The sequence below is a fragment of the Croceicoccus sp. YJ47 genome (assembly GCF_016745095.1).
Classification (GTDB): Bacteria; Pseudomonadota; Alphaproteobacteria; order Sphingomonadales; family Sphingomonadaceae; genus Croceicoccus.
The window spans coordinates 843,834-901,504 of the sequence record NZ_CP067087.1 but is presented as its reverse complement, the minus strand read 5'-3'; the positions used below and the strand labels follow the sequence as shown (position 1 = coordinate 901,504).

Sequence of the window (57,671 nt, the reverse complement as noted above, 5' to 3'; positions counted from 1 at the left end):
GGCAACGGGGGTTTCGCATGGTGAGGCCCGTGAAGCTGGACGCCACCGATCTTCGGATCATGACCGTGCTGGAAACCCAGGGCAGGATCACCAATTCCGCGCTTGCGGAGGCGGTGGGCCTGTCCCCCAGCCCGTGCCTGACCCGTGTGGACCGGCTGGAAAAGGCCGGGATCATCACGGGCTATGCCGCGCGCATCGACAAGGACGCGATTGGCGAGCTCGTGACCGTCTTCGTCGAGGTCACGCTCCACGATCGGCGCATGGGCACCGTGTCCCGGTTCGAGCAGAAGCTGAAGTCGATGGAGGAAATTGCCGAATGCGCGATGGTTTCGGGCCATTGCGACTATATCCTCAAGATCGTGGCGCGATCGGTGACGCATTATCGCGAAACGGTGATGAAGCTGGTCGAGGAAAGCGGGCTCGTCGATCGGTACTTCAGCTATTTCGTGGTGCGCGAATTCGAACTCGAACAGCGCAGCTTTCTGAACAGTGCGCAGATCGGCGAATAACCGCGGTGCCGGCCGCCCCGTGTCTTTGCCCCATATCCCGGCGGTAAGTGAAAGCGATCTGCCACAACGGCAAGTTCGGCATATTGTTCGGTCGCCGCGCGTCCAGACGATGGGTGTAAACCTGCCGCCACGCTTCAGCCGGTAACGATCCGGGGACCGGAAGAGGCATCGGCGCCAGCGTCCCGATAATCGACAAACAGCGGGCAACGACATGCTACTGGACCCAACCCTCACGACGCAGCCGCCGACGACCGCGGCCCCGGATGCCGAGGCCCTTGCGCTCGAGCATTACGGGAAGGTGTTGACGGCGCACGAGCTTACGGGCGAGCGCGACCGCAATTTTCACATGGTTGGCGACAACGGCGAGCAGTTCCTGTTCAAGGTCGTCAACCCCGCCGAACCGGCCGATATCGTCCACCTGCAGAACGGCGCGCTGAACCATATCCGCGATTTTGCCCCCGCTCTGCCCGTGCCGCACCCGGTTGCGGCGGGCGACGGCGCCTATCACGCCTCGATCACGCTGGCCGACGGGCGGGCCACGCTGGCCCGGATGCTGACCTACCTGCCCGGCCTGCCGCTCAGCAAGGCGCCGCGCAGCCCGGCGCAGCGTCGCGCGCTGGGGCAGTGCCTCGCCGAACTCGACATCGCGCTGCAGGGATTCGAGCATCCGGCCGCCAGCCATGAACTGCTGTGGAACGTATCGACCGCGCATCGCCTCAAAGGCATGATCGACAGTATCGCCGACCCCGGCCGTCAGGCGATGGTCCGCCGCTTCATGGCGCATTACGAGGCGGAGACCCTGCCGCGTCTGGGCGGGCTTCGCGCGCAGGTCATCCACAATGACTTCAACCTCGGCAACGTCCTGGTCGAACCCGACGATACCGACAGCGTCGCCGCGATCATCGATTTTGGCGATGTCGTCCACGGCCCGCTGGTCGGCGATATCGCCACCGCCGCGGCCTATCAGCTGACCGATGCGTACGATCCGCTCCTCAACGCCGCCGAGATGATCGGCGGTTACGATGCGACGCTGCCCTTGCTCGGCGAAGAGCGGGACGTACTGGCCGACCTGGTGATCGCACGCCTTTTCGTGACGGTGCTGATCACCGGCTGGCGGGCCGAACGCTATCCCGAAAATCGCACCTATATCCTGCGCAACAACGGGCCGGCATGGGCCGGGCTGGACCTTTTCGACGGCATGTCGCGCGACGATGCGCGGGGCCGGCTGCTGCAATTCTGTTCGACTGGAGAGTTCTGATGAACGTGATCGACGTATCTTCCCACAACGCTTTCGTTCCGGGCGAGGTCGAGCTTGAAGACGACAAGCTGCGTCTGATCGAGGAGCGCAACCGCCTGCTCGGCCCGGCCTATCGCCTGATGTATCAAAAACCGCTGCATTTCGTGCGGGGCGAGGGTGTGTGGCTCTACGATCCCGACGGGCGCGCCTATCTCGACACCTACAACAATGTCGTCTCGCTCGGCCATTGCCAGCCCGACGTGGTGGAGGCGATCCAGCAGCAGGTGGCGACGCTGTGCACCAACACCCGCTACATCCACGAGACGATCCTGGAACTGGCCGAAAGCATGCTGGCGACGGTTCCGGGCAGCGACCTTTCGCACATGATGCTGACCGGTTCGGGCAGCGAGGCGAACGATCTTGCCTATCGCATCGCGCAGGTCCGCACCGGCGGCACCGGCGTCATCATCACCGAAATGGCCTATCACGGCATCACCGACGCGGTGTCGAAGTTCTCGGCCACGCTGGGCCAGGGCGTGCCGCTGGGTGCGCATGTCCGCTGCGTGCGGGCCCCGGCTGGCTATCGCTATGGCCCCAACACCGCCGAACGGTTCCAGGCCGATGTCGAGGCGGCGATCGCCGATCTGCAGCGCCACGGGATCAAGCCCTGCATGCTGATCGTCGACACGCTGTTCACGAGCGACGGGATCCTGCCCGAAGAGGCCGGTTTCCTGAAGGGTGCGGCAGAGGCGATCCGCAAGGCCGGCGGCCTATTCGTGGCCGACGAGGTGCAGCCCGGTTTCGGCCGCACCGGCGACACGATGTGGGGTTTTCAGCGCCACGGCGTCGATCCCGACATCGTCACCGTGGGCAAGCCCATGGGCAACGGCCAGCCCATCGCCGGGCTGCTGACGCGTCACGACGTTGTCGAACAATTCGGCAAAAGCTCACGCTATTTCAACACCTTCGCCGGTAACGCGGTGTCGTGTGCGGCGGCGGCGGCGGTGCTGAAAGTCATTAAGCGCGATGCCATCATGGACAATGCGCGCGACACCGGGGCCTACCTGCTGAGCAAGGTGGAAGCCCTGCGCGACAAGCACGAGAACCTGGGCAACGTGCGCGGCGCGGGCCTGTTCGTCGGTGCCGACATCGTCACCGACCGGGAGACGGGCGGCTACGATCCGAAGCGCGCGACGCAGGTGGTGAACGCGATGCGCGAAAACGGCGTGCTGATCAGCATCGCGGGCATGTACCACAATATCCTGAAGATCCGCCCGCCGCTCGTCTTCACGCGGGAGAACGTGGACCTGTTCGTCGACGTGCTGGATCAGGCGCTGGAAAGTTCGAACGGCTAGCGTCGGCCCGCCGCTCTAGAGCAAACCGCCGCTGTGCATGAAGGACGGGGCCGGATCGCGATGATCCGGCCCCGTTTTCTTGGCCGACGCTCAGGAAACGATGCCGGGATCGCTCAGCCCGATGATCGCAACGAGGATGAAGATCGCAAAGGCGCACGCCGTCTCGAAACTCAGCGACACCGCCAGCCTGCGCTCCGCACCCGCTTCGCCCGATCGGTAGGCGGGCGTCAGCTTCCAGCGGTTGAGACTGGCGAGACCGAGCATTGCACCAAAAAGCACCAGCTTCGCGATCAGCAAAAGCGACCACCGGCTGTCGAGGGCGAAACCGTGCCGCGCGATCAGCCAGCCATTGATCGCGCCGGTGATGGCCAGGGCCGCAACGACGATCGTGCCGGTCGTCGCAAATGCCTCGAGCCGCGCGACGGCCTTCGTGCGCGGCGCCGATCCGATGCCGGGCCGCGCCACCGAGCCTAGAAACACGAGAAGCGCCCCGACCCAGACCGACGCGGCGACCAGATGGACGGCGTCAAACGCGCGCTGAATGTCGCCGGCCGTGCCTTCGGCGGCGCCGGCATGCCCGGTCCACGCCCCCGCGATCGAGATGACGCTGGCCATCAGCCCCAGCCACAATGTCCGCGGATAGAGCGCGGCGAGCAGCAACACGCCCAAACAGGCCGCGAGCCGCGCCTTGAGCACCGGGCCGATGGGCGTCGCATCGGCGACGACGGAAAAGGTCGCATAATCGAGATCGCCAAGCGGCGTTGCGGCCATGGCCGCGATGCTGGACGCGGCCCACCACGCCGCGGCGGCGGCGGCGGCAACGGCGCCAAGGCCAAGGCCCAGACGCGCCGTACCGCCGACCCGTGTCCGGCCCGAAATGCGCAGGTAAAGGGGCACGCCGGCAAGGCAAAGCCCGATGATATAGAGCGCGGAGCGCGCCAGGATCACGTTCGTATCGTCCATGTGGCGCGCTCCCCTGCGGCTTACTTGACGGTGAAGCTATGCTTGCCTTCGATGCGGTGCTGATCCGCCGCCACGACGTGCCAGCTCAACAGATAGGTGCCCGCGGGCAAAGCGCGCGGAAGCGAAACCATCATGGTCTTGCCCGAGATCTTCGTTTCGAAGCCCTTCACCGGCATCGGCTTGTGATTGGCCATGCGCGGCATTCCGGTCATGGTCAGTTCGACCCCCGACAGCGGCGCGACGAGATCTTCGGAGAATGTCAGGCTCAGCGTCGTGGGCTTGGACACCGTCGCCTCGGCAGCCGGGGTGGCCGAAACCAGACGGGGATGGGCCATGGCGGTCATCGGCGCGGCAAGAGCGGCGACAAGCGCGAGGGGGGCGATGAGGAATTTCATGGGACGTCCTTCTTGAAAAACACGGGTTGCAGGCCGTGCCGACAGCGGCTTTCGTGGCCGGGCACATGATATGATACGCGGGCGGGCGGCCGATCCCTCGAAAAAAATGCGGCGAAAAACATGCGGCGCAATAATTTTTCGGCATCGGGGGTGAGGGAATCTTGCGCGCTTCGCGTATGGACAGTGAGCGAAAATTGAAGGGCACGAGATATGGACCGGATCGACATCATGCTGGAATCGCTGCGGGATGACGATGTCCCCGCCGGGCTGGCCGGCATCGACGCCGCGGTCATGGACGGGCTGTCCGCACGGCGGGAACGCGACTTCACGCGCCGCGGGATGATGCTGGCCGCGTGCATCGCGGCGTCGGCGGGGCTGGCGCTGGGGCTCGACAGGGGGGCGCCGGTTTCCGACGAGCCGCTTCTCGGCGTGCCGATGACGGCGCCGTCGCACCTTCTGTACGGCTGATGCGCGCGGCGATGCGCTATGCGCTGGTGGCCGTGGTCGCGGTGGTCGCCGCACTGGCCGCGCTGTGGATCGCGCAGGGTTTGCCGACGCGCGACGGCGGCGGGGGCGGGCGGCTCCACGCGATCATGCACGAGGAACTGCGCCTCGATCCCGAACAGGACCGCGCGATCGACCGTCTGGAGACGAAATTCGCGGCGGAGCGCGAAGCGCTGGAGGCCGAGCTTTCCGCCGCCAATCGCGAGCTTGCACAGGCGATGGTGCGCGAACATCAGTATGGTCCCGCGGTAGAGCGGGCGGTGGATCGTTCGCACATGGCGATGGGCGACCTGCAAAAGGCGACGCTGAGCCATGTCTTCGCCATGCGGGCAGTCCTCCGGCCCGAGCAGGCGACGGTCTTCGACAAGGCGGTCGCCGAGGTGCTGATCGAACCGGCACAAGACTAGCCGGTCGTGCCCGCGACGCCCCCATTCGCAGACGACACAGAGGCCGTGGCGGCGGCGCTGCGCGGACGGCAGGCAGGCTTCGGCTGGTTGATGCAGGAGCACCGCGACGCGGTATTCCGCTATGTCCGGGGTCATGTGCGTGACGAGGGCGAGGCGCTCGACATCACGCAGGAATGCTTCGTGTCGGCCTTTGCCGCGCTGCACCGCTTCGACCCGGCGCGCAATTTCCGCACATGGCTGCTCGCCATCGCGGTCAACAAGTGCCGTGACTGGGCGCGCAAGCGGGCGGTGCGCCGCTTCTTCACCTTTGCCGCGCCGCTGGACGATGCATTGCCGCTCGCCGACGATGCGCCCGATCCGGAGGCCGCCACCTCCTCGGCACAGCAGGTCGAGAGGATCCGCACGGCCTTGGCGGCCCTCCCTGCAAAGCTGCGCGAGCCGCTGCTTCTCTGCACGCTGGAGGGGATGAGCCAGGCCGATGCGGCCGACGTGCTGGGCATCAATCGCAAGGCGGTCGAAACCTGGATCTATCGTGCCCGCGCGAAGCTTTCCGAACAGCTGCACGAGGGATGACGGCGCAGCGGGTGCGGGGTGTTATCGCCCCGATGTGCCGTGCTGCTTGCTTCCCGTTTTGATCGGCGGGTGCGGCAAGTTCCCTTCCGCACTAGCGCGGTCGCCCCGTCCGGTCGGGGTGCAAAGGCGCGCCCATCGCGTGACCGCGGCGGCGACATGTGGGCTGCCCTTCGCGCTGGCGGTGTCTGCGGCGCGGCGGCCTGCGTCACTCATCCTCCCGAGCGAAGGGCGGGGTATCCGGCCCGCCGCGCTCAATACGCTGAAGAGGCTGTCCGCGATGCTCAGAGACGGGCGGCAAGGGTCCTTGCCGTGGAGACGGCGGGTCCGGGCACATCTGTAGCAACCCATTGCTACGCGTCGGCACATTCATGCGAATGCCAGTCGAAGCCGTCCGGCACGGTCCCGCCAATGACGCGCGATTTTTGCAGCGATCGCGTGCGCGTCCCTTGCGCTGTGCGTGACGGGCGCCGCCGCGCCGCCGCCGCACATGACATGGGCCTGACGCATGAAGCGCGTTCCCGCATTCGAAGCGAGAGGCGGGGTGCGCCTCATACATCATGTCCGAACCGTGCATGCGCATGGGGGCAAGATGACCGGACGGCGGCTTTGGTCGGAGGCAGATTCCAGGTCTTGAAAAAATGCGCCACGGATCGGCGGTTTGACGGCACAATCCGGGTCGGTGCACCATTAAGAACAGGATTATCTGCCTGAAAAACCCGCCATCTTTGGGCGATGAACAGGATCCTGATCGCTGCGCTTTGCGTCAGTTGCATGTTGGCAGTTCCGGCGATGGGCCAGACCGTGACGACGGAACTCGACCTGTTCGAGGTACAGGAGGGAAAGGGTGACGATCCCTTCCTGTTCGATTCCGCGATCACCGTCGCGGGGGATGAATTTGCCGGGGTGCTGATGACCGAAGGCGGGCACGATTCGATCCATTTCAACGTGCATGCCGTGACGAGCCAGGCGCTCTTCGCCTATATGCCCAATGGCAGCACGACGCTGATGGCGGGGGCCCGGCATGATTTTCGGCCCGGCCGCGACCTTTCCTATGCGAGTTTTGCCGTCACCCACACCTTCAATGCGATTCTGGCGGGCGAGCATTTCCTCTTCATCTCGCAGGACGGCGATGTGACCGGGGCGGGTGAGGTGCTGGCATCGGTGTCGGTCAATGCCGCGCTCACACTGGAGCCGCGCGTGGGGCTCGGCTGGGCGGCGCAGGACATCGCGCGCGAGGATACGGCGGGCGGGTTCAGCGACGTGCAGGTTGCCGTGCGTTTGCGGCAGTCGGTCGGGCCGGTCTTCAACGTGTATGTCGGCGGCGTCCATGAACGCCTGCTCGGCAGGTCGCGCGACATTGCGCAGACTGCGGGCGATCGGCCCGATGCGACCCGCTTTCTCGTCGGGGGAGGGTTCTTCTTTTGATCCGTGTCGCGGGCCAGCTTGGCAAACATGCCGATTTCGCATTCGAAACGGTGGAATATGTCGCGACGAACCTGCCAACCCATCAGGCATCGCCCCATCGACAGACCCCCCGGACCAGCGAGGATCAGAATATCCGATGAACCCTGCGATCAAGCGCATCGACAGCGATGAAACCCTTCCCGAGGCTGTGGACGTCGTCGTCGTCGGGGGCGGCATCATCGGCACCTGCGCCGCCTATTACCTGGCGCAGCGCGGCCATTCGGTTGCCCTGGTCGAAAAAGGCTATCTGGGCTGCGAACAGTCGAGCCGCACATGGGGCTGGTGCCGACAGCAGAACCGCGACCGGCGCGAAATGCCGCTGGCGATTCTTTCGCTCCGCCTCTGGGATGCGTTCAATGGCGAGATCGGGTCGGATGTCGGCTTTCGCCGCACGGGCCTCGTCTATGCCACCGATGACGAGAAACAGCTCGCCGGCTGGGCCGCGTGGCGCCCGGTCGCCGAAGAATTCAACGTCGATACCCACATGCTCACCGGTGCCGAGGCCGCCGCGCTGATCCCGGAAAACAAGCGCAAATGGATAGGCGGGGTGCACTCCGTCGCCGATGGCAGGGGCTCGCCCGAACTGTCCGTGCCGGTGATCGGCGAAGGCGCGCGCAAGTTTGGCGCAACCATTCACCAGGATTGCGCGGCCCGTTCGCTGGAGCTGGAAAACGGACGCGTCGCCGCGGTCGTCACGGAGAAGGGCCGGATCCGGACGCAGGCCGTCGTGTGCGCCGGCGGAGCGTGGGCCTCGCGCTTCGTCCGGCCGGTGGGCGTGCGTTTTCCGCAGGCGTGCGTGCGGCAGACCGCGCTGCGCACGAAGCCGATGGCGAACCTTGGCGAGGTGCTTTACTGCCCGGATTTCGCCATGACCCGCCGCCTCGATGGGAGCTACACCATCGCGATCAGCGGGAAGGCCACGCTCGAGGTGACACCCAGGGGCATACGCTATGCCCGCGAGTTCATGCCGCAATTCATCGAACGGTTGAAAGCGGTGAACCTGTCGGTGAGCGGATCGTTCTTCAAGGGGCCGGATTCGCTGCAGGCGATGGTGAGCAACGATCCGACGATCTTCGAAAAATGCCGCGTCCTCGACCCGGCGCCGAAGCAAAAGCTGATCGACGAGATGATCCGCAACGTGCAGCAGACTTATCCCGACATCGGCGGGGTGGACGTCGATCACGCCTGGGGCGCCTATATCGATTCCACGCCCGATGCCGTGCCGGTGATCTCGAAAACCGATATTGGCGGGCTCGTGGTGGCGGCGGGCAGTTCGGGCCATGGCTTCGGCCTCGGTCCGGGGATCGCGACGCTGGCGGTCGACCTTGCGACCGATGCCGACCCTTGCGTCGATCCTGTCGCGTTCAGGGTCAATCGCTTTGCGGATGGATCGAAGATCGAGGTGGGCTCGCTCTGAGCGGTTGTCCGCCGCGTTGAAGGGCCGCTATGGTCAGGGCCCGTTGTCTTTAAGGAAATGCCATGCAGGATCTCGACGAAATCGATGCGATCGCCCGGATCGTTCCCGAGCTTACCGCGATCCGCCGGGATCTGCACCGGCATCCCGAACTCGCCTATGAAGAGCATCGCACCGCGGCGATCGTCGCGGATGCGTTGCGCGAATACGGCATCGACGTCACCGAACATGTCGGCGGCACGGGCGTGGTGGGCACGCTGCGCCGCGGCACGTCGGGCCGCACCATCGGGCTGCGCGCGGACATGGACGCGCTGGGCTTTGACGAAGAGACGGGCCTGGACCATGCCAGCATCCATCCCGGCAAGTTCCACGGCTGCGGCCACGATGGCCATACCGCGATGCTGCTGGGTGCTGCGCGGCATATCGCCGATGCCGTCGATTTCGATGGAACCGTCCATTTCATCTTTCAGCCCGCGGAGGAAGGCATGGCCGGCGCCCGGCGCATGATCGAGGACGGCCTGTTCCAACGGTTCCCCTGTGATGCGGTCTATGCCTTGCACAACTGGCCCGACCTCCCCGCTGGACAGTTTCAGACGCGGGCCGGCCCCATCATGGCGGCGGCGGACAAGTTCGCGATTGGCGTCAGGGGCAAGGGCGGGCACGCCGCTCTCCCGCATCAGACGCCGGATGCGCTCGTGGCGGCGGCCGATCTCGTGCTGCAACTCAATACCATCGTGTCGCGCCGCGTTCCCGCCTTTGACGCAGCGGTCGTTTCGGTGACCATGGTGCAGGGCGGGACTTCGCACAATATCCTGCCGGCAGAGGTGCGGCTCATGGGGACCGCCCGGACCTTTTCGCCCGAGATCCGCGACAGGATCGAGCAGGCGGTCGCCGACATGGCGGCGGGCATTGCGAAGAGCCACGGCGTGACCGTCGATCTCGATTACGACCGGTACTATCCCGCGACGGTGAATGACGAGGCTTGCGCGGAAAAGGCGCTAAATGCCGCAGCACAGATCCCCGGCATCACGGCATCGGCCGCGCCCGAACCGGCTTTTACCTCGGAAGATTTCTCTTTCATGCTGCAGGCCGTGCCGGGCGCCTATTGCTGGCTCGGCCAGGGTACGGGCGAGGGTTCGCCCGCGCTGCACAACCCGCACTATGATTTCAACGATGCGGTCACGGGGACGGGGGTGGCCTGGTTCACCAATCTCGTGCGGCAAAACCTCGCGCCGGGGGCGGGCTGAACGCTATTCGCCGAACAGGCTTTCGATCGGGAACTGGTGCTTGATGAACGGGCTCTTGATCACGACATAGCTGAAATATTTGCCGATGCCGTAATCGTTTTCGAGCATGCCCTCGATGATCGAGTGGTAATGCGAAACGCCCCGCGTCACGAATTTGAGCAGATAGTCGTAGCCGCCCGAGACGAGATGGCATTCCACGATCTCGTCGAGCTTGACGATGCGGTTCTCGAACCGGTTGAAGTCGCCGCGGCGATGTTCGCTCAGCGTGACCTCGGTAAAGACGGTCAGGAATTCGCCGAATTTCTTGAGGTCGATCTGCGCGCCATAGCCGGAGATGTAGCCCGCCTTTTCCAGCCGCTTCACCCGCGTCAGGCACGGGCTGGGCGAAAGACCGACCGCATCGGAGAGTTCGACATTCGTGATGCGGCCCGATTCCTGAAGCCGTGCGAGGATCTTCAGGTCGATCCGGTCGAGTTTCAGGCCGAACGACATCGCATTCTCCTCATTTCATGGCCGCACGAATATCCGGCATTTCAAGAAGCTGGTCCAGCGATCGTTCGACGCGGTCGAAAATGCTGTCCATCTCATCCTCTGAACAACATAGCGCGGGCGCAAAACCGATCACGCCCTGCGGGAAACAGCGCACGACGACCCCGTTCTCCCATGTCAGGCGCCCAAGCGTGGGTGCAATCCCCGCCGCCGGATCGAAGGCAGACCGCGTCTTCTTGTCGGTGACAAGCTCGATCGCGCCCAGCATGCCGCGCCCTCTCGTATCGCCGACCAGAGGGTGATCGGCGATGCGGGACAGATGCTGCATGAACCGTTCGCCCATGCGCTGTCCATTGGCGAGCAGGCCGTCTTCATACAGCCGGATGACTTCGAGTGCTGCGGCCGCGCTGACCGGGTGGCCGGAATAGGTGAGGCCGTGGCCGACCATCACGTCGCTTGCCGTGCTGTCGGCGATCGCCTGATAGACATGGTCCGCCATCATCATCGCGCCCATCGGCACGTAGCCGGAGGTCAGCCCCTTCGCGAGCGTCATGAAATCCGGCGACACGCCCTCTGCTTCGCACGCGAACATCGGGCCGGTGCGGCCGAACCCGGTGATCACCTCGTCCACCAGCATCAATATGCCGAGCCGCGTACAGGTTTCGCGGATCGCTTTCAGCCAGCCCACCGGCGGCACGATGACCCCGCCCGACCCCTGGATCGGTTCGCAGAAAAAGGCCGCGACATTGTCGGCACCAAGCTCGGCGACCTTGGCCTCGAGCGCCTTGACCGTGCTGTCGATGACCGCGGCATCGTCGTCGCCGTTAGGGTGGCGGTAGGGGTAGGGGGAGGCGATGTGATGCTGCCAGGGCCGGGGCAGGTCGAAACCGCGGTGAAACGCCGGCAGGCCGGTCATGCCCGCGCCGGTCGAGCTGGACCCGTGGTACCCCCATTCCAGCGCGATGCAATGCTTCTTGTCCGGCTTGCCGATGGCGTTGAAATAATGCGTGATATAGCGCAGCGCGCTGTCGACCGCGTCGGACCCGCCGAGCGTGAAGAACACGTGGTCGAGCCCATCGGGCGCAAGCTCGGCCAGCTTTCCGGCGAGCCTGATCGGCGCCTCCGCGCCGAACGAGAAATAGCCGGTGGCGTAGGGCAGCTCGCGCATCTGCCGCGAGGCCGCCTCGACGATGCTATCCTGGCCATAGCCCGCGTTGACGCACCACAGCCCCGCGAACGCGTCGAGGATTTCGCGGCCGTCTGCATCCTTCAGCCACATGCCGTGACCGCCGGTCAACATGCGGACGCCGTTCTGTTCGTGGCCGCGCAGGGCGGTGACGGGGTGGATCAGGTGATCACGGTCGATCTCGACGAGCGAGCGGTTGGAGCGATGACCGGCGGAGAGCATGGATGCACTGTTCATGAAGCCATCTTAGGCAGACGTCCGCGGCCCGGAATATCGAAATTCGCCCCGTGATTTCAGGACCTGCGCCGGTTCAGCCATCTCCGCGGCATAATCTGCCGCACCGGTGAAGTCCATGCGGAAAGGTCCCGTCTAGATACCCGCCGCGATGGCCTTGCCGCAGGTCACGGTATCGGCCTTCCCCTTCAAATCGGCGGTGCGCCCGGTTTCGGTCGACAGCACATCCTCGATCGAGGCCATGATCGATGCCGCCGCCGCATGTTCGCCCAGATGTTCCAGCATCATGACCGCCGACCAGATCTGGCCGACCGGATTGGCGATGCCCTTTCCTGCGATGTCGGGCGCGGATCCGTGGACCGGTTCGAACAGCGAGGGGTGGATGCCGTCGGGATTGATGTTCGCGGAAGGCGCCACGCCAATGGTCCCGGCGCAGGCCGGGCCGAGATCGGACAGGATGTCGCCGAACAGGTTCGATGCGACGACCACGTCGAAACGTTGCGGGTTCATCACGAATTGCGCGGTGAGAATGTCGATGTGATACTTGTCATGGGTGACGTCCGGATATTCGGCGCCGATCGCCTCCACCCGGCTGTCCCAGTAGGGCATGGTGATCGCGATGCCGTTCGATTTCGTGGCGCTGGTGACGTGGCGGCGTTCGCGTTTCAACGCGAGGTCGAAGGCGTAGCGCAGCACGCGGTCGACCCCGTGGCGCGTCATCACCGTTTCCTGAATCACGATCTCGCGATCGGTGCCGGGGAACATGGTGCCGCCGACCGAGCTGTACTCGCCCTCGGTATTTTCACGCACGACCCAGAAATCGATGTCGCCCGGTTCGCGTCCCGCCAGCGGGCAGGGCACGCCCGGCATCAACCGGACCGGGCGAAGATTGACGTACTGGTCATATTCGCGGCGGAACTGAAGGATCGATTGCCACAGCGAGATATGGTCGGGCACGGTTTCGGGCCAGCCGACCGCGCCGAAGAAAATGGCGTCGACGCCGCCGATCCGGTCCTTCCAGTCGTCCGGCATCATCTGTCCATGCCTGGCATAATAGTCCGCGCTGGAGAAATCATGCCATTCGAGGTCGAGTGAGAAGCCGTGGCGCGCCGAGGCCGCCTCGAGCGCGCGAATGCCCTCGGGCATGACTTCCTTGCCGATGCCGTCGCCGGGGATGACGGCGATGCGATAGCTGCGGTTCGTGGTCATGCTGGTCCGGTTCTCTTGTTCTGAAAAATGAAGGGTCGTGCGGTTTCAGGCGCCTATCGCGCCGATGTGGAAGGCCTTGGTTTCGAGATATTCGTCGATCCCCTCAAGCCCGCCTTCGCGCCCGAGGCCCGATTGCTTGATGCCGCCAAACGGCGCCATTTCCATGGCAATCGACCCGGTGTTGAGCGCGATCATGCCCGCCTCGAGCCCTTCGGCAACGCGGAACGCGCGGGAAATGTCGCGCGTGTAGAAATAGCTGGCGAGGCCGTATTGCGTGTCATTGGCGAGGCGGAGGCCCTCCTCCTCGCTGTCGAAACGGAACACGGGCGCGAGCGGCCCGAAGGTTTCCTCGCTCGCGAGCCGCATGTCGGGATTGGCGCCGGTCACCAGCACGGGGCGGACGAAACGGTCGCCCTCCCGTCCGGTGCCGCTGGCGACGACACGCGCGCCCTTGTCCAGCGCGTCGGCGAGATGGCTCGACACTTTTTCGACGGCGCTGTCGTTGATGAGCGGGCCGGTCGTTGCGCCGTCCTCGATCCCGGGTCCGACATGGAGCGCGGCCACCGCGGCGCCGAGCCGTTCGACGAAGGCGTCATGGATGCCCGACTGCACCAAGATGCGGTTTGCACATACGCAGGTCTGGCCTGCGTTGCGGAACTTGCTCGCCATCGTGGCCGCGACCGCCACGTCGAGATCGGCGTCGTCGAACACGAGCAGCGGCGCATTGCCGCCCAGTTCGAGGCTGAGTCGCTTGATGGTGTCCGCGCTCTGCCGCATGAGCAGGGAACCGACACGTGTCGATCCGGTGAAGGACAGCTTGCGCACGTCGGTGCTGGCGGTGATGGCGGCGCCGATGTCCTGCGGCATGCCCGTGAGGATGTGAAACACACCCGCCGGGATGCCCGCACGCAGCGCCAGCTCCGCCAGCGCCAGCGCGGAGAACGGCGTCATTTCCGAAGGCTTCACGATGACCGGGCACCCGGCGGCAAGCGCAGGCGCACATTTGCGCGTGATCATCGCGGAGGGGAAATTCCACGGCGTGATCGCGGCGGACACGCCGACCGGCTCGACCATCACGATGATACGGCGGTCGCGTTCGGGGGAGGGCACATTGCGCGCGCCGACCCGGCGGCCTTCCTCGGCGAACCATTTGATGAAGCTGGCGGCATAGCGGATCTCGCCCGCGGCCTCGGCAAGCGGCTTGCCCTGTTCCGCGGTCATGATGCGGGCAAGGTCGTCGACATTTTCGAGGACGAGCGCATGCCACCGATCGAGCAGGGCGCAGCGTTCGCTAGCCGTCATCGCGCGCCACGCCGGCCATGCGGCGACCGCGGCGGCGATGGCACGTTCGGTCTCCGCCGTGCCGCAGCCCGGCACCGATCCCACGGGCGAACCGGTCGCGGGGTCGATCACCGCAATCTCGTCACCGGCAGAGGACAGCCATTCGCCATCCACAAGGGCAGCCTGGCGCAGAAGGGCGGAATCGGAAAGTTCAAGGGTCATGGTGTTGTCTCGTTATCCATAAGCTTGGCCGGCGATGCCGTAGACGCGCGGACCGTCGCCTACGACCGGCAATGTTCCGCGCACCATGGTGCGCACGGTCGTCGCCCGCGGCAGGCCGATCGATTCCAGCCATTCGGACATGCCGAAGCCGCCGACGGTGTCGATCCGGCAATAATGGCCGGCCTGTGCACCGAGCATTTGCGTGGCCAGCAATTTGGCCCCTTCGAAATCGGGCGCGACGATGGGTGCGATGACGCGGCCGCGACCGAACCGCCGCAGCAACGCAAAGCCGACCGGTTCGTGATCGCGCGTCAGGACGATGCCGCTGCTGTCGCGCGCCATCGCATAGAACAGGACCGAACGGTCGACGCCCGTCGCGCTGCAGTAAAGGCCCGGCAAGTCGCGCTCGCCTTCGCCCATCGGGCGCACGCGCTCGTCCTCGCGCGGAGCGGTGAGCGGCATGCTGGGCGCGATGCCCTGATGCTGATGGACGAGGCCGGCGGGCACGAAGCCGAGCGACGTGAACAGTGATTGACGCTTCGGCGTGGCGCTGAGCATGACGTTCATGTCCTCGCCCAGCCGGTCCAGCATGGCGAGCATGAGCATGCGGGCAATGTCGCGTTCGCGCACCTCGCCCGCTTCGAGCAGCATGCCCAGCGTCGCGTGGCGGTCGCCGTAGCGGAAGGCCATGATGGTGCCCACGACGCGCTCGTCGACGGTCGCGACGATACCCTCGCCCAGCTCCTCGAACAATTGCCAGTCTTCGAGCCGGTGCGGCCAGGATTCTTCCTCGGACAAGGCGTTCGCAGCCTCGAGATGTTCAGGCATCAGGTCCTTGAGAACGACCGGCCCTTCGATCACTCTGTCCACTGCGACCACTCCATCCTTGCAGCCATTGCCGAACGATCGGCCTCGTTTCATTGGCTAGGCCCGCCTCCATGGCAGAGGCTGCCGGTTTCGCCGGGCAAACGAAAGATTATGGCGTTATTCGCGCCTGCGCTGAACAGCCATGGCCGGCGTTCGGTCCCGACATGTCCGCTCAATAGCCCCGCGCCCGATCGATCTCGCCTTCCAGCGGCTCGCCCGTTCGTGCCCGGCGCAGATTGTCGATCAGCGCGTGCACCGCGGTTTCCTTGCGCGTGACCCCGGCAATATGCGGCGTCAGCATGATGGAAGGGTGCGAATAGAAGGGATGCCCCTCGGGCAGCGGCTCCGGCTGCGCGACATCGAGAAACGCATAACGCAGCTGTCCTGAATCGAGGGCCTCGATCAGGTCGTCCTGAACCAGATGGCCACCGCGCGCGACATTGATCAGCGACGCGCCCGCCTTCATCCGCGCGAACAGAGAGCGGTCGAGAATGCCGCGCGTGTCGTCGGTGAGCGGAAGCAGGCAGACGAGAATGTCGCACTGCGCCAGGAATTCGTCGCGTTCGGCATCGTCGGCAAAGCACAATGCCCCCGGAACGTCGGTGCTGCTCCTGCTCCACCCGGCGACGCGAAAGCCCAGCGGCGCCAGCATGCGGATCGCCGCCCGGCCCAGCTGGCCGAGCCCCATGACGCCGACCGTGCGTTCGGCGGTGAGCAGGACATCGCGCGGCGCCCACATGCCGCTGCGCTGGCTGTCGACATAGGACGGCAGGTCGCGGTGCAGCGCCAGCGCCGCCATGGCGACATATTCCGCCATGGTATTGGTGATCCCCGTTTCGATCATCCGCACCACCCGCACATGCGGCGGCAGGAGCGAGAGGTCGAGCTGGTCCACCCCCGCGCCGATGCTGAACAGGATTTCGAGGTTCGTCAGGCTTGCGACAAGCTCGGCATCGAGCGTCCAGGCGATGAGGCCGGTGATCTCCGCCGGGTCGCCGGCATCGGGCCAGCAGCGAAAATCGATGTCGGGCAGTTCGCGCGTTACGATCTGCTGCCACAGCGCGCCGCGCTCGGGGTCGCCGGTGTGAAGGATCGCGGTCATGATCGGGGTTTCCTGTTGGCCCGGGCGCGCCACCATTGCAGCGGGCCGGAGAGGGAGAGAAAGAGAAGGCCGGCTGCGAGCAGGAGCATGATCCAGCGGCCCCCCGGCCCGATGATCGAGCCGGTATGGATCGGATAGGTGACGGTCCACAATGCGTCATCCGCTTCGTGCGGGATCGCGCGCAACGTGCCGGGTGCGGACGGATCCACGACGGCGGTGTCGACCGCCCACGGCCCCGCACGCGGTGCGCGGAAATTGACGGCGATGGTGCCGTCGGGACGAAACCGGATGTCGCGCATCGGGCCATCGGAAAAGCGGGCGCCGGCGAGCGCAACCGCGGCGTCGATCGTGGCCGCGGTCGGGACGAGGCCGTCCACCGGCGCCGGGCCGGCCGCCGCGAAATTGGGAAGCGCGGTGAGGACGCCGGACACGCTGAGGATCACGAGCGCCGCGGACATCAGCGCGCCGCTCGACCGGTGCCACATGCGCAGTTTCATCCGTTGCGGCGTGCGGTCCGGGATTTTGAGCGCCTTCAGGACGCGCCTTTTGCCGGGCCACCAGTGCCACAGCCCCGTCACCGCCAGCATTGCCAGCGCGGCACCGTAGATACAGACCAGCAGGAGCCCGAAATTCCCGGCATTCAGCCGCAGATGCAATTCCTGCGCGGCATGAAGCGGATAGCGCCAGATCGACCCCCGCGACAGGACCATGCCGCTCGCCGGGTCGATCAGCGCGTAATCGAGCGTCCCGTCGCCGTGCCGCATTTGCGCGACGACGGCGCTTCCGGGCGCTGGCGGGAGATAGAGGCGCTGCGGCGCGCTGTCCGGCGCCGCGCGGCGCGCAGCGGCATAGAGCGCGGATACGGGCGCAGGTTCCTCCTGCGCCGACGAAGTAGCCGGTTGCAGCAGCGAGGCCAGATCGTCCCGGTAGAGCAGCATCGACCCCGTGAGTGCCTGCAGGACGAGAAACGGTGCGAAGACAAGGGCCAGCCGGCGATGAAGCACAAGAAGGCTGTGAGGTTTCATGGCGCCGGTGAACCTGGTGGACAAGGGGTGAGGCCGCCGAACCGCCCTTCGGCGGGGTCGGCGGCCTCGATCGGGACCGACCTTAGAAGGCGAAGTCGATCCGGCCCGTGATCGCCCGCGGCTGGCCGGGCGTGACCCAGTAACGGTGATACGACGCGGCGTAGTAATCCTCGTCCAGCAGGTTGGTGGCGTCGATGCTCAACCGGATGCTTTCGGTCGGCTGGAATGCCGCAAGCGCCCGGACAAGCGTGTAGTCGGGCAGGTAGAAATCGAAGCCCGTTTCGCCCACGCGCTCGCCCACATAGTTCACGCCCCCGCCGAGGGTGAACGTGCCGCCCGCAAGATCGAAATCCTTGGTCAGCAGCAGGTTCGCCTGATGCTTGGGCACGTTGATGAGCTGATCGCCGCGGTCGATCTGAAGCGCGAAATCCTTGTCCAGCGAACTCGTGCGCCATTCGGCGTCGGTGTAGGCATAGTTCGCGATCAGCAGCAGCCCCTCGGCCAGATTGGCCGTGATGTCCGCCTCGATCCCGCGGCTGCGCGCCGAACCCGCCGCGATGGAGAAGTTTCCGTTCAGCGGGTCGTTGGTGAGGATGTTGTCCTTCGTCATGGTGAACGCGGCCAGCGTCGCCATGATCGTTTCGTCGTACGAGTTGAAGCGCAGGCCCGCCTCGTACGATTCGCTGGTTTCGGACGGGAACGGATCGTTCTGCGCATCGAGGCCGCTATTGGGCCGGAAACCGGTGCCATAGGCGGCATAGACCGCAAGGCTGTCGGTCACTTCGTAAAGCACGCCGGCGGTCGGGCTGAATTGCTTTTCGACCACGACGGGCAGATTCTCGCCGAACGAGTTGATGTCCTGCTTGAAGCGGTCGTATCGCCCGCCGATCCGCAGCTTCAGGCGCTCGGTAATGTCGATCTGATCCTGAAAATAGAGGCCGTACGACGTCTGCTTTTCAAGCGAGTCGGTGATCGTGGCGTTCGGGATCACGACCTGGCCGTATTGCGGATTGAAGATGTCGATCGCATACATTTCAGGAATGATGGGGTCGCCGGGCTGATAATTCCCGTTCCAGCGATAGCGCTGCTGCAGCAGGTTGATCTTGAAGCGGTCCCAGTCGGCACCGAACAGGACATGGTGCGTTAGCGGCCCGGTATAGAACTTGCCCGAAATTTCCCCGCGGAAGACCGTATTGGTCGTGTCGTAATCGCGGTAGCGGCGCTGGCGCACGAGGATATTTCCGGTCTCGTCGAGCGATTGACGCCGCCCGGACAGTTCGGGATCGCTCGAAAAGCCTTCGAAGCCGGTATCGCGATAGCCTGCCCCCACGAGCAGGAACCAGTCGCGCGACAATTGCTGCTGGAACTGCACCTGGTGGCCGAGCACGTCGACCTGGATCGGGCCGTCACGCGGCTCGCCAAGAAAACGCGATTCGGGAATGCGGCCCAGCACGCCATCCACCGCGAGGACGCCGCGGTCGAACGGAACCTGGTTGTCGACATATTCCATTTCGTAGCTGATCTTGGTCGTGCTGGTCGGCGCGAACAGGAACGAGGGCGAAGCCACGATCTTCTTGGATTCCAGATTGTCGCGGAACGATCCCGCGTCCTGCGCCGCGCCGTTCACGCGCAAGGCCAGCGTATCGCTGACCACGAGGTTGTAATCGCCCGCGACGCGATAGGTATCGAAACTGTAGGCCGAAACATTGAAACTGCCGAAATTATCGGAAAGTTCGGCTTTCTTGGTGATGATGTTCACCGTGCCGCCCGGTTCGCCGCGTCCGAAGACCGCGCCATTGGGCCCCTTCAGGATTTCGACGCGTTCGATGTTGGACGCATCGCGCGGACCGCCATAGCCGCGGCCGCCGTTGAACCCGTTGACGAGGAAGCCCGAGGGAAAGTTCTCGTCTCCCGAAAAACCGCGGATTGCGAACGCGTCCCACAGACCGCCGAAATTGTTCTGGCGCGAAATGCCGCTGGCGAGGTCGAGCGCATTGTCGAGGCGCGTGATGTTGAGATTTTCCAGCAGGTCGCCATCGATGGTCTGAATCGTCTGCGGAACTTCCGCAAGCGGGACGTCGCCGCGATATTGCTGGCGAATGCCGGTGACGACGATCTCGCCGCTGCTGGTTGCTTCGGCGTCCTGGGCCGACGCGGTGATCGGATATGCGAGGGCTGCCGTCCCGGTGGCAAGCGCCGCAAGGGCTGCAAATTTCCAATTCGTCATACAAGAGACCCCTCAAGTGAATGGTTGCAATTGAACTTCAGTCGCTCCTGCTACTTGCCCGTCTCTTTCCGCCACTTTGCGTGGTCTTGGAAAGCCTGCCATCCGGTCCGGTGTTGTTATTATCTACCAGTGGCTGAGTGATACTCAGACTATGGAGGTCGGGACGAACAAATCGCCGAAACACAGTCCATCCGCGGTTTAATATGACGAATCGGTGACGGAATCCGCTCTTTCTACCGATACCGAACAATAACATTTGTCATGGTATTGAATCGGTGAAAGCGCGGGTAATAGCGACCTCAAAACCGATGGGTCGCAAAGGCGGCGGCTCGGATCGGAAGGCGTCGCCATTTTACCGCCTTCGCCTCGCTTGCATCCGGCGCCGCGATACCGGGGTGATGGCCTTGCCGGTTGGTTCTCACGCGTCGCGAACAAAGAAAGCCCGGATCGCCGGGGCTGGGCGATCCGGGCAGGGGGGTGCACGGTTCGAGCGGTCATCCGCTCGTTTTTATTCGTAGTGGAACGTCGCGAAGGATTTCGCGCCGGTGCTCTTGTCGACCACCGCGACCACGAGCTTGGCTCCGGCGGCGGGCGTCACGCCGGCCGCGGTCAGGCGATTGCCCGAAGCAGGTTCGAGATCGGTCGTGAACTTCTCGCCAGCGGCGGGCGTCACGATGAGATTCGCATCGAACGAAGCTGCCGGAAGCTCTTCGTGACCATCGTTGAAATAGACATCGACGCCAGCGTCCGTCTTCACAACCTCGACCCCGGTTTCACCCGCCATTTCGACGAGCCCGCCGTGCATGGCCGCCATCGTGCCATGCGCTGCCACAGGCGCGGCGAGGACGAGCATGGCGGCGGCGGTGCCGGCAAAAAACATGTTTTTCATCATCTTGACCTTTCGCACGAAATCATATGCCGAATTGTTCGGGCCGATTTATTCAGGAATGTGAGGCAGAACGAACGACAGGGTCGCGCGCTGCTCCATGCGATCGTACTTCTGCGGATTGTCGCTTCCGGTGAGGAGGATGCCGGTCACGACGTTGAGGCCCTGGTTGCGCACGCGGATCGTCGTCGTCCCGTCGGAGCCGGTCACCGCCGGGATCTGATCAGGGTCGGTGACATAATCGGTGAGGATGCCCACGCCTTCGGCCGGCTTGCCGTTGTAGAGCGCCTTGACCATGAGCGGGGCGCCGGCATCTTCGGGAACGGCGCCGACCGGAACGATCTGCAACGCGTGGCCCGGGATCATCGGTACATTCGCGTCGAGCGAATACATGTGCACCGCATATTTGAAATTCCGCTCGGAGAGTTCGATCTCCTCGTCCACCTCATCCTTGCCGGTGTTGTACCACTTGCCGTTCTTGTCCTTGGTCCACATGCCGTAGTCCATCGCCGCGGATACCACGGCCAGCGGCTCGTCACTGTTGACGATGGGGATCGGGCCCGAGACGACCAGGCTGGTTTCGACCGGCTGCCCTTCGGCGTCGAAGCCGGAGACCGAGGTGATCTTGTCGATCCGCCCCGCCGCATCGAGATCGTCCGCACCGACGCCATAAATGAGAGCGGTCTGCTTGGCGCGTTGGGCGAACCAGATGCTGTGCGCGGATGCCGGGATGCTGGACGCGAAGGTCGCGGCACCGGCAAGGCCGATCAGGGCAAGGGGAATGGCGTTGGTCTTCGGGAACATCTGGACCCTCCTGTGAGCGAGATTGCAGCTATAGACTGTCTGCTTTTCGCGCGGGGTTCCATGCCGAAGTGGGATGGAATGCGTGCGAAAGATGCCGATATAGCCGTCTCATTGGAAGATTGTGTCTATTCTTCCCGGGATGGGAACGCGGTTCGATCCGCGATTCCCGCCCTCGAAGGCGTGCGGGAAGGGTCTGCGGAATAAGTAAGGATCCGCGCTCGCAAATCGCATGGCAACGCGACACGCAAAGGCGGCCCCGGATGTGAACAGGTTTTTTGCGAAACGCCTTCCGGCCGCCGTGGACCGAAGAGTCAGTGCCGCACGCATCGCATCAGAATAAGGCAAACGGCGAACACAGCGCAGCGGACCGCCATCGGTCATCGCGGTCAGCCGAACAGCAAAGGTCGCGTGGTCTTCGCGGAAGTCGACGCATCTGTTCGCAATTGGAAAGATGGTGGGCGCGGCAGGGATTGAACCTGCGACCCCACCCGTGTGAAGGATGGGAATAACGCAAATCTGCGGTTTCTGCGGTCCATAAAATCTAATAAAATCAATGTTTGATGCCCGTCGATGTTCGCCGCTGTCCACTCAAGTTTTTCATGTTTTTTTCATGGATTTTAGGATAGCGCATGCTGATGCCAGACTTAAGCCGCATCGGGGATCGTGAAAGATTGAAGCCGAAATCAGGTGACGAGCCGCACTGGCATCGTCTGCGCCAAGGGGTCTATCTCGGCTATCGGCCATCGAAGAAGGCCGACGGCGGCACGTGGTTCGCCAGATTTTACGACGCTGACACCAATCGCAACAAGCGCAAGCGGCTCGGCGATTACGGCACGCTTACCGGTCATGATGTCTTCAAGCAGGCCAAGACCGACGCTGAGGCGTGGGCGGCAACTGTAGAGTCCGGCGGCGAACGCGCCCGCGATATGGTGACGGTGAAGGATGCTTGTCTCGCCTATCTGGAGGAGAAGCCCAATTCCATCGCTGAAGGTGTGTTCCGGAGACATGTCTACGATGATCCCATCGCCAAGGTGAAGCTCGACAAGCTTCGACGGCACAACTTGCGCAGCTGGCGCAAACGGCTGGAAAAGGCGCCCGCCCTGTTGTCCCGGACCAAGGAAGGAGAGAAGCGCTGTAAGGAACGAGCCAAGTCGACAGTGAACCGCGACATGGTGCCATTGCGCGCGGCGCTGGGTCGCGTCCTCACGCCCGGTGCCCCCAATACCGATGCAGCGTGGCAGGAGGCGCTCAAGCCCTTCAAGGGTGCCGACAAGCGCCGAGAACTTTATTTGGACAAGGCTGAGCGCAAGAGACTGATCGATACCGCCTGCGCGGAAGTACGGCCGTTTCTAAGGGCGCTATGTCTCCTGCCATTGCGTCCCGGCTCGCTTGCAGGCCTTGTCGCGCGTGATTTTGACAAGCGCACCCGGACACTAACAATAGGCAAGGACAAGAACGGCAGCCCGCGGCAAATTTCGTTACCACAAATGATCGCCGATTTCCTTGCCGCTCAGGCGAAGGGTAAATTGCCAACCGCGCCGGTCTTTGCTCGGCACTCGGGGGACGCTTGGAACAAGGATACTTGGAAACACCCAATCAAGGGTGCTGTACGGGAAGCCAGCTTACCAGATACCGTGTCCGCTTACACATTACGCCATAGCGTAATCACGGACCTTGTACGCGTGCGCTTGCCGATCCTGACAGTTGCCCAATTGTCCGGGACAAGTGTCGCGATGATCGAGAAGCACTATGGCCATCTTGTGCGCGACGATGCCGAAGACGCGCTGGCGACCTTAATGCTCTAGAATGAGATCAGCCGATGAGATTTTAGGCAGCATCAGTAAACTGGTCTGGGAGAGAGGATTCGAACCCAGAATAGCTCTCAGCCACAACCGCAGATTTCCGCGGTTCTTGCGGAATTGCCTGCCTCTTGTGCAGGGCTCGTGTGTGGGTGTCCAGTGGATGCCCATCGATTGTCCCCAAGCAGCCTCACCTTTCGCGCTTGCCCCGTAACAACTCGGTTTGACCGTCACCTTATTGCTGATCGAGAAGCATGGCCATTTCCGTTGGAATTCCGCATACGCCGATGGGCTAAGAATCCTCCGTGCACCTAGCCCGTCTTATTCACGGGGTTGGCTACGAAGGGTTGGCGGGAGTGGCATAAGCCTCTGATCTGAATTAGGAACTGGGTGTCTACACCGGCCCTGCTGCAGGGCAGAAAATGCCACAGGCCACACCCGCCATGAACGACGATATCGCAAGCCCCTTCCGATTCCCAGCGGTCGACCGCAAGAAAGTCACAGCCGCGTTCGACGGTGGTCGGCTCACTTCGGACGGCGGCGTTCTGTTGCTGTCGCAGGCCGAGCGCGCGATGGGTATCTGCCAGCGGCTTGCGACTTGCATTGCCGATCCGCGCGATCCTGCGCGGGTGATCCATCGCCTCGACGACATCCTGCGTGCCCGCGTGTTCGCGATCGCCTGCGGCTATGAGGATGCCGACGATCTCGATGCCCTGCGCGACGATCCGGGCTTCCGCCTGGCCCTGGGCAAGCTGCCGGGATCGGGCGCGGGGCTGGCCAGCCAACCGACGATGAGCCGGTGGGAGAATGCACCGATCACGCGCGAGTTGGCGAAGATGCTGGCCGCGATGATCGACATCTACTGCGCCAGCTATCCGGCCCCGCGGCGGCGGTGACGCTGGATATCGATGATACCTGCGATGTCGTCCATGGCTATCAGCAGTTGTCGTTCTGGAATGGTCATCATGGCGAGCGTTGCTTCCTGCCGATCCATGTCTACGACACCGCCACTGGTACCGGTGGCGATGCTGCTGCGCACCGGCAAGACACCGTCTGGTGTTGAAGCTGCCGGTCACATCCGGCGCCTCGTGCGCCACATCCGGCAATGGCCCGAAACGCACATCACCATCCGCGGCGACGGGCACTATGGGCGGCCCGAGGTCATGGCCGTCTGCGAGGGTTGCGGCGTCGACTACGTGTTCGGCCTGCCGACCAACGCCGTGCTACGCGCCGATCCCGAAATCGTCGTTGCCGCCGATGCCTGTGCGGTCAAACGCGCTCAGCGCCAGTACCCGGTCCTGCGCACCTATGCCGAGACCCGCTACGGGGCCAAAAGCTGGAAGTGCCAGCGCCGCGTCGTCGCCCGGATCGAGGCCAGTACGATGGGCATGGACATCCGCTATGTCGTCACTTCGCTGACCGAAGGCTCGAGCACATCTATGATACGCTCTACTGCGCGCGCGGTCAGGCCGAAAACCTGATCAAGCTGCACAAGACCCAGCTGGCCAGCGATCGCACCTCGTGCCGCTCTCCCAACGCCAATCAGATGCGCCTCATCCTGCACACCGCCGCATACTGGCTCCTGTGGCGCATTCAGCAGGAAATCCCCAAGGCAGCCTCGCTCGCGACCGCCGAGTTCGCAACGTTGCGCCTCAGGCTGCTCAAGGTCGCTGCCCGCGTCATTGAGAGCGCCACTCGCATCCGTGTCGCCTTCGCGTCAGCCTGTCCCGATGCCTCCGTTTTGAAAGCCATCGCCACCAATCTCAGGCCTGCACCTACTTAGGCGGTGCGGCTGTGCCGCCGAACTCCGAGCTCCATTCCATCAACCTCGAAAAGCCCATTGATCCTGACGCGGTGAAAAATGCCGTCGAAGACGCTCGCCCGGACTACGCCGCCAACGTCAGATCAAGGCCCATCCACTTCGCTGCTGCGGCCTCATGAATAAACCGGGCTAGCGGGCTAACCGCTCAAGGAATGATTCCGGAATAAAATATCTTGAATTGGACAGGGTGCGGTGTTAGGCGTCGATATCTAACCACGGAGCTCAGACATTGGCGGCAGTTCGAACGGCAGAAGATGCGCAGGCGGAAATCGGGCATCACTTCCCGACACTCATCCAGATCGCGGCAGACGTCCACAACGAGTTCCGGGCGAACTGCCGTGCCATTGCCACGTTCATTGAGCCTCGGACGAAGGCCTGCATTTACCGTGATGCCTTTATCCGTAAGCTCCGCGATTATTGCGACCTGCCGACGAACGGGGCGCATCTTCACCGCAAGAACCAGCTCGTTCTAGTCGGTCTGGAAAGCAGGTATGCGATGCGCGTCAAGCAGCTTGCATCAGGTTTTTCAGTGGGTGTCAGTCCCACGCGCGCCTCTGAACTGTATGACAGCAATGAAATGCCCGCCTATGCGAGTGACCTCTTTCCCGACGCGCCCGAAGTGACGCTGCTCTATTTGGGGTGGAGCGTGCCTGAGAATGCCCCAGGCCAGATCAATCTTTACTTGGTCTGCAATGACTCCAACCGCGAAGTGCTCTGGGTCATTCCGCTCAGTGAGAATGACGAAGGCCGTGGCATCCAGGCTCCGCTTCCTGTCGAAAACGACAACGGCGACGACTCTGGCATTCGCGTCCGGGTGAAGCGCGACAAGAAGCGAGATCATGGATAAGCCATTCAACGGGAGCCTGTTGGCTCTTGGGCGGCAAATTCGTCGCAAGAGCCAGGCGGAGCTTGTGAAGCTGCTTGACGGTGCCCTGACGCAAGGGACGCTGTCCAAGCTAGAGCATGGACGCATCCAGCCGCAGCCGGAAATTGTCGCGAAGCTGGCGGAAGCCTTGCAACTCCGTGAGAGCTTTTTCTACCGGAGCGCATATGTTCGCGAGCCTATGGTCAGCTACCATAGGAAACGCGCGAAGCTCGCAGCTAAAGATCAGGATGCTGTCCACGGTCTGGCAGAGGTGTTCCGTCTCAATTTGAAATCGCTGCTAGATTCGGTGGAATTAGATCCGACGCTTCCGCCGCTTCCTGCGGTGGACCCTGATGAATACGGGCGAGACATCGAGGAAATTGCGCGTCTGCTACGGCAGAGATGGCAGTTGCCGAAAGGACCTATCGAAGATCTGACCAAGCTCGCTGAACGGGCTGGGATCGTTGTTATGGCTTTCGATTTCGGGAGCGAGCTGATTGACGGCTTCTGTCAACACTCCTGTGACGGGCTGCCGGCAATAATCTATATAAACTCGAACCAGCCGAAGGACCGCTATAGGTTCAGCCTGGCACATGAGATCGGACATTTGATTTGCCACCAAACGCCTCACCCCGAACAGGAGATTGAGGCCAACCGTTTCGCGTCTGAGTTTCTCATGCCAACGCGGGAAATTCGAAACGACTTTGAACCCGTTTCGCTTTCGAAATTTATGGATCTGAAATTGTATTGGGGCACCTCTATGCAAGCCCTGATATACAAGGCTTGGCAGGTCGGTTGTCTGTCAGACCGAATGAAAAAATACTATTTTATCGAAATGTCGAAGCGGGGATTCAAGAAAAGGGAGCCGGTGGAGGCTACCCACTTGCGGGAAGAGCCCGCTACACTTCGTTCAATTATACAAGCTCACCTGACAGAACTAGATTACTCGGTCGATGATCTTGGAGAAATATTTGGACTTTTGTCGAATGACGTAGAGGCTCTCTATCCTGTGCCACGCGCAAAACCTCAACTTCGTTTAGTTAACTAGGTCTCAATTGACGCAATTTGCCTCCTTTGTTGACCGCAAACCATTCGTTGTCCTCATAGATTGGTCCGGCTAGCAAGCTTGCGGATAGAAACTGGGGGTTGGGTTGCGGATCATTTCGAATTCAGGAGGCGAGCGGGTCATTGATCGGCTTTGCACGGCGAAGGGTGAATTCGATATCCTCACGGGCGGCGTCTCCGTATTCGGAGCGTCCGCGGCGTTCCCCCCGGATGCAGGTAACCGTCTGCAGCGTCTCCTTCTTGGCGCTGGGACATCGCATCAGGAACTGTCGGGAGCCCAGAACGATCGGCAGCGTCGCAATGCCCTCGAAACACGCGCGCTTTGCCGCCAACTCTGTTCGATTCTCGAAGGAGCGCAGGTTAGGCAGGCTGCGCTGCCGCCGGCACAATCGGTTGTATTAGGGCCTTCGACTGCGCTCCTTGGAAACTGCGAGCTGACGACCCCTGGTCTGGGGATCGCGCCGCAAGCATCCCTCGGGTTCGTCCAGGAAACTGAGACTGAGGAAGAGCTCGAGCACCTTCGCCAATGGTTTCGCGCCCAATGGATACATGCCGATGCCGAGGGCGATGCTGTACAGTCGCTATTGAAAGCAGTCGGCGATGGAGCAGAGCCTCATCCGGCGCAGAGCGTCTATCTCCAAGGGCTGTTCCACCTCTTTGCCGAAATGGAGGAAGCAACTGACGAGAGTAAGATCGTGGATGCCGCAACGGGCATCCGGGATACGACAGTCTGGTCGAAACTTTACCGGTTTCAGAAGGATGGGGTCATAGGGGCCATCGACAAACTCCAGCGTTTCGGCGGGTGCATCCTTGCCGACAGCGTTGGCTTGGGAAAAACTTTCGAGGCTTTAGCGGTCATCAAGTATTACGAGCTCCGCAATGCCCGTGTGCTCGTGCTGGCGCCCAAGCGCCTTCGCGAGAACTGGACGCTGTGGACCCAGAACGACGTGCGCAATATGTTGGCAGGCGATCGCTTCGCTTTCGATGTGCTCAACCACACGGACCTGTCGCGGGAACAGGGCCAATCCGGGGAGATAGACCTCAGCCACATCAACTGGGGTAATTACAACCTCGTCGTGATCGACGAGAGCCACAACTTTCGAAATCGTCCCGCTGGCAAGGGTGAGCGTGAAAGCCGATACGACAAGCTGCTGAACGCGGTCGTGAAGGCTGGCGTCGACACCAAGGTGCTGATGCTGTCCGCAACCCCGGTCAATAACCGGCTGAACGACCTCAAGAACCAGATCGCCTTCGCAACCGAAGGCGATGATCGTGCACTGGCTGGCCACGGCGTCCCCAGCATAGCGGGCACGGTGCGTATCGCGCAGGGCCAGTTTAACCGCTGGCAGGATTTGCCCGACGATCGGCGATCACCGGCCAGGCTGCTGGAGATGCTTGGCTTCGACTATTTTCGACTGTTGGATCTGCTCACTATCGCGCGTAGCCGGAAGCACATCGAGAAATACTACGGCACCGAAGAAACCGGGACCTTCCCCGAACGTCTCGCGCCAAAAAACATCTATTCGGATGTTGACCTGTCCGACGGCTTCCCGCCCATAGGCGAGGTCAACACCGAAATCCGCTTACTCAAACTCGCCGCATTCGCTCCATTGCGTTACGTGATGGAGGATCGCCGCGAGGCATACGATCGCCGTTACAGCCAGCAGACGGGTTCGGGCGCGAGCGTATTTCGGCAGCTCGACCGCGAAGAAAGCCTCGTTGCGCTCATGCGGGTGAACCTGCTCAAGCGGATGGAAAGCTCGGTGCATGCCCTTGCACTCACCATCGAGCGGCAGCTTGCCGCGGTGGAAGAGCTGATCGGGCGTATCGATGCGCATGACGACAGCATTGACGCTCCGTCGATCGACGATCTGGAAGACGACGATCCCGAATTCGAGCAGCTTGGTGTCGGCAAGAACATCCGCGTGTTGCTCAGCGACGCGGATCTCGTTCGCTGGCGGCAGGACCTGGCGGAGGATCGCGACAGGCTTGCCAGCCTTCTCCGGCAGGCAAGGCAGGTCACCCCAGAGCGTGACGCCAAGCTTGCGGATCTCAAGGCGCTAATCTCTGAAAAACTTCGCGCGCCATACAACGCGGGCAATACGAAGCTGCTGGTCTTCACGGCCTTCGCGGATACGGCGCAGTATCTCTACGAGCAGCTGGCCGATGAATATCCGCGACCGATGGCCCTGGTGACGGGTTCCGGTCGAAACCGCACGACGCACCCGCGTCTCCGTCCCGATCTGGGCTCCATACTTACAGCGTTCTCACCGCAATCGCGCGCACGACCGGAGAATCTGGCGGACGAACCGGAAGTCGAATTGATCATTGCCACGGACTGTATTTCGGAGGGCCAGAACCTCCAGGATTGCGACTGCGTGGTGAATTACGACATTCACTGGAACCCGGTCCGGATCGTGCAGCGCTTTGGGCGCGTAGACCGGCTCGGTTCGCCAAACGATGTCATCCAGCTCGTCAACTTCTGGCCCAACATGGACCTCGACAGCTACATCGGCCTTGAGCGCAGCGTATCGGGCAAGATGATGCTGCTCGACGTCTCCGCGACGGGCGAGGAGAACCTGATCGAAGCACAGGCGGGCGATCGGATGAACGATCTGGAATACCGCCGCCGCCAGCTGGAATCGCTTCAGGATCGGGTCATTGATCTGGAAGACCTGTCTTCCGGCGTATCCATCACGGACATGACCCTGAATGACCTCCGGCTGGATCTCGCCCGTCTGTCAGCCGACGAACGCGAGGCGGTCGCCCAGCGGATGATCGGCACCTATTCGCCTATTCCCGCTAATGATGATTTCCCGCCTGGCGCGTTGTTTCTGCTGAAGGCTGCCACGCCGAATGCCGAACGCGCGCTGGCAAAGGGCGATCCGATTTTCCCGCATGCGCTGATTTATGTCGGTGAGGATGAGCGGGTGATCCTTCCGCCCAGCCAGCCGAAGCGAATGCTCGACCTTCTTCGTCTGGCAGCAGCCACTCCAGCGGAGGAACAAGAACAGGCGTGGGTGCAGCTCAACGCCGCGACGCGCGACGGCAGCAAGATGGAGAAATACCAAGGCCTGCTGGCGGCCGCGATTCGCGGCGTAACCGGTAAAGCGGAAGAGCGCGCGGTCGAAAGCCTCTTCACCACCGGCGGCGTAGAAGGCGCTGGCGGGGATAGCGGGCTGGACGACTGGGAGGTGATCACCTGGCTCGCCGTCCTGCCTCCGGCATGACTGTTACGCCGCAGAATATTCGTGACGCTCTCGCGCTGCCTCCCGGCGGAGCGGCTGCTCGGCGGTTGCCGAAGGGCGTGCTCGCGGAGCATGGGGCGGCGAATGCGGCGGATCGCAAGGCAATCGACAAGGTCATCGAGCGGCTGGACTGGTGGGCGACCCTGTCGCCTGCCACCATCGGCGTGGCAGCCGACACAGATCGCGAGCGGCCCGTTCCCGCAATCCAGCTGCTTGCCCTCACAGCGCGGGAGCAGCCGACCCAGCGCCTGCTGGCAATGGTCCACCGCTCGATCCCGGTGCCGATCATATTGCTGACGCAGCTTCCCGCCAATGCGGGCACCCGTGTTTCGGTCGCGCCGCTCCGTAGGGCGGAAAGGGTCGGCGACAAGATGGTGGTGGAGCGCCTAGTAGTATCCCCCGACCTGACTGATACTGGATCGGAGGCGACCAAGGCGTTCATTGTCGGCTTGGCGCTTCCACACCTTCCGCAGGTGAGCCTTTCGGCCTTGTATGCTGGCCTCGTCGAAAGGCTGGAGGCGCTGGAGGTTGCCGCGCTGACGGGTTCGCCATATCGCCTCGTGGACGATCCGGAAGCGCGACGCGACGCGCTGGGGCGATACAGGGAAGCAGACGCAGAATGGATATCTGCCCGCGCGGCGGCGAAGAAGGAAAAGTCGCTGGCGCAACAGGTTACGCTTGGCAATCGCACGCGAAAGCTGAAAGAAGAGCGCGATCGAATACTGGGGGAGCTGGGCTAGGCTGATGAGCAGGGGGAGTTACTACGGTGGCGGAACCGTCATCGGATGGGGCAGCTATTGGGAGCGGCGCTACGCCCTCGGCACACCGGAAGAGCGATCGGTTCCATCGAAGAAGGGATCGAAGCGTTCGGCGCGACGTGCTCGCGCGAAAGCAGCTGCGGTGAACCGACGCCGGCGTGGGCCCGGAATAAACTCCCGAAGTCCAATCTGTCACAGCAGGATGTCCTGGCCGGTCTCGGCCTGTTACCGTTGCCGCCGAAACCGCATAAACGCGGACCCATTCTCAAGAAGCTGGTCGCCGAAGGGGTGCTGCTCCCCAATGGGCGACCCAATCCGAATAACGACAAGGTGTGCGCAATTGCAGCGCGGCCAGGAAAGAAGAAGAAATGATCACCGAAAAATCAAATTCCGCCATCCCGCAGATTACCCGCGACGATGATGAGGCGGGGAGCGGCGATCTGGCGCGCGAGAATATCGAGCGGCTGAAGGCGCTGTTCCCGCAGATCGTTGCGGACGGGAAGGTCGATTTCGATGTGCTGCGCCAGCTGCTGGGCGACGAGGTGGAAGAAGGCGAGGAGCGTTATGGCCTGAACTGGAAGGGCAAACGCCGCGCTCGTGCCTTTGCCATGACGCCGAGCCTCGGCACCCTGCGCCCTGCGCCCGAGGACAGCGTGGACTGGGATACGACGCAGAATATTATGATCGAGGGTGACAACCTTGAGGTGCTGAAGCTCTTGCGGCGCTCGTATGCGGGGAAGGTGAAGCTGATTTACATCGACCCACCATACAACACAGGATCGGATTTCGTTTATCCCGACAACTATAGAGATGCGCTTACCAACTATCTTCGAATGACCGGGCAGACTTCGGAAGATGGAATGTCACTTTCTTCGGAAAAAGACACTTCAGGACGCGCGCACTCTAGGCTTCGTGGACAAAGGGTATCCAGAGCTTGATTGAAGCGAGAGCGACGAAGCCGAGATAGGATTCCTTGGTTTTGTCGTAGCGGGTGGCGACCCTGCGCCAGTTCTTCAGTTTGTTGAACAGGCGCTCGACCAGGTTGCGCCAGCGGTATTTAGTCGGGTCATGCGGGACCGGATTGCGGCGATTGCTCTTGGCCGGGATCACCGCTTCAACGCCAGCGGCCGCGATTTGCTCGCGGATGGCGTCGGCATCGTAGCCGCGATCGGCCAGGAATGCCTCGACCCGCTCGCCGATCATTCGGAACAGGGGCCCAAAGCCCTGCACATCATGCGTCTGGCCGGGCGTCAGCACGAAGCCGAGCGGGAGGCCCCTCGCGTCGCATCTGGCGTGCAGCTTGGTGGTGAAGCCTCCGCGCGATCGGAGAGCCTCGGTTTGCTGAGTCCCCTTTTATGCCGACTGCACAATGATGTGCCCGGACCACGGTGCTATCGATCATGTCGGCAGCGATATCGCGCCCTGCCAGTTCGGCCAGCGTCTCGAGCATGGCATCGAACACGCCGGTCGTGACCCATCGTCGATACCGCCTGAAGACGCTGTTCCACTTGCCATACTCGTCCGGCAAATGCCGCCATTGCGCACCGGTCCGGGCAATCCACATCATGCCCTCGAAATAGCGGCGATTATCCTGTGCAGGGCGGCAGCCACGGCCGCGCTCAGCAGGCAGCAGCGGCCCGATCAGCGCCCACTCCTCATCCGCTACACCGATCCGCTCGCCCAACGCTGCCTCCAAAAGGTAGCCTTGAATCAAGCGCTCAGTCTCAGGTCAAGCTTTGTCCACGAAGCCTAAACAGTCTAGCGGCTGCGATGCGCATGCTACGACGAAAGGCACCTCTTTAGGCAGCGAAACTTCCGAGGCAAAGAAGGATGACGTGCAACCGATCAGGCCAGGCGATCTTACCGCGTCGGTCGCTCAAACCGAACAGGCCACTGGGTTGGGCCGGACAACAATCGACAAGCTTATGCGAGATGGCACGCTGGTCCGGAAAAAGGTCGGCAGACGAACTCTGATCACTGTCGAAAGCATCGAGCGTTTGGTCGGTACAAAGGTAGCCTGAGAGCTAGTAAATGCGATGGTTCCCAAGTCCGCTTTGCGCCCTCATTCCGGTCATTCACCGAACTGATTATCCGCCCCGAGAGCAGACATGAGATTCAACGCGGCTTAAATCCGTCAATTTCAGCATTCGATGCCCTCTCAAGCGCCGTTGAATGACCGCGAGACCCATCCAGGTCTGATAGGTGTTGCAAGTCCAGTCGACCTCGGCCTGATCGCTTCACGTCATACATCAGGTTATCGGCCAGTCGAATTAGCGTGCTGGGCTCAGGATACTGGCCAGGCGGAACCACTATCCCACCTGCACTGGCAGTGACTTGCCATGGCAGAGTGTCAATCGCTCGGATAAGCAAACGCTGGCAATCATCAAGCCGCTCGGGGTCGTCAGCAAAGCGGAGGAAAACAAGAAACTCGTCGCCTCCTATGCGAGCGATGTGGTCGTCTTCCAGAAGGACTTCACGCAGAGCCCCCGCCACTTGGCTCAGCACTCGATCGCCTTCTGCGTGACCATACCGATCATTTACCTGCTTGAAGTGATCCAGATCGAGGAAAATCAGGGCCGTCGTCCGGTTCTGTTTTTGAGCGCTCCGTAGCTCTCTTCCGAGCATCTTTGCAAAGCCACGCGGAGTAAGCGCACCCGTCAACCGATCAACATTCGCCGCTAACTCTGCGTCATCGTAGCGGGCCCTCAACCTTATCATGCCCTCGCCCGAAATGACGACCATTGGGGCAAGCAAGTAGGCTTCCCAAGGCATACCATGCAACCAAGCCGATAAAGCCAGAACCAAGCTGGCTGCTAGTGTCACTCCTCGCGATACCCCGCTGCCAAAATGCCAGCATGAGACGGCTGTGAGCAGAACGTATCCGCACTGCATGGCAACTGTAGGAACCGACGCGAACAGCAAAAACGTCAGCAGCAATAGTCCGGCCACCAAGCTGTATCTCGACATCTTCAGAAACCGGCGGCCATCGAATCGCTGACCGTTGCCACGCCCGGTCTCAAGCGCGGGGGTTTCAGGATGATTGCCCAAAAACATGGCGTCGAGTTTTAGCACCCCAAGGTTAAAGCGCCGTTTGCATTAATTGGTTTGCGGAGATTACCGCCGGCCCTACCGGAACCGAATGCTGTCATTCCTGACCCGAAACGCGCGCTGGCTTATCGGCGGGTTGTTCCTCACACTCTTTTCCTCGTTCGGGCAGACCTTCTTCATCGGTCTCTCGGGCCGATACATACTCGAAGAATTCGCACTTACGGATGGCGAGTTCGGACTGCTCTACATGGGTTGCACGTTGGCGAGTGCAGCGACCTTGCCTTGGCTGGGCCAAATGGTGGACCGCCTGAGCGGTGCGCGCATGGTCCTTGTTGTGATGCCTGTCTTGGCGTTCGCGTGCATGTTGATGGCTATATCACCCATCGTGCCAATACTCGCCTTGGCGATTTATCTGCTTCGTTTGATGGGTCAGGGCATGATGACCCATATTGCCCTGACCGAGGTAAGCCGATGGTTCGAAGCCAATCGTGGCCGCGCGATCTCTCTTGTTGTGCCGGGCCACCAACTGGGCGAAGCCGTTCTCCCAATCCTGTTCGCTGTGATCGTTATAGCCAGCGGTTGGCGCTCAGCCTGGTTCGCTTTAGCCGCGCTGGTGTTGTTCGTTGCCTTGCCCGCGATCTACCTTCTTATTCGCGTCGACCGGGTCCCGTCTGATCACGATCCAGTCGACTATGAACCAGCAGCGATCCGGCAATGGACGAGGGCTGACGTGCTACGGGATTCCGTATTCTACCTCATGCTTATCGGTGTCCTCGCGCCAGCATTCATCGGCACGACCATTTTCTTCCATCAGGCTCACCTAATTGATTTGCGTAATTATCCTGCTCTGGCCTTCGCTAGTGCATTCCCACTCATGGCAGGGACCACCGTCATTTGCGGTCTTGCGGCAGGACAATTGATCGACCGGTATGGCGCTGTCCGATTGCTACCGTTCTTTCTTGTGCCTCTGACGATTGCGACACTGATTGCGGCCAGCATAGACGCGTCGTGGGGAATTTTCGTGTTCATGGTGATGTTCGGTGTGAGCTACGGTCTGACTTCGACCATGTTCGGCGCGCTTTGGCCGGAAATTTACGGGACCCGCCACCTTGGCGCGATCCGGGCCGTTATCGTTGCAGCCATGGTCTTCTCGACCGCGATGGGTCCCGGATTGACCGGAGCACTCATTGATCAAGAAGTAAATCTGCCGACCCAGCTTTACTGGATGGCAGGATGGACAATTCTAGCGAGCTTCGGCCTCTATATGGCTTCGCGTATCGCGACTGAACGTCGGAGAGCTTAGTCTCTCGCTCTCACGGCATGATTACGATGACATCCCAGGCCTGACCAGAGTTCGTGACTTCGCACTTGCAACATTTTTAAGTTGCGGCTACTCGCGGCGCATCCATCGGACCCGGCCGCGCCGGGTGGCTCGGCCCGGCGCCTATCCCCGGGACAACCTTCCAGACCGGCTTTTCATTGCCGCACATCGTGTTCGCGGCTGAGCGGCGCTTGCTAAGCGCCGTGCCGGTCGTGTGAGTCGTGTTAGGGTTCACATGTTCGAAATTTCCGCGCTGAAGCGCGAATGGCTTTCTAATCCCCGGCGCGACATTCTCGCCGGTATCGTCGTCGCGCTTGCGCTCATTCCTGAAGCGATTGGCTTCTCGATCATCGCGGGGGTCGATCCGCGCGTCGGTCTCTACGCATCATTCTCGATCGCCGTCATCATCTCGCTTGTTGGTGGGCGCGCAGGCATGATCTCGGCCGCGACCGCGGCCATTGCCGTGCTCGTTCTCCCGCTCATTCAGCAGTATGGCGTCGAGTATCTATTCGCGGCCACGATCCTGATGGGCGTTATCCAGGTCATCGCGGGGTTCCTCCGTTTACACCTGCTGATGCAGTATGTCTCGCGCTCGGTTATAACCGGATTCGTCAATGCATTGGCGATCCTGATCTTCATCGCACAATTGCCCGAACTCACAGGCGTGCCGATGCTGACCTATGTGCTGGTCGCAGCGGGTCTGGCAGTGATCTACCTCCTGCCGCGCCTGACCAAGGCTGTCCCTTCGCCGCTGGTGGCGATCGTGATCCTGACGGCGGTCGTTTACTATATGGGCATGGACGTGCGCACGGTGGGCGACATGGGCGAACTGCCCTCTTCGCTGCCGTCTTGGCTAATCCCCGACGTTCCATTCACTCTCGAGACGCTGCAGATCATCCTGCCATATTCGGCAACGATGGCGGCAGTGGGCTTGCTCGAGTCAATGCTAACTGCGCAGATCGTCGACGATCTTACTGATACGGGCTCTGACAAGCAGCAGGAAATGAAGGGTCAGGGCATCGCCAACTTCTGCACCGGCTTCCTCGGAGGCATGGGTGGCTGCGCTATGATCGGCCAATCGGTCATCAACGTGAAATCGGGCGGCGAGACGCGGCTGTCGACCTTCGTTTCCGGTGTCTTCCTGCTGTTCCTGCTCTTGGTGCTCGGGCCGCTGGTGGCAATCATCCCTATGGCATCGCTGGTCGCGGTCATGATCATGGTCTCGATCGGAACGTTCTCATGGCGTTCGATCAAGGACATCCGCTACAATCCGTGGCAGTCTTCGGTCGTGATGATCGTGACCGTCGTCGTGGTGGTATGGACGCATGACCTTGCGCAAGGCGTTCTCGCTGGCGTGATACTCTCGGGCCTGTTCTTTGCCAGCAAGGTGAAGCGGCTCTTCACGGTTAATACCGAGCTCTCAGCGGACGGGACAACCCGCACCTATCGCATCGAGGGGCAAGTTTTCTTCGCCTCCTCCGACCGGTTCGTGGAAGCTTTCGATTACAAGGAAGTGCTCGACCGTGTAGTGATCGACGTGAGCCGGGCGCACTTCTGGGATATCTCGGCGGTGGGCACGCTGGACAAGGCCATCCTCAAGTTCCGCCGCGAAGGCACGATGGTCGAGGTCCTCGGCTTGAACGAGGAAAGCGCCGTGATGATCGAGCGGTATGCTATTCATGACAAACCCGGCGCCGAAGCGCAGCTGGGAGGACACTGATGGGAGAGACAGCAATGGAGTACGTCCTCGCGGCGATCGACGCCTCGGCGTATGCCACCAGCGTTTGCGGCTATGCCGGATGGGCAGCCAGGCGGCTGTCACTGCCGGTCGAACTGCTTCATATCGTTCAAAGGCAGGATCCGATCACGGCACGCAAGGACCTGTCGGGTGCCATCGGTCTGGGCGTCAAAAGCGACTTGATGGAAGAGCTTGTCCGCCTGTCGGAAGAAGGAAGCCGCACCGAGATCGAGAAAGGCCGCATTCTTCTGGCTGCAGGAGAACAGCTGCTGCGGGAGGCGGGCATTACCGATGTCTCGACGCTGCACCGCCATGGCGGTGTGATCGAGACGATCCTCGATCGCGAAGCTCATGCTCGTGTCGTCGTGATGGGCAAACGAGGCGTGGGGCATGAATATGCTTCAGACCATATCGGGTCGACCATCGAGCGCGTGGTCAGGGCCAGTGCCAAACCTGTGTTGGTAGCCTCGCGGGAGTTCTCCGAACCGAAGCATATCGTCTTTGCCTACGACGCTAGTCCGGCCGCCGAGCGTGCGCTGGAGCAGCTCGCGAATTCTCCGCTATTCGAGGGGCTGCCCGTGACTATCGTGATGGCAGAAGCGGAGGGAGACACGAAGCGCGAACAATTGAAGAAGGCCGAAACTGCCTTTGCATCAGACCACCCGGTCACCGCCGTCATGGAACCCGGAAAGGCCGAAAAGGTCATCCCGGGAGTGGTTGCCTCTACCGACCGGGCCTTGCTACTCATGGGTGCCTATGGCCATTCGCCAATTCGCCGCATGATCGTGGGGAGCACAACGACCGAGATGGTTCGCACGGTTAAGGCTCCTGTGCTGATGGTGCGATAGTATGTCTATCGATCCAGCCACCTTCCGCGACCTGTTGCTGCAACGTCTGAGCGATCTAGATGAGCAGGATCGCATCACAGCTTCCGATCGCGACCCAGTTGCACTCGACCAGGAAAGTGTTGGCCGTCTTTCGCGGATCGATGCGATGCAGGTGCAGGCCATGGCACTTGCGCAGGAACGGCGTCGGAAGTCTGAACGGGCTGCCATTGCCGCCGCACTACAGCGGATTGAGGAGGGGGAGTTCGGCTATTGCATCGGATGCGGCGACGAGATCGCCGAAGGCCGTCTTCGCAACAGTCCAACGGTCGTGAAATGCTTAGAGTGCGCTGCCGAAAGCACCTAACTTCCGCAGAAAGCACCGCGCTTGCTATGTCAGAAAGGTGCTTAAAAACGCTATTTCAAGACAGTCTGCCAACGTCAACGTCCACAAGTGGCGGTCCGCTTCAGTCACCAGCGATGCAAAGCGGAAACGGCAAGGTCGGGTTAAAAAGATTCGGCCAGCTCCCCAGGGGGCGTCCTCGCAGTTCAGCCCACGGCCATGGCGATCACCGTGGCCCATTTCGAAGCGCTAACGTCTGTCGACCAATCGTTCGAGCCTTGAAGAGCTGGAGGAGTTCACATGCGCCTCTTGAAGACGTCTGGCTTTGGCGATCATCGCGTGAGACGTTGACGGCTAAGTGATCCTCCACCTGTACGAAAAGTCCGAGCCCCCCACATGGGGAAGAAGGAATGCAGTAAATTCACACCGCAGAACCCCTGCCAGATGCACGGGCCGAGCAATTGCGAATATCGAACCGGCAGCCTGCGGTTCAATCCTTTTGATTGAACGAGACGATTAACAACCCCAAGCTCCGGGATCAGGAATGCAACCGCGCGCAGCTGTCATTCAACAATGCCCCGGATCGGATAATCCTTTGCAGCAACGAAGCGAATGCCCTTAAGAATGCCAGTGAGATCCGGCCGTGAAAAAGGTGCGTTGGAGATATCGACTATCTGTATTTCACCTTGCGGATTGATCACGAAGGTTGCCGGTTCGGCGAAGTTGCGGTCAGTCTCGTCGGCTGAACGCGGGGAAGAAATATACAGTCTCATGGCCCGCATCTGATCCTCGGTCAATTCAGCCAGTATGGGAATGGTCCAGCCCTCCTCTTCGGCTTGCGACCGCGCTCGTTCCAGCGGATCGGCGGAGAGGGCCCAGACTGAGATGTCCGCCGCTTTGAAGTCTTCCTGCATACCGTTAAGTTCGGTGAGATATTGCTTGCACAAGGGACAGTGCTTGCCGCGGTATATCGTCAGGAAGCGCCACCCTCCGTGATCTGCCGGAGTGACGGTCTCGCCAGTTGTCTTGGGCCAGGAAAAAGAAGGAAAGGAAGCGCCAGCCTTGATCTTGCTCATGGGATTTTCCTCAAATACGTGTCTTGAGGAAGCTACGGGACGCAGTTCCGATTGTTCCTGAAGCAGGGCCACCGCAAATGATTCCAATCGGAACGTTCCCCAGGCAAAGGAGCTGTCAGCCTTCTCTTACAATACCCTCCACGAGGCCAAGGTCGAGCCAGTGCCGCAACATGGACCCGGCCCGATGCGCCGCCTCGTCCTTGTCATGCCGGCGACCCAGCCAGGCGCATATCTTCTCGAACCTTTTGCCTGCGATCATTTTCTCCAGGCAGCGCCCTTCTTCACCAGACAGGCTTTTGAACACGGGTGTTTCCGCTTCACGCCAGACCACGATGGACGCAGCCTCGACTAGCCGATGCAATGCGGCACCCTGCTCATCGGGTTGGAGCGAACGCCATAGCTGCGGCAAATCGAAGTTAGTTGTCGCGATCTCGGTTCCGGGAAGGAACTTCAGGCCGAGATTGGCCCAGCCGTCCTCGTCGTACAAAGCTGTTCCGGCGGCAAACCGTTCGAAAGTCATCACGCTTGCATCGCGCGAGGTGAAGGCCCGCGCCATCGCCCATTCGAGCCACGCGATCTCCGCAACGTCTGGATCGGCGGCGAAAAGACTGCGGCAGGTTCGGGGAAAATGCTCGCCCACTAGATCGAGAGTCCAGCTCGTAGGAGGATGTTCGATGACGTGGTGAATTGCGGCCTGCCGGAAAGCATTGCGTCCGGCCAGCCGCGCCGTGCGTTCGAACGCGCTCTCCAGCGCCTCGATCACGGCCGAACGATAGTTGTTGCGGTAGATATCCATGCGCATATCACGCTGCCGGTCTCCCGGCTCAGACGTTGCGGCCTGCTCTGTCAGCTCGAGCAGGAACCGGGATTGCCTTTCGCGCAGAGACATCATCCGCAGGCTCGGGACACGACAGGTGCGACACAATGCCGGGCTCGGTCCAGCTCGCCGAGAAGATCGTCCAGCTCCGGAATCGCATCGTCCCGCTCAATCATCACGGCAACCGATCCAAGGTCTCGCATAGCCCGTTCGTATAGTTCCCAGACGGCATCGCAGACGGGGCGGTCATGGGTATCGATCAGGATTTCGCCCGGGGTATGTCCCGCCAGATGGATCTGGCGTACTCGGTCGGCAGGAATTCCATCGAGATAGTCCGCAGGATCGAACCCGTGGTTGCGGGCACTGACATAGACATTGTTGATGTCGAGCAGCAGGTAACAGCCGGTCCTGCGGCTCATTTCGGACAGAAAGACCCATTCGGGCATCTCGTCTTCGGGAAACGAGAGATAGCTGGAAGGATTTTCGAACAGCATCGGCCGGTCGAGCGTTTGCTGCGCCTGGTCGATGTTGTCGCACACCACCTGCATCGCTTCCCGGGTAAGCGGCAGCGGCAGGAGGTCGTGGCTGTTATGTGCGCTTGTACGAGTCCAGCACAGGTGGTCGGACACCCACAACGGCTCGATCATCTCGGCAAGCTGGGCCAGCCTGGCCAGATATTCGGGGTCGATGCCGTCCGCAGAGCCGACCGACAGCGAAACGCCGTGCAGAGCGACAGGATATCGCTCACGCATCTGGCGCAAGATCCGCAAGGGCTTGCCGCCATCGACCATGTAATTTTCGGAGATGACCTCGACAAAATCGACCGGCACCTCCCGTTCGAGAAAATCGCGATAGTGCGTCGACCTCAACCCGAGACCATATCCTGCAAATGGTTCGATTTTGCTCACATCCGATCTCTCGACAAAAGAAGCGGTCCGGCACCCGTTGGGGTTGGGGGGACGAGGTAATCCGGGTCCCGGACCGCAGCCCGCGCGAAACATTCCGCACGAGACAGGGAATTGATCAGCCAAGATCGCCGATAGTTCCGCCCTTAGAAAGGCATTCGCCAGCATTGAGGGCCTTGAAACCCTGCCCCTTGCAAGCGTTCTGACCCTTGCATTCGTGAAGGGCGGTCGCGCAGTCCGCAGTACCCCTGCAGCTGTTGATGCCATAACAATGCACCGTGTCTTCGGCGTTCAGTGCCCGGCCCTGGCTGTAGGCCGGCGGGTCGACGGCGAATGCGGGAACGGCGGAAATCGCAAATGCTGCGGCTGCTGCCGCGATTGATGCTGTCTTGAGACCATTGTGTCGCATGAGAATTCTCCCTGATGCACGCAGCGCTCGATGCGGCGCACATCCCCAGTTCGCTGCCAGGCTGCTCCAGGTTACAGCAGCCCGAAAGACATTTTTGTGTAACCTTCGCAGCGGCCGCGCCGAACCCGGAAACAGCATCCACGAGCTACCGTGCGGTGCGTGAGACCCATCCGAGAGTGGAGAATTACAATGAACAAGACCTCGATCGCCCGCATTGCCGGACTCGCATTCGCAGCGAGTGCGGCTGCCGGACTGGCTGCGACGCCAGCAGCCGCCCAGAAGCAGGAAATGGAAAAGTGCTACGGCGTCGCCAAGGCTGGCGAGAACGACTGCGCCGCCGGTCCTGGTACAAGCTGCGCCGGAACCTCGACCCGCGACTACCAGGGGAACGCTTGGAAGCTCGTTCCCAAGGGTACGTGCGTAAAGATCGAAACCCCCAAGGGCAAGGGATCCCTCACTCCCATCAAGCGCTAAGCACCGACTCGCATTTCCCGCCCGCGAAGTTTGAGGCTGGGCGGACCATAACAAGATCTTCCTCCCAGCCTGGACCGGTGTCGATGCATGCGTCGGCACCGGCTTATTCGTTCCTCAGCGACCCCCAGCAAGAAATTGGAATCCATTGCACGCGGTCCCGACCGCCGTGCCCGCACCCCTTTTCCAAAAACAGTTACGCAAAAGCGCTCCTCACCGCTCATGGGCCGGAGCCAGGAACCTGTTGTTTGTAACCCCGCGGCGCCGAGGCGCGAATTGAAAGGCAGGGGACATCGCCAGGAGAAATGGCATGAAAATCGCGGCAATCATGAACCGCAAGGGTACCGACTTTCGGACTGTGCGGGAAAGCAACTCTCTCCGAGGCTGTATCGACAATGCACCACGAAGGCATCGGATCGGTCGGGATTGTCGGAAGCAATCCGGCAGACATACAAGGAATCGTCTCGCAGCAGGAACTAATGGCGGGGCTTGCCCAGCGCGGACCGCACGCCTTGCAGCTTCCTGCTCTGATATTCATGCGGCGTCAGGTCCTGTTCTGCAGCTGCGATGCGGAGGCTTGCGATGTAATGCTCTCCATGACGCGTCAGCGGTTCCGACACTGCGTGGTGCGCAGTTCTGACCTTGCGATCGCCGGCCTGGTTTCCCTGGGCGATCTGGTTGCGGCCCTGCTGGAGGAAGCCAGACTCGAGGCCGGCGTACTGCGCAATATCGCCCGCGGGCGCATGTTGTCACTGACGAGCTGACGATGGCCCGCTTCTCGCGCATGATCGGGCGCCTGCTGGCACGCTATCTTACCGGTCCCTCGCGCTCGCCCTTTGCTAGCGTTCCGACAGACGAAATGGCTCTTGCGCGAGAACTGAGACCAAGCGACGTGCTTCTCGTCGATGGTCAGCAGCGAATCAGCACGGCCATCAAATACCTCACCCCAGTCGATTTGGTCGCATGCTGCGCTGTGTGTTGCCTCAGAGAATACCAGCGCCGAACGCGAGGTCAGCTTCGTCGAGGCCGATGCTATCGCAGGGGTTCGCGTTGTCAGCCCTTCGCAGTTTAGCAATTTTCAGACACGTATCTGCCGTCCGGTCGGATTGAACGAAAACGATATAAAGGCGGTTACGGATTTCGCGCTAGGACGGGTGGGCGATTCCGACGATCTGGCCGATGTGGTCGATCTGGCTCGCTATCTCTTTCCTACCCCTCCGGTTCCGGCAGGATGGCGCAGACGGATGCTGGCGCTCGGGAGCGGGGAGCCTTTTATGGCGATCTGCTCGACGCTGGTCGCCCGCGCGTTCCAATCGATCCGCTATCCCATACTTCCGCAAATCACACGTGAACTGGGCAGAGTATCCGCGCGCGGTCTAAGCGCACTCACGCGTTCGTTGGGCTGCTAATACCAAGCAAATTCAACCCTGTCCTCGGGCATCAGGCGAGTGCTTGATCGCTTTCGCAGACATAGGCACCGTAGGCCCACCCGAGTGCAATTCCGAAGATCGCATGGCCAACTGCACTTACTGTGCCGCGCGCCATCTCGAACCAGGGAAAGAGGGCGGTAAATCCGTAGAAGTTGACGGCATAGACAAGCAAGCCGAACACCGCCGCAACGCCGACGGCGACCCATCTCGAAAGTCCGAGGGTCGAATGGATCAGGCCCCAGATGATCCCCAGGACGACGGACAGAGCAAGATGCACCATCATAGCCACCATCATGATGCCCAGGTCGAATGTTGCAGGTGGCGGTAGCACGTCGCGGCCCATCACGATCGCAGCCATCATGCGGGGTGGGCCGAACGGACTCTGACCCTCGATGAGGGCAACCATGGCCATTTCGGCCATGAGGAAGACCACAGCCGCGATGACACAGGCCTTGAGCGCTCCGCCGAGATGAAATTGCGATCGCATTATCGTTCTCCCCTGTTGTCAAAATGGCCCTTCACAACCGCAGTATCTGATCGTTCGGCGAGGCGGGCTCATTCAGGGGTATTCGTGCAAAAGAGGCGCGTGGTTACAATGGTACGGCGCAAAAAATGTCGTCGGATGTAACTTACCGGACGGGGCGAACGAACCCGCCCAGGACACATCATAAGCAAGGATTACCATGACAGGCGAAACCCAATTCAGCGGACAGGGGCTTTCAGCCCTCTTTCTCAACTGCAGCCTCAAGCGATCCGACCAGCAATCGCACACCCAGCTCCTGATGGATAATGCCATCACGATCATGGAGGCGAACGGTGTCGCCGCGCAATCCTTGCGCCTCGCCGACTACGACATCGCGCCGGGAGTTCAGCCCGATATGCGTGACCATGGGTGGGACGCCGACGACTGGCCCGCCATCCAGGAAAAGGTCCTGGCCGCCGACATACTCGTTCTCGGAACGCCGATCTGGTTAGGTGACAAGTCATCCATATGCACCCGTGCGATAGAACGGCTCTACGGATACAGCGGTGAAACCAATGCGAGGGGGCAATACGTCTATTACGGACGGACAGCGGGCTGTATCATCACGGGCAACGAGGATGGCATCAAGCACTGCGCGATGAACATGCTCTATTCGCTCCAGCATCTGGGGTACGTGGTTCCCCCTCAGGCCGATGCCGGATGGATCGGCGAAGCGGGACCCGGCCCTTCCTACGGCGACGATGGGAAAGTCGGGCTCGACAACGATTTCACCCGCCGGAACACGACGTTCATGGCGTGGAACCTGATGCATATGGCCGCGATGCTCAAGCAGGCGGGTGGATACCCCACTCCGGGCAACCAGAAGGACGCTTGGGAAGCCGGCATCCATTTCGATCATCCCAATCCGGAATACCGCTAGCGGCCACGCGCCAAGCCTTTTCGCATTTCCTTCAATATCACGGGAGCTGACAATGTCAGACACTTACCAGATCGAACTTTCGCTACGCACTCCGGACGATACGGATGAAGCCGTTAGCGCTCCGCTCAAACAGGCGCAGAAGACCATGGGCATGGTCCCCAACATGTATGCCGGCATGGCCAATCTTCCGGCTCTGCTGGCGACCTACAGCTTCGGATACGACAAGTTTCGCGAAGACGCTGGTTTTTCTTCCGTCGAGCAGGAGGTCATCCTTCTCGCGGTCAGCCGCGCAAATGAGTGCCATTATTGCGTCGCTGCCCACAGCACGCTCGCCGACACCATGTCCGGCGTTCCGGCAGAAGTGACCGACGCGATCCGCAGCGACCAGGAAATCCCCGAACCCAAGCTGCGCGCGCTCGCCGAGTTCACCCGCGTGATGTCGGAAACGCGTGGTAATCCCTCACCTGCTCAGGCCAAGGCGTTTCTGGAGGCGGGATACTCCGAGACCCACATCCTCGGGATAATCCTCGCCATCAGCGTGAAGGTCATCTCCAATTACAGCAATCACCTTTTCCATACGGAAGTCGACGAGGCCTTTGCGGCACGCGAATGGAGCGCGCCCCAATAGACTGAAGCGTGGGAATGTTCGCTGTGGGAGCTCGTGAAGCACGAGAGCCAGGAACTAGGCCTCCGGGTGAGCGGTCCTGACAAGTGCCATGATCTCCTCGGCGATGACATCAGGATGATCCTCGGGGGTAAAGTGCTTGCCCCCGGGGATTCTCTTGAGCGGCGCGCCAAGGTCACGTGCGAAACGCTCACCATATTCGATCTTCTGAAAACCGTCAGCCTCGCCCCAGGCCAGCCTGGCCGGGATGCCGAGTGATGAAAGTTGGTCGGAGACAGCCAAGGTATCATTCACGTCAAGTGCGTCGATCTGCCGAACCATCGCCTCTGCCCCGCCATGATCAAGATATTTTCTGGCATGATGCCGCCAGGCTTCGAGGGCCGCATCGAGCCGGTCGTGGCCGCGCAAGAGAAGCGTCAGTAACAGCATGGTGAACGCGGAATCTGGGAGATGCTTGACGAGCCCGCCGGTCTCGCGCATCGCTTTCACACTCGGAATTGGCCAGGAATCATATCCGATCGCGTTCGTGAGGAATAGCCCGCTGCACATGTGCGGGTTTCGGACCGCGAAAATCTGGGCGACGCCGCCGCCGAGGTCATGGCCGACGATTACGGCCTTCTCTAGACCGATCTCGTTCATCCAAGCCTTGAGGTGGTCGGCCTGTGCAGCGACCGAAATGTCCCGGCCCTTGCCTTGCTCCATGGAATCGCCATAGCCGACCATCTCCCAGGCAAGGGCGCGTACTCCCGACAAGCGCGGAACCACGTGTCTCCAGAGCGCCGGTGACGTGGGTATGCCGTGAAGCAGGATTACGGGTACACCTTCCCCATGTTCCGCCCACGACATGTCGATACCGCCGACGTCGACAAAGTGGCGCTCACCAGAAATGAAACCTTCCCGGACTTCTCGATGGGAGGATTTCACCCATTTTTTGGCGGCAAGCGACGTAGCGATCGCTAGCGCTCCCAGTGCCAGTATCTTTCTCACGTGGTCGTCTCCACTTCTTGTATCAGTATATCGAGACGACGTGGCTGGACTGGCGTTGTTCCGCATGATGCGGACTTCTTTCCGGCGCACCCTTCACCGCGGGGCGCAAAATCGACAAAAAATCTACCAGTCGAGCGCCGCAAGTTCGCCGATGCGGTCTACTTCCCGGACCCCGGCTGAAGCGAAGCCGGGCTGGCTGTTTCCCTCTCTCCTGATGAAGACGGGCTGCATCCCCGCAGCAGCAGCCCCGAGCAGGTCCCACGAATGGCAGGCGATCATGGCCAGACGGGAGATATCGACCTGCAGCGACGTGGCGACATGGCGATAGGTTGCCGTGGCAGGCTTGAATTGCTCCACGGAATCGACGCTGAACTGGGCTTCGAAAAAGCGGGCAATTCCGGCATTGGAAAGCTGCTCCGCCTGCGTGTCGGAATCGCTGTTGGTCAGCGTCACCAGACGGAAACCCTGCTCTAGCAGTGATGCCAGCCCCTCTTCGACGTCGCCGTGCGCGGGAAGCTGTGTCGAGGCAGCCTTGAGATCGCTCGCCGCGCCTTGCGGCAAGGCGCGATCTTCGATTGCTGCCAGCATGCCGAGCACATCGCTGGCGATGCTTCCGAAAGGCAAATAGCGCCCGGCAAGGGTCAGCGATTGCGAATAGAGCACCATTTGCGCAAACCACCGGCGCATTGCTCCTGCATCGTCGAACCATCGCGCGAACAGCGGCTCGAGCGTCCGGATATCGAGCAGGGTTTCATTGACGTCGAATACCAGCACCGGCCGAGCCATCACGTTCCTTCTCCAATGCACACATTACCGGTTTGAACGCGACGCTCTGAGCCAACGTTCCCCGTCCCGGTGGGGCGAGCGCTAGCTGGCGTCGTGCGAAATATCCCAAAGGCCGAGCAGACGCGTGTAGCTTCGTTCGCCCCGATGGGGATCGTCGGTGCTGCCGCCCATTCGCGCGAGGCGAGCATCCATCTCCGCCTTGTCCGCCTCCAGCGGATTAGATTTTATTCCCGAGCCCTCGACGATCCGGTTCATCAGGTTGAACAAGCCGCAAATGCTGACTGCGTCGAACAGCGCGCGTTCATCCCATCCCGCCGCATAGACCCGGTCGGCATCCGCCTCGACCATCATCGCAGGCGTGCGGGTCAGCTTGCCGACATAGGCGAGGAGCGGTTTTAACTTCTCCTCGATCGCGCTGTTATCCAGATCGGTCAGCAACGTCTCGAACAAGGCCTCGTCGATCCCAAAAGCGCGTGCCGCGACAACGTGCGCACCGTGGCAGTAGGTGCAGGAATTCAATCCCGAAACATAGGCTGCGATAAGCTCGCGCTCGGCGACGGTCAGCGGCGACGGGTCGCGCAGGAGCCGGTCGTGATATTCCAGCAAGGGGGCGACGCTGTGAGGAAAGCGCTTGAAGACCTTGTCGAGCCCGGGCTCGCCTTCGATCGATGGAAAAACTCCCATTATGAAACCCTTTCTATTCAGTCGTATCCGATCGGAACATCGCGTGGGCAAGAGCGCTGCGCTGGATCACTGTCAGCAGGCACAGGCCCGCATATATCCAGGCAAACAGCGCAAACTGCTCGGGCCATAGGCACATGAGCACAAAAACGAGGATCGTCTCGGTGCCCTCCGCGAGGCCGGTATTGTAAAAGAAGCTCTTGCGCCCGTGCGCCTCGGTTGCGACCCCGCGTTTCGCGGCAAGCGTCGCGAAAGCAAGGAAGCTGATGCCGGTCAGCGTGAAGGCGGCCACAAGCACCATCGCGGGAAGCGTGTTGGCTGGAGCCGCGAAGCCGAAGCCCAGCGGCACCGCGACGTAGAAAGCAAAGTCGGCGACGATATCGAGATAGCCGCCAAAATCTGTCTGTCGGGTCGCCCGTGCTACCGCGCCATCGAGACCATCGAGAAGCCGGTTGAGTAGAACCAGGACGAGCCCGAGGGCGAACGCGCCTTGCGCGATCGCCACTGCGGCAGCCAGGCCCGGTACAAGACCGATGAGGGTGACCGCGTTGGGTCCGATCCCTCGTCTTGCGATCCAGCTCCCGGCTGCATCGAGCGGAGGATCTATGAGCGGTCGCAGTTTGGCATCCAACATTGCGCGGTCCTCAATTCCAGGTGACGATGCCGATGACCGCGCCTGTCATGAGCGAAACCATATTGCCGGCAAGCCAGCTTTTCATGCCAAGAGCCGCGACATCGCCGCGACGCTCGGGGCACAGGGTCCCAACCGTCGAGACGATCAGTCCGACACTGGCGAGGTTGGCGACACCGCAGAGCGAGTAGGTCACGATCAGCAAGGTGCGCGGATCGAGCGTCCCGGGTGGAAGTGCGGCGAGTTCCAGGTAGGCGACATATTCGTTGAGGATCGCCTTGGTGCCCATGAGACCACCCGCTGCGGGAGCCTGGTCCCATGGCACTCCAATAGCCCACATGGCGGGCGCGAACAGCCAGCCGAAGATGCGCTGCAAGGTGAGCGGCGTGCCGTCGACCCCGGGAAACAGGAACAGGATCTGGTCTGCGATATTCACCAGCGCAAAGATAACGATAATGATCCCGAGCACCGCGAGTACCAGCGTCACGCCATCCGCGGTGCCCCTGATCAGAGCATCCATGCTGCTTTCGTATTTGAGGCCCGCCTCGGGTTCATCAGCGGTTTCCTCGTCCGGCGTCGTGCCCACTGCGGCGGGGACCATTAGCCGGGCAACGAGCACGGCGGCGGGCAGCGATATCAGCGAGGCCACGATCATGTGGCCCACGGCGTTCGGCACGGTCTGCGACAGGGTGGTCGCATAGAGCACCAGTATGGCCCCCGAGATCGTGGCCATGATCAGCACCATGATAGCGAACAGATCCGGGCGGGTCATCCTGGCAAACCAGGCTTTAAGAACGAGCGGCGATTCTACCACGCCGAGGAAGATCGTGGAGCCAGCTCCCAATCCGACTACGCCGCTGACACCCAGGGTCTTGCGCAGGGCCCACGACAATCCGCGGACTGCAGCGCGCAGGATGCCCCAGTGCCAGAGCAGAGCCGCGATAGCGGAGAAAACGATGATCAGCGGAAGGATTTGGAAGGCAACGATGACCGGCTCATCAGCGCCCGGTTTGAGCACGAAGGGAATGGGTGCGCCGCCGGTATAGCCGAACATATAGCTCGACCCGACCAGCGTCGCGCGTTCGATCGCCGAGACCGCGCTGTTGGCATAACCGACCAGTGTCCAAACGAAGGGAACCCGAGTCACGACCAGAGCGATGACGAACTGCAGCGCCAGCGCACCTCCAATCCAGCGCCATCCCGGCCGAGCCGCGCGGTCTTCGGAAATCGCCCAAGCGACGAGGAGCACGATGGCAAGCCCGATCAGGCCCTGCAAATTCAGTAATGCGTCCGGGATCATGCTTGCCACTTTCAGAACTTGTAGGCCAGGCCGAACTGGAACTGGCGGGGCGGACCGGCATTGCGCTGCACGAAGGATGCACCGCCGCCAAACTGCACCTGGTTCGAGGTGGTGGCGGCGTTTGCAAAGCCGGACTCGTTGTTGGCATTGAACAGGTTGAATACATCGGCACTTGCCTCGAGCCGCCCGCCAAGAACCGGCAATGCATAGCGTACGCCAAGATCGACAGTGGCCGACCACGGTAAACGCCCTGAATTCCTTTGCGCCCCGGGATAGCGATCCGAATTTCCGACAAAGTTCTCGCCGAAGCTTGCTCCGTCGCCGTTGAGGTCCTGCGTGCCGAAAATCCGCGCGTCGGGCACGAAGTTCACGGGCTGGCCGGACTGGAAGAGGCCCGCAAGGGTTAGGGTTAGACCGTCAGTCGGATAGAGAAAGCCCACTGCGGAAATGACGTGGCGCCGGTCGTTCGCGGACGGCCCCCATTCGGAAGCGAAGTCGTTGCCATCGGAAGCTCGAAAGTTGATGTCGTCGGTGTCGTTCTCGAGGCTGGACAGCGTGTAGGCGAGCCGGAAGCCGTAGAAATCATCACCCCTCGCCTTGTTTGCCTGCAGGATGAGCGCCGTGTATTCGGCCTCTCCGGAAGTCTCGGACACGGTGATCTGCCGCGCGCCGCCGGGCTGCAGCGAGACTGGCCGCGACGCATCGGCATCTGCCTGCGAACGCACCAGCCCCAGTTGCTGCGCAAGGGTGAGGCGCGAGGCATTGTCGGGCGCGGCTTGCAAGAGGGCGATATTGTCCGCTGTCAGATTGGCGAGATCGGTACTGAACGATGCTGGCGCATTGAGATCGCGTAGACGCACCAGATTGTGCGAACGGCTATAGACGAGGTCGGCGCCTAGGGTGATCGTGTCGGTCGCCTGGAACTGGTAGCCAGCGCTCAGCTGCACCGAATAGGGATTGTCGTAGCCTTCGGGACTGAGGATACGGGCTTCGTTTATCACGGACGTATCCCGCAATTGCAGTACCTCATCGGGCGCGGGGCATTGCGAGACCGTCGCGCAGTCAGGCGATACGGCAAGGTTGCCATCGAAGGTCACCTCGGCAAGGTCGGCTTGCGCAGGGAGCAGACCCAGCGACTGCAATTGCGCGAGCTGGTTCAGGAACCCCGGCGATCGCGTGTTGCGCTGGAGTGCGTCTGACACGACGGCGTAGGACAGTTTGCCGTAGAAGAGACCCGCACCGAACCGCAGGGTGGACCGCGCATCGGGACGGTAATTCAGGGCAAAGCGCGGCGCGATGTTATCGTAGTCGCCGCCGCTGCCGCCTTCTTCGGAGAGACTGTCGTAATCATACCGCAGGCCCAGCGTGGCTGTCAGCCGTGACGTAAGCTGCCACTCGTCCTCGACATAGAAGGCGAGCTGCGTCTGGTCAGTGCCGAAGCTCTGCGGGCGCAGCTCTACCGCGTAGTTGACGACCGCCGGATCGAGCGCGAGAACCGCGCTGGCACCGAGGTCAAGACCCGAACCGCCCTGAGCAAGTGCTCCAAGCTGCGCATCGGTGAGCCGTACGGTATAGTTTCCATCGGGATTTCCGCCGCCGAGCAGACCGATATTCGAATTGATCCCATCGACCCCCACGGTCAGCGTATGTTCGCCAATGGACCGCTGCACCCGGTGGCTCGTCTGCCACGTCTCCTCGAGACTGTCGAAAACGAAGCCGGGATGCCCAACCACGCCGGCGGACAGTCCGCTCGGGCCCTGAATCGTAACCTGCGGTCCAGCGCCAGAAATAGGCTTTCCGTAACCCCATCTAAAGCGACTATACTGGAGTGCCCCGTCGTAGCTCCACACATTGCCCGAAAAGGTCGCAGTCGCTGCAACCAGAGTCGAGAAGCGGTCTTGCCGCGACCCGGCCGAGGGAAAGGTAACATTCCCGCCCCCCAACGCGCCGCCTGGACGATCGACCGAAACACGACCGATATTGGCGCGCAGCGAAAGCGTCCAGTCATCGGTAAGCCTGTGGTCGATCCTGAAAGAGCCGAGATGAAATTCATTGTTTCCCGTGACGTTCTCGACGACGCCGAGCAGCGGGGCGTCGACTGTCTGCACGTTGCGATCGCGCGTAAATTCGTAATTGGCGTAGAAAAAAGTTTGGTCGCGTGCGATCGGGCCACCGAGGCTGGCACCGGCCTGATAGCGTTCGAAACTGTCTCCGACCGGATTGCCGGTCAGATCGCGCCTCGGGAAGGCAGATCGAGCGTCCAACGGCCGGCCCGGGCGGACCAGCCCGTAGATTTCGCCATGGAACTCGTTCGATCCCGATGGCGTGGTATAATTGACGATGCCATTCGCCGTGCGCCCGTATTCGACCGAATAGGAATTTGCGAGCACCGTGACTTCCCGCGTGAAACCAAGCGGCACCGGAAATTTGAGTCCGCCGAGAAAGTTCTCGTTATTATCGAGGCCATCGATCAGATAGTTGGTGTTCAGGCTGTTCGAGCCGTTAATGGAGATCGAAGGCGCCTCGGGAAAGAAGCCGGTCGAGGGAACCACGTTCGGGAGGCGCACCAACGCTCCAATGACATCGCGGCCCTCGATCGGGAGAGCCACAAGCTCCTTCTCGCCGAGGGAGGCCGCCACTTCCGCATTGACCGCATTCAAGCCGGTTACCGCTCGAAGGCCCGTCACGACGATCGTATTGTCAGCGCGATTGATGCGAAGCGTGACACTGCTTGTGAAATTTGCCCGCAACGCGACCTCGCGCGACGCTGCCCCGTCGCTTCCCTCGGCATCGCCCTTCACAACGACCCGGTAGCTTCCCGCTGTGGTGAGGCCTTCGATCCGGACCTGGCCGTTGGCATCGGTGAGGAGGATCCGGTCATATCCGATACTGCCGTTGACTATCCGGATTTCGGCATCGGGAACTGCCTCACCGCTCTCCGCATCGACGACCGCAATGGCGATCCCCGCCTGCTGGGCATGAGCGGGCGATGCAGTGCAGAGGGCGACCACGCAGGCCGCACCGCCCAGATGGAGAGCAGTCATTCGCATTGAGATGTTCCAGTCGGATCGCAGGTCGCAAAAGAAGGGCAAGGACGGGTCATTTTCCGGCCCGACGCGCCTCGAGTAAGCAATCGAGCGACCAGCGGTCCTCGTCACGCATGGCGACAAGAAGCAGGCTGGCGAAAGCGAGTGCGAGCGAGGGGAAGAAGAGGACATTGCTGGTCTCGGGCGTCAGCAGATAAAGGCCCAGCGGATCGAGCAGATATTTCCAGATGGTCAGCGCGCCGAACACCAGCACGACGGCCTGCGCGACAAGGGCAAACCGCCGGAACAGGCCAATGATGACGAGCATGCCGATAATCAGCAGTGCCGCGCCCCAGACGACCTGAATCACTTTAGCCGATCCCAGTCCGGAATAGTATTTCGCGCTCACCCCGGCGCCTTTTTCGGGTGCCGTCACGCGAATGAGTCCCCAGACAACGAGAAGCAGAGCGGTTGCGACACGCAGGCTTACCAGTGCGAATTGTTTCATCGGTATTCCTTTCAGATCATTTGGCTGGTGCCGAATGAGCTCACTAGCCGCGCCGCCAGCGATGATATCGCTCGACGATGGCAAGCAGCCTTTCGGGCACATGTTTCTTTTTCCATTCACCGGCAGCAAACTTGTTCGCCTCGGCAAGCGTGGGGTAGGTGTGGATCGTGCCGAGGATCTTATTGAGACCAAGGCCATGTTTCATTGCGAGCACATATTCGGCAAGCAGCTCGCCAGCGTGAGCCGAAACGATGGTAACTCCCAGGATCCGATCCTTGCCCGGAGGCGTCAGCACCTTGACGAAGCCGCCCGTCTCGCTTTCGGCGATTGCCCGGTCGAGGTCATCCATAGGGTAGATGGTTACCTCGTAGTCGATACCCTTCTCTTTCGCTTCCTTCTCGTTGAGACCGACCCGGGCGATTTCCGGATCGAGAAACGTCGTCCAAGGAATTACCCGGTAATCGGCCTTGAAGCGCCAGAGCTGCCCGAACAGGGCGTTGACGCTCGCGAACCAGGCCTGATGGGCGGCGGTGTGGGTAAACTGATAGGGGCCGGCCACGTCTCCGGCCGCGTAGATGTTGGGATAGAGCGTGGCGAGGTAATCATCGGTGACGACCGTCTTGTCAGTACCGATGCCCAGTTCTTCCAGCCCGTAGCCTGAAAGGCGGGCCTTGCGGCCAATCGCGACAATCAGGGCATCGAACCCGATGCGGCATTCGCCATCCTCGCTGCGCAGGATAGCGATCTTCTCACCTTGTTCGGTCTCGAACCCGATTGCCTCGTGACCGGTCAGAACGGTTGCACCCGACGCCTCGAGACTGGCTTTGGCGAGTTCGGACACATCGCCATCTTCACGGGCCAGTATCCGATCACCGCGCTCGACCTGCGTCACGGTCGCTCCGAGCCGCGCGAAAGCCTGAGACAACTCGCAGCCGATCGGTCCGCCGCCGAGCACGACAATGCGCCGGGGTATCTCTTCGAGCCGAGCGAACTCATCCCAAAGCGTATCGCTGGTAAGATAGCCCGTATCAGAAAGGCCGGGCAGGTCGGGCACGAATGGTTCGGCCCCTGCCGCTATGACGACCGCGCGCGTGGTAAGCCGATGCGTGCTGCCATTGCTGGCGGTTATTTCGACGGTCCAGGGATCGACTAGCCGGGCATAACCCTGCAACACATCCACACCGAGGCCGGTATAGCGCTCGACGCTGTCATGGGGCTCGATTTCGGCAATGATCCGGTGAATGCGGTCCATCACCGCGGAAAAACTGAACTGCGGCTCCACCGCTGAAAGGCCATACTCTTGCGCCTCACGCATATGGTGCGCGACCTTGGCACTCTTGATGAGCGCCTTGGAAGGGACGCAGCCGTAATTGAGACAGTCGCCGCCCATCTTTGAGGCTTCGACCAACGTTACCTTGGCCTTGACTGTCGCGGCGATGTAGGACGAGACGAGACCTGCGGAGCCTGCACCGAGAACTACGAGGTTACGGTCGAACGAGCGAGGTCTCTGCCACTTGCGATAGACTTGGCCGCGTTTGATCCAGCGCATGACGAACTTTCCAATCCACGGCAGCAAACCAAGCGCGGCAAAGGAAAGCAGCAATTCAGTTGTCGCGATATCGCGAACGTTCTCGATACCGGCGAGCTGGGTGCCGGCGTTGACGTACACGATGGTACCTAGCAGCATGCCGAGCTGGCTGACCCAAAAATAGGTCCAGATGCGGACGGGGGTCAGACCCATCACGAGATTGACGGCAAAGAAAGGGAACACCGGCACGAGCCGCAGCGAAAACAGGTAGAAGGCACCATCGCGTTCGACACCTGCATTGATGGCTTTGAGACGCTGCGCGAAGCGGGACTGAACCATGTCGCGAAACAGATATCGCGCTGCCAGAAACGCCAGAGTTGCACCGATTGTCGAGGCGAATGACACTACAATGGTGCCCACGACCAGGCCGAAGAGTGCACCTGCCAGAAGAGTCAGCAGCGCCGCTCCGGGAAATGACAAGGCGGTGAGCAAGACATAGCCAAGGAAGAAGGCGCCGAGGACAAGGACCGGGTGGTCCTCGTAAAAGTGTGCGATCGTGCTCTGATGCTGCTTGATCGCCTCTAGGCTCACATATTGTCCCAGATCGAAAACGAACCAAAAAAACAGCGCGAGGGAGAGGACCGTCAGGAGGACAAGGCGTTTCACTAGGTGGTTTCCTGATCGAGTGGGTCGGAGCGGCTTGTTGCTGTCGCCTTTGACCTGCGAGAAGGTGACGCGTTCTCCATCGCTTGGCGCGCGCGCGCACCGCTGAAGCTGGCTACGAGAAACGGCACAAAGTAATTGAGCGTGATGCGACCCCAGGAAACTGCCTCCCCGGAAAGCAACTCGTCGCCTTGGTTGATAGCGTTGAGGCAGGTGCCGACGACAAGCGACACCTGCAAGGCCGTGCGTAAAACAGATGGCGAGAGCATCGCACGTGCGAGCGTCGTTCGCCTCGATTCAGCAGGCCCGAGAAAAGCAAGACGTTGAAAATGTGTCACGAACCGGCGATCGATCCAGTCCTTGAAGTGCCACACCCACGAGCCCTGCGCCGACAGACTTCCCCACGACAGGATCGCATTCCGTTGACCGATCGAGAGTAGATATAGCGTCCGCTTTCGCGGACTATAGGATTGCAGCTTATCCCCCCGGACGAACGAACGCAGGTTTGCGGCAAGGATCGGGCCTGCCTTGACGGCATGGGCTCCAGAGCGCGCCAGTCTACGGTCGGCTCTCTCCGATACATCGCCTGCGGCAAAGACCCCGCGATGCGACCGGCTCTCCAGATCGGCTCCGATGGACACGCCTCCGTCGGGGCCGAGCGCCAGGCTGCTGCCGGCGAGCCAGCGAGGAGGGTTGCTCCCGGTCGCAGCAATCACCAGGTCGAACCTGGCGGAACCGCCATTGTGCACAAGCTGTCCGCCTTCTCCCACCGCGAGGTCGGCCAGCTGAATGTCCACGCCGCGTCCTTCAAGCGCCGCGCGCACACGTTTCCGGACGCCGGATGCGTGCCCGGCAAGCAGCCCATCCTGTCCGGTAATCAGAACAATCCGGGCGGGGACAGGGTTCTCTTGAAACCGAGACGCGACGGCGAATGCCAGTTCTGTTCCTGCCGCCCCCCCACCGACCACCGCAATCTGCGAAGGACCGGATTGTGCGACTGATCTCTCGAATTTCTCCCATCGCTCCATGAACCGATCAATCGGGCGAACCGGAAGCAAGGACTTGACGCCAGAGAAGGCCGAGAGCTCGAGATGTCCTCCGACCCCAAGCGAAAGTACATCGTATTCGAGGATCTTGCCCGAAGAGAGCGTGAGCAGTTTCGCATCGGCATCCAGTGCGGCAACCTCGTCCTCCATCACCAAAGTGCCAGTCGCCGCTGCCAGGGACCGGATGTCGATCTCGAGTTCGCTTCGGCGGTACAAGCGTTCGATCCACCCGGGCAGCATCCCGGAATACGTCATGCGGGACGAAGGCGTCACCAATATACGCTCGGTTCCCGTCAGGGGATCGCGCTGCCAATCTTTCAGGACGGCCAAATGCGAATGACCCCCGCCAGCGAGGATCACGCGCAAAGGCCGCGACGGGTCGGCTCCGGACCCGCGGCGCTTGGTGAGCTCGTCGATCACCAGCGAAGAAGAGGCGGGACGACCACTCGGCCGAGAAGCGCGCACGCCAGCACCGCGCCGGTATGCCAGATGCCGATATGGATTATGTCCGCGTGGGCGCAGCTGAGCGAAAAGCCAGCAATCCCGAAACATCCCGAAGCAATGCCCGTCAAGAGACCCGCTCTTTCCGGATTCGTTGGTGCGCCCTTCCGCTGCCACATGGTCAGCGCAGCGAAGGTAAGCAGGCCGAAAAGCGTCCCTGCCATCACGCAGCCCAACCCGTCGAGAGAGGAAGCCGCAACGAAATCGGTGCGCCAGCTGTCGAGAGAGCTCACCAAGGCAGCCAAGGGAAGGATGGCCAGCATCAACGCCGCCCATTTCCAACCGGAATGATCGGCTCCGACCCGCGGCTTGCTCTGCAGAACGACCGAGAGCGACGCTATCAATCCGAGAAGCAGAAACGAGCCCGTCGCGATGACATAGACCGGACTTTCTGCAAGCATCGCAAGATTCCAGCGCAGGCCAGTAATCAGGATTGCCGCTAAGAAG

General features: G+C 61.6%; 52 protein-coding genes, 2 pseudogenes and 1 other annotated feature (1 of these 55 only partly in view). Of the genes and pseudogenes, 26 read left to right on the top strand and 28 right to left on the bottom strand.

Translation table 11 applies throughout. From position 1 onward, the window contains the following. Positions 1–17: 17 nt before the first annotated feature. The 3 genes from JD971_RS04335 (at position 18) to JD971_RS04325 (ending at position 3,101) form a co-directional block, all read left to right on the top strand. On the top strand, positions 18–509 hold the full coding sequence (locus tag JD971_RS04335; protein WP_202086181.1) for an Lrp/AsnC family transcriptional regulator: 492 nt from the start codon (positions 18–20) through the stop codon (positions 507–509). Between the two features lie 211 nt (positions 510–720). Continuing rightward, positions 721–1,767: a phosphotransferase gene (locus tag JD971_RS04330; RefSeq protein ID WP_202086179.1), complete on the top strand. Its 1,047-nt coding sequence runs from the start codon at positions 721–723 to the stop codon at positions 1,765–1,767. Then, on the top strand, positions 1,767–3,101 hold the full coding sequence (locus JD971_RS04325) for an aspartate aminotransferase family protein (protein WP_202086177.1): 1,335 nt from the start codon (positions 1,767–1,769) through the stop codon (positions 3,099–3,101). The genes JD971_RS04330 and JD971_RS04325 overlap by 1 nt, the downstream gene beginning before the upstream one ends. Positions 3,102–3,191: 90 nt before the next feature. On the opposite strand, the gene JD971_RS04320 is transcribed toward JD971_RS04325, so the two are convergent. Further along, on the bottom strand, positions 3,192–4,064 hold the full coding sequence (locus JD971_RS04320; protein ID WP_202086176.1) for a CopD family protein: 873 nt from the start codon (positions 4,062–4,064) through the stop codon (positions 3,192–3,194). A gap of 20 nt (positions 4,065–4,084) precedes the next feature. Further along, the gene (gene copC, locus JD971_RS04315) at positions 4,085–4,459 is read right to left on the bottom strand and encodes a copper homeostasis periplasmic binding protein CopC (RefSeq protein ID WP_202086175.1); all 375 of its coding nucleotides are present in this window, start codon (positions 4,457–4,459) and stop codon (positions 4,085–4,087) included. A 210-nt stretch (positions 4,460–4,669) separates the two neighbouring features. On the opposite strand from copC, the gene JD971_RS04310 reads away from it, so the two are divergent. The 6 genes from JD971_RS04310 (at position 4,670) to JD971_RS04285 (ending at position 10,068) form a co-directional block, all read left to right on the top strand. After that, positions 4,670–4,927, top strand: a complete 258-nt coding sequence (locus JD971_RS04310) for a hypothetical protein (protein WP_202086174.1) — start codon at positions 4,670–4,672, stop codon at positions 4,925–4,927. After that, positions 4,927–5,370 (top strand): periplasmic heavy metal sensor, encoded by a 444-nt coding sequence (locus tag JD971_RS04305; RefSeq protein ID WP_202086173.1) that lies wholly within the window; start codon positions 4,927–4,929, stop codon positions 5,368–5,370. Before JD971_RS04310 ends, JD971_RS04305 begins: the two co-directional genes overlap by 1 nt. 90 nt (positions 5,371–5,460) lie before the next feature. Further along, positions 5,461–5,943 carry an RNA polymerase sigma factor gene (locus JD971_RS04300; RefSeq protein ID WP_202087338.1) on the top strand — a complete coding sequence of 161 codons (483 nt, stop codon included), beginning with the start codon at positions 5,461–5,463 and terminating at the stop codon, positions 5,941–5,943. Positions 5,944–6,714: 771 nt separating this feature from the next. After that, the gene (locus tag JD971_RS04295; protein ID WP_202086172.1) at positions 6,715–7,368 is read left to right on the top strand and encodes a copper resistance protein B; all 654 of its coding nucleotides are present in this window, start codon (positions 6,715–6,717) and stop codon (positions 7,366–7,368) included. A gap of 136 nt (positions 7,369–7,504) precedes the next feature. After that, on the top strand, positions 7,505–8,824 hold the full coding sequence (locus tag JD971_RS04290) for an FAD-binding oxidoreductase (protein ID WP_202086171.1): 1,320 nt from the start codon (positions 7,505–7,507) through the stop codon (positions 8,822–8,824). Positions 8,825–8,886: 62 nt separating this feature from the next. Continuing rightward, positions 8,887–10,068, top strand: a complete 1,182-nt coding sequence (locus JD971_RS04285; protein WP_236672265.1) for a M20 aminoacylase family protein — start codon at positions 8,887–8,889, stop codon at positions 10,066–10,068. Between the two features lie 3 nt (positions 10,069–10,071). On the opposite strand, the gene JD971_RS04280 is transcribed toward JD971_RS04285, so the two are convergent. The 10 genes from JD971_RS04280 to JD971_RS04235 all read right to left on the bottom strand — a co-directional run bounded on the left by JD971_RS04280 (position 10,072) and on the right by JD971_RS04235 (position 21,600). Continuing rightward, on the bottom strand, positions 10,072–10,560 hold the full coding sequence (locus JD971_RS04280; RefSeq protein ID WP_202086169.1) for an Lrp/AsnC family transcriptional regulator: 489 nt from the start codon (positions 10,558–10,560) through the stop codon (positions 10,072–10,074). A 10-nt stretch (positions 10,561–10,570) separates the two neighbouring features. Continuing rightward, positions 10,571–11,980, bottom strand: a complete 1,410-nt coding sequence (locus JD971_RS04275) for an aminotransferase class III-fold pyridoxal phosphate-dependent enzyme (protein ID WP_202086167.1) — start codon at positions 11,978–11,980, stop codon at positions 10,571–10,573. A 132-nt stretch (positions 11,981–12,112) separates the two neighbouring features. Continuing rightward, positions 12,113–13,186 (bottom strand): tartrate dehydrogenase, encoded by a 1,074-nt coding sequence (locus tag JD971_RS04270; protein WP_202086165.1) that lies wholly within the window; start codon positions 13,184–13,186, stop codon positions 12,113–12,115. Positions 13,187–13,231: 45 nt separating this feature from the next. Beyond that, on the bottom strand, positions 13,232–14,689 hold the full coding sequence (locus JD971_RS04265) for an NAD-dependent succinate-semialdehyde dehydrogenase (protein WP_202086163.1): 1,458 nt from the start codon (positions 14,687–14,689) through the stop codon (positions 13,232–13,234). Positions 14,690–14,701: 12 nt separating this feature from the next. Then, the gene (locus JD971_RS04260) at positions 14,702–15,559 is read right to left on the bottom strand and encodes a GNAT family N-acetyltransferase (protein WP_236672264.1); all 858 of its coding nucleotides are present in this window, start codon (positions 15,557–15,559) and stop codon (positions 14,702–14,704) included. Between the two features lie 169 nt (positions 15,560–15,728). After that, the gene (locus JD971_RS04255) at positions 15,729–16,658 is read right to left on the bottom strand and encodes a glyoxylate/hydroxypyruvate reductase A (protein ID WP_202086161.1); all 930 of its coding nucleotides are present in this window, start codon (positions 16,656–16,658) and stop codon (positions 15,729–15,731) included. Beyond that, entirely contained in the window at positions 16,655–17,683 is a 1,029-nt protein-coding gene (locus tag JD971_RS04250) for a PepSY domain-containing protein (protein ID WP_202086159.1), read from the bottom strand. Before JD971_RS04250 ends, JD971_RS04255 begins: the two co-directional genes overlap by 4 nt. 82 nt (positions 17,684–17,765) lie before the next feature. Next, the gene (locus tag JD971_RS04245; protein ID WP_202086157.1) at positions 17,766–19,910 is read right to left on the bottom strand and encodes a TonB-dependent siderophore receptor; all 2,145 of its coding nucleotides are present in this window, start codon (positions 19,908–19,910) and stop codon (positions 17,766–17,768) included. 508 nt (positions 19,911–20,418) lie between these two features. Then, on the bottom strand, positions 20,419–20,790 hold the full coding sequence (locus JD971_RS04240) for a hypothetical protein (protein WP_236672263.1): 372 nt from the start codon (positions 20,788–20,790) through the stop codon (positions 20,419–20,421). Positions 20,791–20,847: 57 nt separating this feature from the next. Continuing rightward, a complete protein-coding gene (locus JD971_RS04235; protein WP_202086155.1) occupies positions 20,848–21,600 on the bottom strand; it encodes a DUF4198 domain-containing protein in 753 nt (250 codons plus the stop codon). Positions 21,601–22,229: 629 nt separating this feature from the next. On the opposite strand from JD971_RS04235, the gene JD971_RS04230 reads away from it, so the two are divergent. From JD971_RS04230 to JD971_RS04195, 8 genes and pseudogenes are all read left to right on the top strand, one after another. After that, a complete protein-coding gene (locus tag JD971_RS04230) occupies positions 22,230–23,405 on the top strand; it encodes a tyrosine-type recombinase/integrase (protein ID WP_236672262.1) in 1,176 nt (391 codons plus the stop codon). Positions 23,406–23,842: 437 nt separating this feature from the next. Continuing rightward, positions 23,843–25,182, top strand: a pseudogene (locus JD971_RS04225) (IS1380 family transposase). Positions 25,183–25,450: 268 nt separating this feature from the next. Next, positions 25,451–26,068 (top strand): hypothetical protein, encoded by a 618-nt coding sequence (locus JD971_RS04220; RefSeq protein ID WP_202086154.1) that lies wholly within the window; start codon positions 25,451–25,453, stop codon positions 26,066–26,068. Next, positions 26,061–27,134, top strand: coding sequence for an XRE family transcriptional regulator (locus JD971_RS04215; protein WP_202086153.1), 1,074 nt, complete (start codon positions 26,061–26,063; stop codon positions 27,132–27,134). Before JD971_RS04220 ends, JD971_RS04215 begins: the two co-directional genes overlap by 8 nt. 103 nt (positions 27,135–27,237) lie before the next feature. After that, on the top strand, positions 27,238–30,381 hold the full coding sequence (locus JD971_RS04210; RefSeq protein WP_202086152.1) for a helicase-related protein: 3,144 nt from the start codon (positions 27,238–27,240) through the stop codon (positions 30,379–30,381). Further along, positions 30,378–31,139 carry a DUF4391 domain-containing protein gene (locus JD971_RS04205; RefSeq protein ID WP_202086151.1) on the top strand — a complete coding sequence of 254 codons (762 nt, stop codon included), beginning with the start codon at positions 30,378–30,380 and terminating at the stop codon, positions 31,137–31,139. Before JD971_RS04210 ends, JD971_RS04205 begins: the two co-directional genes overlap by 4 nt. Positions 31,140–31,184: 45 nt before the next feature. Beyond that, entirely contained in the window at positions 31,185–31,529 is a 345-nt protein-coding gene (locus JD971_RS04200) for a hypothetical protein (protein WP_202086148.1), read from the top strand. Then, on the top strand, positions 31,526–32,095 hold the full coding sequence (locus JD971_RS04195) for a hypothetical protein (protein WP_202086147.1): 570 nt from the start codon (positions 31,526–31,528) through the stop codon (positions 32,093–32,095). Before JD971_RS04200 ends, JD971_RS04195 begins: the two co-directional genes overlap by 4 nt. On the opposite strand, the pseudogene JD971_RS16915 reads toward JD971_RS04195, so the two are convergent. Both JD971_RS16915 and JD971_RS04180 read right to left on the bottom strand, forming a co-directional pair. After that, positions 32,061–32,841 (bottom strand): annotated as a pseudogene (locus JD971_RS16915) (IS5 family transposase). The gene JD971_RS04195 and the pseudogene JD971_RS16915 sit on opposite strands and share 35 nt — an antisense overlap. Positions 32,842–33,272: 431 nt before the next feature. Beyond that, positions 33,273–34,229: a GGDEF domain-containing protein gene (locus JD971_RS04180; RefSeq protein WP_202086144.1), complete on the bottom strand. Its 957-nt coding sequence runs from the start codon at positions 34,227–34,229 to the stop codon at positions 33,273–33,275. Positions 34,230–34,296: 67 nt separating this feature from the next. Here JD971_RS04180 and JD971_RS04175 point away from each other — a divergent pair, with 67 nt between their 5' ends. From JD971_RS04175 to JD971_RS04160, 4 genes are all read left to right on the top strand, one after another. Then, a complete protein-coding gene (locus JD971_RS04175) occupies positions 34,297–35,508 on the top strand; it encodes an MFS transporter (RefSeq protein ID WP_202086142.1) in 1,212 nt (403 codons plus the stop codon). A gap of 104 nt (positions 35,509–35,612) precedes the next feature. Further along, positions 35,613–35,666, top strand: a sequence feature (sul1 is cis-regulatory element that is thought to sense ions involved in sulfur or methionine metabolism; They are found in Alphaproteobacteria). A 95-nt stretch (positions 35,667–35,761) separates the two neighbouring features. After that, positions 35,762–37,246, top strand: coding sequence for a SulP family inorganic anion transporter (locus JD971_RS04170; protein WP_202086140.1), 1,485 nt, complete (start codon positions 35,762–35,764; stop codon positions 37,244–37,246). Beyond that, positions 37,246–38,112: a universal stress protein gene (locus JD971_RS04165; protein WP_236672261.1), complete on the top strand. Its 867-nt coding sequence runs from the start codon at positions 37,246–37,248 to the stop codon at positions 38,110–38,112. Before JD971_RS04170 ends, JD971_RS04165 begins: the two co-directional genes overlap by 1 nt. A gap of 1 nt (position 38,113) precedes the next feature. Continuing rightward, a complete protein-coding gene (locus JD971_RS04160; protein ID WP_202086138.1) occupies positions 38,114–38,455 on the top strand; it encodes a TraR/DksA C4-type zinc finger protein in 342 nt (113 codons plus the stop codon). 539 nt (positions 38,456–38,994) lie between these two features. Here the strand turns inward: JD971_RS04160 and JD971_RS04155 are convergent. From JD971_RS04155 to JD971_RS04145, 3 genes are all read right to left on the bottom strand, one after another. Beyond that, positions 38,995–39,507 carry a peroxiredoxin family protein gene (locus JD971_RS04155; RefSeq protein WP_202086136.1) on the bottom strand — a complete coding sequence of 171 codons (513 nt, stop codon included), beginning with the start codon at positions 39,505–39,507 and terminating at the stop codon, positions 38,995–38,997. A 115-nt stretch (positions 39,508–39,622) separates the two neighbouring features. Next, a complete protein-coding gene (locus JD971_RS04150) occupies positions 39,623–40,396 on the bottom strand; it encodes a DNA-binding domain-containing protein (RefSeq protein WP_202086135.1) in 774 nt (257 codons plus the stop codon). Further along, positions 40,396–41,223, bottom strand: coding sequence for a DUF692 domain-containing protein (locus JD971_RS04145; RefSeq protein ID WP_371809735.1), 828 nt, complete (start codon positions 41,221–41,223; stop codon positions 40,396–40,398). The genes JD971_RS04150 and JD971_RS04145 overlap by 1 nt, the downstream gene beginning before the upstream one ends. Before the next feature lie 604 nt (positions 41,224–41,827). Between JD971_RS04145 and JD971_RS04140 the strand changes: the two genes are divergently transcribed. From JD971_RS04140 to JD971_RS04130, 3 genes are all read left to right on the top strand, one after another. After that, positions 41,828–42,112 carry a DUF2282 domain-containing protein gene (locus JD971_RS04140; RefSeq protein WP_202086134.1) on the top strand — a complete coding sequence of 95 codons (285 nt, stop codon included), beginning with the start codon at positions 41,828–41,830 and terminating at the stop codon, positions 42,110–42,112. Between the two features lie 392 nt (positions 42,113–42,504). Beyond that, a complete protein-coding gene (locus JD971_RS04135) occupies positions 42,505–42,873 on the top strand; it encodes a CBS domain-containing protein (protein WP_202086133.1) in 369 nt (122 codons plus the stop codon). Between the two features lie 141 nt (positions 42,874–43,014). Continuing rightward, positions 43,015–43,518, top strand: coding sequence for a hypothetical protein (locus JD971_RS04130; protein ID WP_202086127.1), 504 nt, complete (start codon positions 43,015–43,017; stop codon positions 43,516–43,518). A 31-nt stretch (positions 43,519–43,549) separates the two neighbouring features. On the opposite strand, the gene JD971_RS04125 is transcribed toward JD971_RS04130, so the two are convergent. Further along, positions 43,550–44,026 (bottom strand): hypothetical protein, encoded by a 477-nt coding sequence (locus JD971_RS04125; protein ID WP_202086125.1) that lies wholly within the window; start codon positions 44,024–44,026, stop codon positions 43,550–43,552. Between the two features lie 196 nt (positions 44,027–44,222). On the opposite strand from JD971_RS04125, the gene JD971_RS04120 reads away from it, so the two are divergent. Beyond that, complete coding sequence (locus JD971_RS04120) at positions 44,223–44,942, top strand: flavodoxin family protein (protein ID WP_202086122.1); 720 nt, start codon at positions 44,223–44,225, stop codon at positions 44,940–44,942. A 52-nt stretch (positions 44,943–44,994) separates the two neighbouring features. Next, positions 44,995–45,570 (top strand): carboxymuconolactone decarboxylase family protein, encoded by a 576-nt coding sequence (locus JD971_RS04115; RefSeq protein WP_202086121.1) that lies wholly within the window; start codon positions 44,995–44,997, stop codon positions 45,568–45,570. Between the two features lie 54 nt (positions 45,571–45,624). On the opposite strand, the gene JD971_RS04110 is transcribed toward JD971_RS04115, so the two are convergent. The 10 genes from JD971_RS04110 to JD971_RS04065 form a co-directional block, all read right to left on the bottom strand. Further along, entirely contained in the window at positions 45,625–46,554 is a 930-nt protein-coding gene (locus JD971_RS04110; protein WP_202086119.1) for an alpha/beta fold hydrolase, read from the bottom strand. Positions 46,555–46,677: 123 nt separating this feature from the next. Then, on the bottom strand, positions 46,678–47,340 hold the full coding sequence (locus JD971_RS04105) for a haloacid dehalogenase type II (protein ID WP_202086117.1): 663 nt from the start codon (positions 47,338–47,340) through the stop codon (positions 46,678–46,680). An 81-nt stretch (positions 47,341–47,421) separates the two neighbouring features. Then, positions 47,422–48,024 (bottom strand): carboxymuconolactone decarboxylase family protein, encoded by a 603-nt coding sequence (locus JD971_RS04100; protein WP_202086116.1) that lies wholly within the window; start codon positions 48,022–48,024, stop codon positions 47,422–47,424. A 13-nt stretch (positions 48,025–48,037) separates the two neighbouring features. Then, a complete protein-coding gene (locus JD971_RS04095; RefSeq protein ID WP_202086115.1) occupies positions 48,038–48,655 on the bottom strand; it encodes a CDP-alcohol phosphatidyltransferase family protein in 618 nt (205 codons plus the stop codon). Between the two features lie 10 nt (positions 48,656–48,665). After that, a complete protein-coding gene (locus JD971_RS04090; protein ID WP_202086114.1) occupies positions 48,666–49,952 on the bottom strand; it encodes a NupC/NupG family nucleoside CNT transporter in 1,287 nt (428 codons plus the stop codon). 11 nt (positions 49,953–49,963) lie between these two features. After that, positions 49,964–52,996, bottom strand: a complete 3,033-nt coding sequence (locus JD971_RS04085) for a TonB-dependent receptor (RefSeq protein ID WP_236672259.1) — start codon at positions 52,994–52,996, stop codon at positions 49,964–49,966. Between the two features lie 55 nt (positions 52,997–53,051). Beyond that, positions 53,052–53,486, bottom strand: coding sequence for a hypothetical protein (locus JD971_RS04080; protein ID WP_202086111.1), 435 nt, complete (start codon positions 53,484–53,486; stop codon positions 53,052–53,054). Positions 53,487–53,529: 43 nt separating this feature from the next. Then, positions 53,530–55,680 (bottom strand): FAD-dependent oxidoreductase, encoded by a 2,151-nt coding sequence (locus tag JD971_RS04075; RefSeq protein ID WP_202086110.1) that lies wholly within the window; start codon positions 55,678–55,680, stop codon positions 53,530–53,532. Further along, positions 55,680–57,143: a nitrate/nitrite transporter NrtS gene (nrtS, locus tag JD971_RS04070; protein ID WP_202086109.1), complete on the bottom strand. Its 1,464-nt coding sequence runs from the start codon at positions 57,141–57,143 to the stop codon at positions 55,680–55,682. The genes JD971_RS04075 and nrtS overlap by 1 nt, the downstream gene beginning before the upstream one ends. Beyond that, a protein-coding gene (locus tag JD971_RS04065) for an NrsF family protein (RefSeq protein ID WP_236672258.1) crosses the window boundary here: on the bottom strand, positions 57,140–57,671 show its 3' portion. It continues 122 nt past the right edge of the window; 532 of the gene's 654 nt are visible here — the last part of the coding sequence; its start codon lies beyond the right edge, outside the window; it ends in the stop codon at positions 57,140–57,142. Before JD971_RS04065 ends, nrtS begins: the two co-directional genes overlap by 4 nt.

Coding starts and splice junctions, on each gene's coding strand:
- JD971_RS04335 (WP_202086181.1), top strand. CDS start 18: ATGGTGAGGCCCGTGAAGCTGGACGCCACCGATCTTCGGATCATGACC.
- JD971_RS04330 (WP_202086179.1), top strand. CDS start 721: ATGCTACTGGACCCAACCCTCACGACGCAGCCGCCGACGACCGCGGCC.
- JD971_RS04325 (WP_202086177.1), top strand. CDS start 1,767: ATGAACGTGATCGACGTATCTTCCCACAACGCTTTCGTTCCGGGCGAG.
- JD971_RS04320 (WP_202086176.1), bottom strand. CDS start 4,064: ATGGACGATACGAACGTGATCCTGGCGCGCTCCGCGCTCTATATCATC.
- copC (WP_202086175.1), bottom strand. CDS start 4,459: ATGAAATTCCTCATCGCCCCCCTCGCGCTTGTCGCCGCTCTTGCCGCG.
- JD971_RS04310 (WP_202086174.1), top strand. CDS start 4,670: ATGGACCGGATCGACATCATGCTGGAATCGCTGCGGGATGACGATGTC.
- JD971_RS04305 (WP_202086173.1), top strand. CDS start 4,927: ATGCGCGCGGCGATGCGCTATGCGCTGGTGGCCGTGGTCGCGGTGGTC.
- JD971_RS04300 (WP_202087338.1), top strand. CDS start 5,461: ATGCAGGAGCACCGCGACGCGGTATTCCGCTATGTCCGGGGTCATGTG.
- JD971_RS04295 (WP_202086172.1), top strand. CDS start 6,715: ATGTTGGCAGTTCCGGCGATGGGCCAGACCGTGACGACGGAACTCGAC.
- JD971_RS04290 (WP_202086171.1), top strand. CDS start 7,505: ATGAACCCTGCGATCAAGCGCATCGACAGCGATGAAACCCTTCCCGAG.
- JD971_RS04285 (WP_236672265.1), top strand. CDS start 8,887: ATGCAGGATCTCGACGAAATCGATGCGATCGCCCGGATCGTTCCCGAG.
- JD971_RS04280 (WP_202086169.1), bottom strand. CDS start 10,560: ATGTCGTTCGGCCTGAAACTCGACCGGATCGACCTGAAGATCCTCGCA.
- JD971_RS04275 (WP_202086167.1), bottom strand. CDS start 11,980: ATGAACAGTGCATCCATGCTCTCCGCCGGTCATCGCTCCAACCGCTCG.
- JD971_RS04270 (WP_202086165.1), bottom strand. CDS start 13,186: ATGACCACGAACCGCAGCTATCGCATCGCCGTCATCCCCGGCGACGGC.
- JD971_RS04265 (WP_202086163.1), bottom strand. CDS start 14,689: ATGACCCTTGAACTTTCCGATTCCGCCCTTCTGCGCCAGGCTGCCCTT.
- JD971_RS04255 (WP_202086161.1), bottom strand. CDS start 16,658: ATGACCGCGATCCTTCACACCGGCGACCCCGAGCGCGGCGCGCTGTGG.
- JD971_RS04250 (WP_202086159.1), bottom strand. CDS start 17,683: ATGAAACCTCACAGCCTTCTTGTGCTTCATCGCCGGCTGGCCCTTGTC.
- JD971_RS04245 (WP_202086157.1), bottom strand. CDS start 19,910: ATGACGAATTGGAAATTTGCAGCCCTTGCGGCGCTTGCCACCGGGACG.
- JD971_RS04240 (WP_236672263.1), bottom strand. CDS start 20,790: ATGTTTTTTGCCGGCACCGCCGCCGCCATGCTCGTCCTCGCCGCGCCT.
- JD971_RS04235 (WP_202086155.1), bottom strand. CDS start 21,600: ATGTTCCCGAAGACCAACGCCATTCCCCTTGCCCTGATCGGCCTTGCC.
- JD971_RS04230 (WP_236672262.1), top strand. CDS start 22,230: ATGCTGATGCCAGACTTAAGCCGCATCGGGGATCGTGAAAGATTGAAG.
- JD971_RS04215 (WP_202086153.1), top strand. CDS start 26,061: ATGGATAAGCCATTCAACGGGAGCCTGTTGGCTCTTGGGCGGCAAATT.
- JD971_RS04205 (WP_202086151.1), top strand. CDS start 30,378: ATGACTGTTACGCCGCAGAATATTCGTGACGCTCTCGCGCTGCCTCCC.
- JD971_RS04200 (WP_202086148.1), top strand. CDS start 31,185: ATGGGGCAGCTATTGGGAGCGGCGCTACGCCCTCGGCACACCGGAAGA.
- JD971_RS04195 (WP_202086147.1), top strand. CDS start 31,526: ATGATCACCGAAAAATCAAATTCCGCCATCCCGCAGATTACCCGCGAC.
- JD971_RS04175 (WP_202086142.1), top strand. CDS start 34,297: ATGCTGTCATTCCTGACCCGAAACGCGCGCTGGCTTATCGGCGGGTTG.
- JD971_RS04170 (WP_202086140.1), top strand. CDS start 35,762: ATGTTCGAAATTTCCGCGCTGAAGCGCGAATGGCTTTCTAATCCCCGG.
- JD971_RS04165 (WP_236672261.1), top strand. CDS start 37,246: ATGGGAGAGACAGCAATGGAGTACGTCCTCGCGGCGATCGACGCCTCG.
- JD971_RS04160 (WP_202086138.1), top strand. CDS start 38,114: ATGTCTATCGATCCAGCCACCTTCCGCGACCTGTTGCTGCAACGTCTG.
- JD971_RS04155 (WP_202086136.1), bottom strand. CDS start 39,507: ATGAGCAAGATCAAGGCTGGCGCTTCCTTTCCTTCTTTTTCCTGGCCC.
- JD971_RS04150 (WP_202086135.1), bottom strand. CDS start 40,396: ATGTCTCTGCGCGAAAGGCAATCCCGGTTCCTGCTCGAGCTGACAGAG.
- JD971_RS04140 (WP_202086134.1), top strand. CDS start 41,828: ATGAACAAGACCTCGATCGCCCGCATTGCCGGACTCGCATTCGCAGCG.
- JD971_RS04135 (WP_202086133.1), top strand. CDS start 42,505: ATGCACCACGAAGGCATCGGATCGGTCGGGATTGTCGGAAGCAATCCG.
- JD971_RS04130 (WP_202086127.1), top strand. CDS start 43,015: ATGGTCAGCAGCGAATCAGCACGGCCATCAAATACCTCACCCCAGTCG.
- JD971_RS04125 (WP_202086125.1), bottom strand. CDS start 44,026: ATGCGATCGCAATTTCATCTCGGCGGAGCGCTCAAGGCCTGTGTCATC.
- JD971_RS04120 (WP_202086122.1), top strand. CDS start 44,223: ATGACAGGCGAAACCCAATTCAGCGGACAGGGGCTTTCAGCCCTCTTT.
- JD971_RS04115 (WP_202086121.1), top strand. CDS start 44,995: ATGTCAGACACTTACCAGATCGAACTTTCGCTACGCACTCCGGACGAT.
- JD971_RS04105 (WP_202086117.1), bottom strand. CDS start 47,340: ATGGCTCGGCCGGTGCTGGTATTCGACGTCAATGAAACCCTGCTCGAT.
- JD971_RS04100 (WP_202086116.1), bottom strand. CDS start 48,024: ATGGGAGTTTTTCCATCGATCGAAGGCGAGCCCGGGCTCGACAAGGTC.
- JD971_RS04095 (WP_202086115.1), bottom strand. CDS start 48,655: ATGTTGGATGCCAAACTGCGACCGCTCATAGATCCTCCGCTCGATGCA.
- JD971_RS04090 (WP_202086114.1), bottom strand. CDS start 49,952: ATGATCCCGGACGCATTACTGAATTTGCAGGGCCTGATCGGGCTTGCC.
- JD971_RS04085 (WP_236672259.1), bottom strand. CDS start 52,996: ATGACTGCTCTCCATCTGGGCGGTGCGGCCTGCGTGGTCGCCCTCTGC.
- JD971_RS04080 (WP_202086111.1), bottom strand. CDS start 53,486: ATGAAACAATTCGCACTGGTAAGCCTGCGTGTCGCAACCGCTCTGCTT.